Annotated in this window: 48 protein-coding genes and 5 pseudogenes (2 of these 53 cut by a window edge); 27 read left to right on the forward strand and 26 right to left on the reverse strand. The window is 62.2% G+C overall.

Annotated elements, in window-relative coordinates:
* From ACHMXE_RS06545 to ACHMXE_RS06575, 7 genes are all read left to right on the forward strand, one after another.
* Positions 1 to 389: the 3' portion of a transporter gene (locus ACHMXE_RS06545; protein ID WP_395344971.1), read on the forward strand. 628 nt of this gene lie to the left of the window's left edge; only the last 389 of its 1,017 coding nucleotides appear in the window; its start codon lies beyond the left edge, outside the window; it ends in the stop codon at positions 387 to 389.
* Positions 390 to 462: 73 nt separating this feature from the next.
* Entirely contained in the window at positions 463 to 1,896 is a 1,434-nt protein-coding gene (locus tag ACHMXE_RS06550; RefSeq protein WP_395344973.1) for an MFS transporter, read from the forward strand.
* Positions 1,897 to 1,996: 100 nt separating this feature from the next.
* On the forward strand, positions 1,997 to 2,593 hold the full coding sequence (locus ACHMXE_RS06555) for a flavin reductase (protein WP_395344975.1): 597 nt from the start codon (positions 1,997 to 1,999) through the stop codon (positions 2,591 to 2,593).
* A gap of 44 nt (positions 2,594 to 2,637) precedes the next feature.
* On the forward strand, positions 2,638 to 4,191 hold the full coding sequence (locus tag ACHMXE_RS06560) for a 4-hydroxyphenylacetate 3-hydroxylase family protein (protein ID WP_395344977.1): 1,554 nt from the start codon (positions 2,638 to 2,640) through the stop codon (positions 4,189 to 4,191).
* Positions 4,192 to 4,225: 34 nt separating this feature from the next.
* Entirely contained in the window at positions 4,226 to 5,143 is a 918-nt protein-coding gene (locus ACHMXE_RS06565; RefSeq protein ID WP_395344979.1) for an FMN adenylyltransferase, read from the forward strand.
* A complete protein-coding gene (locus tag ACHMXE_RS06570) occupies positions 5,140 to 6,219 on the forward strand; it encodes a maleylacetate reductase (RefSeq protein WP_395344981.1) in 1,080 nt (359 codons plus the stop codon). Before ACHMXE_RS06565 ends, ACHMXE_RS06570 begins: the two co-directional genes overlap by 4 nt.
* A 33-nt stretch (positions 6,220 to 6,252) precedes the next feature.
* A complete protein-coding gene (locus ACHMXE_RS06575; RefSeq protein ID WP_395344983.1) occupies positions 6,253 to 7,137 on the forward strand; it encodes an intradiol ring-cleavage dioxygenase in 885 nt (294 codons plus the stop codon).
* Between the two features lie 362 nt (positions 7,138 to 7,499).
* Here the strand turns inward: ACHMXE_RS06575 and ACHMXE_RS06580 are convergent, their stop codons facing one another.
* The 5 genes from ACHMXE_RS06580 to ACHMXE_RS06600 form a co-directional block, all read right to left on the reverse strand.
* On the reverse strand, positions 7,500 to 7,901 hold the full coding sequence (locus ACHMXE_RS06580) for a hypothetical protein (RefSeq protein WP_395344985.1): 402 nt from the start codon (positions 7,899 to 7,901) through the stop codon (positions 7,500 to 7,502).
* 66 nt (positions 7,902 to 7,967) lie between these two features.
* Entirely contained in the window at positions 7,968 to 8,486 is a 519-nt protein-coding gene (locus tag ACHMXE_RS06585) for an acyloxyacyl hydrolase (RefSeq protein ID WP_395344987.1), read from the reverse strand.
* 489 nt (positions 8,487 to 8,975) lie between these two features.
* Positions 8,976 to 10,442 (reverse strand): phospholipase D family protein, encoded by a 1,467-nt coding sequence (locus tag ACHMXE_RS06590; protein ID WP_395344989.1) that lies wholly within the window; start codon positions 10,440 to 10,442, stop codon positions 8,976 to 8,978.
* Between the two features lie 119 nt (positions 10,443 to 10,561).
* Positions 10,562 to 11,350 (reverse strand): SDR family oxidoreductase, encoded by a 789-nt coding sequence (locus tag ACHMXE_RS06595; RefSeq protein WP_395344991.1) that lies wholly within the window; start codon positions 11,348 to 11,350, stop codon positions 10,562 to 10,564.
* A gap of 21 nt (positions 11,351 to 11,371) precedes the next feature.
* Positions 11,372 to 11,851: a carboxymuconolactone decarboxylase family protein gene (locus tag ACHMXE_RS06600; protein WP_203208143.1), complete on the reverse strand. Its 480-nt coding sequence runs from the start codon at positions 11,849 to 11,851 to the stop codon at positions 11,372 to 11,374.
* A gap of 523 nt (positions 11,852 to 12,374) precedes the next feature.
* Here ACHMXE_RS06600 and ACHMXE_RS06605 point away from each other — a divergent pair.
* From ACHMXE_RS06605 to ACHMXE_RS06620, 4 genes and pseudogenes are all read left to right on the forward strand, one after another.
* Positions 12,375 to 13,088, forward strand: a complete 714-nt coding sequence (locus tag ACHMXE_RS06605; RefSeq protein ID WP_395344993.1) for a DNA-binding response regulator — start codon at positions 12,375 to 12,377, stop codon at positions 13,086 to 13,088.
* Positions 13,089 to 13,530: 442 nt separating this feature from the next.
* On the forward strand, positions 13,531 to 13,767 hold the full coding sequence (locus tag ACHMXE_RS06610) for a response regulator transcription factor (protein WP_395347449.1): 237 nt from the start codon (positions 13,531 to 13,533) through the stop codon (positions 13,765 to 13,767).
* Between the two features lie 244 nt (positions 13,768 to 14,011).
* Positions 14,012 to 14,500: a DedA family protein gene (locus ACHMXE_RS06615; protein WP_395344995.1), complete on the forward strand. Its 489-nt coding sequence runs from the start codon at positions 14,012 to 14,014 to the stop codon at positions 14,498 to 14,500.
* Positions 14,501 to 14,751: 251 nt separating this feature from the next.
* A pseudogene (locus tag ACHMXE_RS06620) lies at positions 14,752 to 14,998 on the forward strand (transposase domain-containing protein); the annotation flags it as partial.
* Here the strand turns inward: ACHMXE_RS06620 and ACHMXE_RS06625 are convergent.
* The 7 genes from ACHMXE_RS06625 to ACHMXE_RS06655 form a co-directional block, all read right to left on the reverse strand.
* The gene (locus tag ACHMXE_RS06625; RefSeq protein WP_395344997.1) at positions 14,958 to 15,443 is read right to left on the reverse strand and encodes a carboxymuconolactone decarboxylase family protein; all 486 of its coding nucleotides are present in this window, start codon (positions 15,441 to 15,443) and stop codon (positions 14,958 to 14,960) included. The pseudogene ACHMXE_RS06620 and the gene ACHMXE_RS06625 sit on opposite strands and share 41 nt — an antisense overlap.
* 146 nt (positions 15,444 to 15,589) lie before the next feature.
* Positions 15,590 to 16,498: a sigma-70 family RNA polymerase sigma factor gene (locus tag ACHMXE_RS06630; protein WP_395344999.1), complete on the reverse strand. Its 909-nt coding sequence runs from the start codon at positions 16,496 to 16,498 to the stop codon at positions 15,590 to 15,592.
* A 240-nt stretch (positions 16,499 to 16,738) separates the two neighbouring features.
* Positions 16,739 to 16,978 (reverse strand): hypothetical protein, encoded by a 240-nt coding sequence (locus ACHMXE_RS06635; protein WP_203208138.1) that lies wholly within the window; start codon positions 16,976 to 16,978, stop codon positions 16,739 to 16,741.
* Between the two features lie 901 nt (positions 16,979 to 17,879).
* Entirely contained in the window at positions 17,880 to 18,815 is a 936-nt protein-coding gene (locus tag ACHMXE_RS06640) for an SDR family NAD(P)-dependent oxidoreductase (protein WP_203208137.1), read from the reverse strand.
* Between the two features lie 162 nt (positions 18,816 to 18,977).
* On the reverse strand, positions 18,978 to 19,832 hold the full coding sequence (locus ACHMXE_RS06645) for a hypothetical protein (RefSeq protein WP_395345002.1): 855 nt from the start codon (positions 19,830 to 19,832) through the stop codon (positions 18,978 to 18,980).
* A 41-nt stretch (positions 19,833 to 19,873) separates the two neighbouring features.
* On the reverse strand, positions 19,874 to 20,764 hold the full coding sequence (locus tag ACHMXE_RS06650) for an ATP-binding protein (RefSeq protein WP_395345004.1): 891 nt from the start codon (positions 20,762 to 20,764) through the stop codon (positions 19,874 to 19,876).
* Entirely contained in the window at positions 20,680 to 21,570 is an 891-nt protein-coding gene (locus tag ACHMXE_RS06655; protein WP_395345006.1) for a winged helix-turn-helix domain-containing protein, read from the reverse strand. The genes ACHMXE_RS06650 and ACHMXE_RS06655 overlap by 85 nt, the downstream gene beginning before the upstream one ends.
* A gap of 577 nt (positions 21,571 to 22,147) precedes the next feature.
* Here ACHMXE_RS06655 and ACHMXE_RS06660 point away from each other — a divergent pair.
* Positions 22,148 to 23,302 (forward strand): annotated as a pseudogene (locus ACHMXE_RS06660) (ATP-binding protein); the annotation flags it as partial.
* Between the two features lie 1,833 nt (positions 23,303 to 25,135).
* Here the strand turns inward: ACHMXE_RS06660 and ACHMXE_RS06665 are convergent.
* A complete protein-coding gene (locus ACHMXE_RS06665; protein WP_203208134.1) occupies positions 25,136 to 26,674 on the reverse strand; it encodes an MFS transporter in 1,539 nt (512 codons plus the stop codon).
* 466 nt (positions 26,675 to 27,140) lie between these two features.
* Here ACHMXE_RS06665 and ACHMXE_RS06670 point away from each other — a divergent pair, with 466 nt between their 5' ends.
* The 6 genes from ACHMXE_RS06670 (at position 27,141) to ACHMXE_RS06695 (ending at position 31,265) form a co-directional block, all read left to right on the forward strand.
* Positions 27,141 to 28,211, forward strand: a complete 1,071-nt coding sequence (locus ACHMXE_RS06670; protein WP_203208133.1) for a hypothetical protein — start codon at positions 27,141 to 27,143, stop codon at positions 28,209 to 28,211.
* A 725-nt stretch (positions 28,212 to 28,936) separates the two neighbouring features.
* A complete protein-coding gene (locus ACHMXE_RS06675) occupies positions 28,937 to 29,341 on the forward strand; it encodes a cupin domain-containing protein (RefSeq protein ID WP_395345008.1) in 405 nt (134 codons plus the stop codon).
* 132 nt (positions 29,342 to 29,473) lie between these two features.
* Positions 29,474 to 29,878 (forward strand): carboxymuconolactone decarboxylase family protein, encoded by a 405-nt coding sequence (locus ACHMXE_RS06680; RefSeq protein WP_395345010.1) that lies wholly within the window; start codon positions 29,474 to 29,476, stop codon positions 29,876 to 29,878.
* A gap of 148 nt (positions 29,879 to 30,026) precedes the next feature.
* Positions 30,027 to 30,224, forward strand: coding sequence for a hypothetical protein (locus ACHMXE_RS06685; RefSeq protein ID WP_203208131.1), 198 nt, complete (start codon positions 30,027 to 30,029; stop codon positions 30,222 to 30,224).
* Between the two features lie 144 nt (positions 30,225 to 30,368).
* Entirely contained in the window at positions 30,369 to 30,824 is a 456-nt protein-coding gene (locus tag ACHMXE_RS06690) for a hypothetical protein (RefSeq protein WP_395345012.1), read from the forward strand.
* A gap of 117 nt (positions 30,825 to 30,941) precedes the next feature.
* Positions 30,942 to 31,265 (forward strand): cell envelope biogenesis protein TolA, encoded by a 324-nt coding sequence (locus tag ACHMXE_RS06695; RefSeq protein WP_203208129.1) that lies wholly within the window; start codon positions 30,942 to 30,944, stop codon positions 31,263 to 31,265.
* 206 nt (positions 31,266 to 31,471) lie between these two features.
* Here ACHMXE_RS06695 and ACHMXE_RS06700 read toward each other — a convergent pair.
* The 7 genes and pseudogenes from ACHMXE_RS06700 to ACHMXE_RS06730 form a co-directional block, all read right to left on the reverse strand.
* Positions 31,472 to 31,988: pseudogene (locus tag ACHMXE_RS06700) on the reverse strand (transposase); the annotation flags it as partial.
* A gap of 206 nt (positions 31,989 to 32,194) precedes the next feature.
* A pseudogene (locus tag ACHMXE_RS06705) lies at positions 32,195 to 32,515 on the reverse strand (transposase); the annotation flags it as partial.
* A 12-nt stretch (positions 32,516 to 32,527) separates the two neighbouring features.
* Positions 32,528 to 33,481: a tripartite tricarboxylate transporter substrate binding protein gene (locus ACHMXE_RS06710; RefSeq protein ID WP_203208128.1), complete on the reverse strand. Its 954-nt coding sequence runs from the start codon at positions 33,479 to 33,481 to the stop codon at positions 32,528 to 32,530.
* A gap of 149 nt (positions 33,482 to 33,630) precedes the next feature.
* A complete protein-coding gene (locus tag ACHMXE_RS06715) occupies positions 33,631 to 34,542 on the reverse strand; it encodes a TauD/TfdA dioxygenase family protein (RefSeq protein WP_395345014.1) in 912 nt (303 codons plus the stop codon).
* A gap of 22 nt (positions 34,543 to 34,564) precedes the next feature.
* Positions 34,565 to 35,572, reverse strand: a complete 1,008-nt coding sequence (locus ACHMXE_RS06720; RefSeq protein ID WP_395345016.1) for a tripartite tricarboxylate transporter substrate binding protein — start codon at positions 35,570 to 35,572, stop codon at positions 34,565 to 34,567.
* 43 nt (positions 35,573 to 35,615) lie between these two features.
* Positions 35,616 to 36,434: an IclR family transcriptional regulator gene (locus ACHMXE_RS06725; protein ID WP_203208125.1), complete on the reverse strand. Its 819-nt coding sequence runs from the start codon at positions 36,432 to 36,434 to the stop codon at positions 35,616 to 35,618.
* A gap of 902 nt (positions 36,435 to 37,336) precedes the next feature.
* Entirely contained in the window at positions 37,337 to 37,630 is a 294-nt protein-coding gene (locus ACHMXE_RS06730) for a hypothetical protein (RefSeq protein ID WP_203208124.1), read from the reverse strand.
* A gap of 497 nt (positions 37,631 to 38,127) precedes the next feature.
* Here ACHMXE_RS06730 and ACHMXE_RS06735 point away from each other — a divergent pair, with 497 nt between their 5' ends.
* The gene (locus tag ACHMXE_RS06735) at positions 38,128 to 38,577 is read left to right on the forward strand and encodes a carboxymuconolactone decarboxylase family protein (protein ID WP_203208123.1); all 450 of its coding nucleotides are present in this window, start codon (positions 38,128 to 38,130) and stop codon (positions 38,575 to 38,577) included.
* Positions 38,578 to 38,715: 138 nt separating this feature from the next.
* A pseudogene (gene fdnG, locus ACHMXE_RS06740) lies at positions 38,716 to 40,968 on the forward strand (formate dehydrogenase-N subunit alpha); the annotation flags it as partial.
* 393 nt (positions 40,969 to 41,361) lie between these two features.
* Here the strand turns inward: fdnG and ACHMXE_RS06745 are convergent.
* Complete coding sequence (locus tag ACHMXE_RS06745) at positions 41,362 to 42,216, reverse strand: alpha/beta fold hydrolase (protein ID WP_203208122.1); 855 nt, start codon at positions 42,214 to 42,216, stop codon at positions 41,362 to 41,364.
* Positions 42,217 to 42,529: 313 nt separating this feature from the next.
* Here ACHMXE_RS06745 and ACHMXE_RS06750 point away from each other — a divergent pair, with 313 nt between their 5' ends.
* Together ACHMXE_RS06750 and ACHMXE_RS06755 are read left to right on the forward strand one after the other, a co-directional pair.
* Positions 42,530 to 43,513: an alpha/beta fold hydrolase gene (locus ACHMXE_RS06750; protein WP_395345020.1), complete on the forward strand. Its 984-nt coding sequence runs from the start codon at positions 42,530 to 42,532 to the stop codon at positions 43,511 to 43,513.
* Positions 43,514 to 43,769: 256 nt separating this feature from the next.
* On the forward strand, positions 43,770 to 43,985 hold the full coding sequence (locus tag ACHMXE_RS06755) for a hypothetical protein (RefSeq protein WP_395345022.1): 216 nt from the start codon (positions 43,770 to 43,772) through the stop codon (positions 43,983 to 43,985).
* An 11-nt stretch (positions 43,986 to 43,996) separates the two neighbouring features.
* On the opposite strand, the gene ACHMXE_RS06760 is transcribed toward ACHMXE_RS06755, so the two are convergent.
* The 3 genes from ACHMXE_RS06760 to ACHMXE_RS06770 form a co-directional block, all read right to left on the reverse strand.
* Positions 43,997 to 45,202: a cytochrome c gene (locus ACHMXE_RS06760; RefSeq protein WP_203208429.1), complete on the reverse strand. Its 1,206-nt coding sequence runs from the start codon at positions 45,200 to 45,202 to the stop codon at positions 43,997 to 43,999.
* A gap of 65 nt (positions 45,203 to 45,267) precedes the next feature.
* On the reverse strand, positions 45,268 to 45,981 hold the full coding sequence (locus ACHMXE_RS06765; protein ID WP_395345024.1) for a c-type cytochrome: 714 nt from the start codon (positions 45,979 to 45,981) through the stop codon (positions 45,268 to 45,270).
* 224 nt (positions 45,982 to 46,205) lie between these two features.
* Complete coding sequence (locus ACHMXE_RS06770) at positions 46,206 to 47,033, reverse strand: alpha/beta fold hydrolase (RefSeq protein WP_203208119.1); 828 nt, start codon at positions 47,031 to 47,033, stop codon at positions 46,206 to 46,208.
* A gap of 479 nt (positions 47,034 to 47,512) precedes the next feature.
* Here ACHMXE_RS06770 and ACHMXE_RS06775 point away from each other — a divergent pair, with 479 nt between their 5' ends.
* The 5 genes from ACHMXE_RS06775 to ACHMXE_RS06795 all read left to right on the forward strand — a co-directional run bounded on the left by ACHMXE_RS06775 (position 47,513) and on the right by ACHMXE_RS06795 (position 54,953).
* A complete protein-coding gene (locus tag ACHMXE_RS06775) occupies positions 47,513 to 49,036 on the forward strand; it encodes an OPT/YSL family transporter (protein ID WP_203208118.1) in 1,524 nt (507 codons plus the stop codon).
* Positions 49,037 to 49,094: 58 nt separating this feature from the next.
* Positions 49,095 to 51,836, forward strand: coding sequence for an ATP-binding protein (locus tag ACHMXE_RS06780; protein WP_395345027.1), 2,742 nt, complete (start codon positions 49,095 to 49,097; stop codon positions 51,834 to 51,836).
* A 374-nt stretch (positions 51,837 to 52,210) separates the two neighbouring features.
* The gene (locus tag ACHMXE_RS06785) at positions 52,211 to 52,417 is read left to right on the forward strand and encodes a transcriptional regulator (protein WP_395347450.1); all 207 of its coding nucleotides are present in this window, start codon (positions 52,211 to 52,213) and stop codon (positions 52,415 to 52,417) included.
* Between the two features lie 47 nt (positions 52,418 to 52,464).
* Positions 52,465 to 52,995, forward strand: coding sequence for an AAA family ATPase (locus ACHMXE_RS06790; protein ID WP_395345029.1), 531 nt, complete (start codon positions 52,465 to 52,467; stop codon positions 52,993 to 52,995).
* 26 nt (positions 52,996 to 53,021) lie between these two features.
* A complete protein-coding gene (locus tag ACHMXE_RS06795; RefSeq protein WP_395345031.1) occupies positions 53,022 to 54,953 on the forward strand; it encodes an ATP-binding protein in 1,932 nt (643 codons plus the stop codon).
* 411 nt (positions 54,954 to 55,364) lie between these two features.
* Here the strand turns inward: ACHMXE_RS06795 and ACHMXE_RS06800 are convergent, their stop codons facing one another.
* Complete coding sequence (locus ACHMXE_RS06800) at positions 55,365 to 56,195, reverse strand: ATP-binding cassette domain-containing protein (RefSeq protein ID WP_395345033.1); 831 nt, start codon at positions 56,193 to 56,195, stop codon at positions 55,365 to 55,367.
* Positions 56,161 to 57,138, reverse strand: the 3' portion of a protein-coding gene (locus ACHMXE_RS06805) for an acyl-CoA dehydrogenase (protein ID WP_203208114.1). It continues 114 nt past the right edge of the window; 978 of the gene's 1,092 nt are visible here — the last part of the coding sequence; its start codon lies off the right edge, out of view; it ends in the stop codon at positions 56,161 to 56,163. The genes ACHMXE_RS06800 and ACHMXE_RS06805 overlap by 35 nt, the downstream gene beginning before the upstream one ends.

A 57,138-nucleotide genomic window follows, 5' to 3' on the forward strand; every position in this document is an offset into this window, starting at 1 on the left:
CCGCGGTGTTCTATGCCTTTACTTGGTTCCCGGCAACTGGCTTCGACCTCAACGCGAAGCTTCGCTACGCCACGAACCAGCGCAACAAGGCTACGGACTACCGCTCTGGCAACGAGGCGAGCATCGAGTTCAGCGGTGGCTATCGCGTCAACCCCCAGTTGGTGGTCGGCTTCAATGGCTATGTCTATCGACAGACGACGGACGACGAGCAGGCCGGAAGGGTCGCGAGCGGCAATGGCAACCGTGGACGCGTCAACTCGTTCGGGCCCTACCTCACCTACAACCTGACTCCCCGTCTGGCGCTGGTCGCGAAGCTCCAGCAGGAGTTCGGCGCACGCAACAAGCCTGAAGGCATGCGCCTGTGGCTGCAGGCGCGGATGCCGCTCTAGTCGTCTACCTCGTCAGCTTTTTTCGTCGGGACCCAAGCGGTCCCGTGCCCTGTAACTCGACAAGGACGCTGCAATGAACAACACCACCTCTGGATCGCCCGCACCGTATGTCATCGATGTTGATGAGGCGATCGACGCATCACGCAGCAGTCCGTTGTTGCTTGCCATCGTCGCCCTGTGCGCGCTGGTCGCGCTGCTCGATGGCTTCGATACGCTCGCCATCACCTACGCCGCGCCCGTCATCGCACGCGCATGGCAACTGCCGCGCGAGGCATTTGGACCAATCTTTGCGGCGCACTATGCCGGGGCGGCCGCTGGCGCAGCGCTTTTTGGCCTCATGGCGGACCGCGTCGGGCGCCGGCCGGCCATTCTCTGGGCGACCGCGACGATCGCCGTCTTCGCCTTGCTCACGCCGCTGGCCGGCGGCTTCAGCTCGCTGTTCGTGCTTCGCGCCCTCACGGGCGTTGGACTGGGTGGTGCTCTCTCCAACGTCATCGCGATGGTGTCGGAGTTCGCGCCAAGGCGCTGGCGCGCGACGATGGTCAGTGTCATGTACGCCGCCTTTCCGCTTGGGGGCGTCCTCGGCGGCCCGCTCTCCACGTACCTTCTGGCGAGCCATGGTTGGGAGGCGGTGTTCATTGCCGGTGGCATCGCGCCGATGCTGCTGCTGGTGTTGCTGTGCGCAGCCCTGCCGGAGTCCGTCCGCTTCCTGGTCGCGCGTGGCGCGGATCCGAAAGCCATCGCGCGGACCTTGCAGCGGCTTAACCCGGAATTGAACGTCGCGCATGCCGAGCGGTTCGTGTTGGCAGAGCACGTTGCCAAGGACGCCGGCACACTGCGCCGCATCTTCGGTGGTGAGCATCTGCGGACCAGCGTGCTGCTCGGCGCGGCCTCGTTCTTGAACCAGCTGGTGATCGTCTACATCATCACCTGGCTGCCCACGCTCCTGGTGGCCGGAGGCTTCGGACTTGGCGATGCCATCCTGGTGTCCTCGACGTTCTCCCTGGGCGGCATCGTTGGCTCATTGGTGCTTGCGCGTGTCGTTGATCGGGTGCAGTCGTGGTGGCCCCTGACCGCGGCATTCCTGCTCGCCGCCGCAGCCATTGCCACGGTCGGTCTCGCACCTGCCAATCGGCTCATGCTCTTCACGGTGGTCGGTCTGGCCGGCGGATTCATCGTCGGCGCGCAAGTCAATCTCAGCGCCTACTGCGCGACGGTCTATCCGACGGATGTGCGCTCGACCGGCCTGGGCGTGATCATCGGGCTCGGGCGCGGCGGAGCCATCTGTGGCGCACTCATGGGCACGGCGTTCGTGGCGGCAGGCCTTTCACTGCAACTGCAGTACGTGCTCAGTGGCTTTGCGTCTCTTGGCATCGCGCTGCTGTTGCATACCGCGCGCAGAACCGGCGCTGCGCCGGCTTCTCCCGAACTCGGAACTAAGCGCTCGGACGTAGTTGCAACGCTGGCGGTGCAGGGCACGCCTGCCTCCAGGTCACTCGGGGAATAGTGTGTATGCCTTCGCGAGGCATGTTCATCAACAGATGCGGCGCGTAAAGTTTTCCTTACTCGCCGAACCCCGCTATCCACGACGGAACTGGAGTGCAACGATGAACGCAGAGAACATGAATGAGAAAGCAGCTGCCATCCTGGCGGCGTCCAAAGGAACGGGTGCGCCTGATGCGCTCGATGACCTCCTGGAGCCCGGCATCTCGGTTGCCGAATTCCGCGATGCACTGGCAAGAGCTGTGACCGCCGTGACGGTGGTGACGACGGATGGCCCTGGCGGCATGGCAGGCGTGACCTGCTCGGCCGTCGCCTCCGTGTGCGACACGCCGCCCACGGTGCTGGTCTGCATGAACAGACGAAGCTACGTGAACAGCGTCATCAAGCAGAACGACGTGCTTTGCGTTAACTGGCTGAGTTCGCAGCAACGATCCACTTCGGACATGTTCGCCGGCGTGGGAAAGCTGTCGATGCCCGAACGCTTCGGCTCGGGCCGGTGGCACACGCTGGCCACTGGCTCGCCTTGCAGCGAGGACGCCACGATCGCGCTGGACTGCCGCGTCATCGAGTCCATGGAAGTCGGAACGCACAGCGTCTTCCTGGCACGCGTGCTGGCAAGCAAGACGCATGAAGAAGAGCACCGTGAGCCGCTTGTCTACTGCAGGCGAAGCTATGCAACCACCCGGCCGACTGCTCATTGAGCGGAAGGCGACATCTCCCCAACCATTGTCAAAAGGAAATACCCATGCTCCGCACAGGTCAGCAATATCTCGACTCACTCGACGACGGTCGGGTCGTCTGGGTCGGCAACGAGAAGATCGACAACGTCGCCACTCATCCGAAGACTCGAGACTATGCCCGCAGGCACGCAGAGTTCTATGACCTGCACCATCGGTCGGACCTGCAGGACATCATGACGTTCGTGGACGACGACGGCGAGCGTCGCTCGATGATGTGGTTCAACCATCGTACGAAGGAAGACCTCAAGCGCAAGCGCCGTTACCACGAGTTCGTGATGCGCGAGATGGCCGGCGCATCGTTTCCGCGCACGCCCGACGTCAACAACTACGTGCTCACGACCTACACGGACGATCCCATGCCCTGGCAGAAGCAGTCGGTGGGCACCGAGGGGCAGGAGCTTGCACGCAACATCGTGGACTTCTGGCAGTCGGTGCGCGACAAGGACCACAACTGCGCGCCCAACTTCGTTGACCCGCAGATGGACCGTTCCACGCCGGAAGCGCAAGCCCGCTCGCCGGCCTTGCGCGTCATCGAGCGCAACGACAAGGGCATCGTCGTGGACGGCGTGAAGGCAGTCTCCACTGGCACCGCGTTTGCCGACTGGGTGCACATCGGCGTCTTCTTCCGCCCAGGCATACCGGGAGACCAGATCATCTTCGCGGCAGTGCCCCTGGCCACCAAGGGCGTGTCGGTGGTCTGCCGCGAGAGCCTGGTCAAGGAAGACCGTGTCGAGCATCCTCTTGCATCGCAGGGCGACGAACTCGACGGCATGACTGTCTTCGATAAGGTCTTCATCCCCTGGTCGCACGTCTTCCACCTCGGCAATCCCGAACACGCGAAGCTCTACCCTCAGCGCGTCTTCGACTGGCTGCACTACCACGCGCTCGTGCGCCAGATGGTTCGCTCCGAACTCATGGCCGGCCTGGCCGTGCTGATCACCGAGCACATCGGAACCAGCAAGATTCCGGCCGTGCAGACGCGGGTTGCCAAGCTCATCGGGTTCCATCAGGCCATGCTTGCCCACGTGATCGCCAGCGAGGAGCTCGGCTTCCACACTCCAGGCGGACTGTACAAGCCCAACATCCTGATCTACGACTTCGGGCGAGCCCTGTACCTGGAGAACTTCTCCCACATGATCTACGAGCTCGTGGACCTGTCCGGGCGCAGCGCGCTGCTGTTCGCAACGGAGGACCAGTGGGAGGACTCGAAGCTCAACACTGTCTTCGAGAAGATGAACAGCGGTCCCGTGGGCCGACCCAAGGACCGACTCAAGATCGGCCGTGTGATCCGCGATCTGTTCCTCACGGACTGGGGCAGCCGCCTGTTCGTCTTCGAGAACTTCAACGGCACGCCGCTGCAGAGCATCCGGATGCTCACGATGCAGCGCGCGGAGTTCTCCGGCTCCGGCAGCTACGGCAAGCTGGCTCGGCGGGTCTGTGGCATCGACTCCGTCGTCGACGACGAAACCGAGTACAAAGCCACGGCTGACTATGCCAAGGCAATGGACGCTGCCCGCCACCAAGAGCAGCTCTCGCTCAGCGGGACCATGGCCATCTGATCGGCGCGAGCATGCGCAGCATCGCTTCGCGACCATGAAGCTCATCGACGAAGCCGATCTCCAGGGTCTCGGGGCGCTGCCGCCTCGGGGCCTTGAGCGCGGCGCTGCCGTGACGATCGGCATGTTCGACGGCGTGCACCGGGGCCATCGCCACGTGCTGGCTACGCTCAGGGCGCACGGCGATCGCCTGGGCGTGCCCACCGCGCTGGTGACATTCGATCCCCATCCGCGTGCCTTGCTCAGGGGCAGTGCGCATGCGCCGCGCTTGATCAGCAGCCTCTCGGACCGGCTGCAGCTGCTGGCGCTCACAGGCGCGGTGGACTTCGCGATGGTCCTGCGCTTCGATGGCGCGCGCGCAGCTCAGTCGGCACGGGAATTCACCGAAGGTACTTTGCTTCGGCAACTGCGCATGAAGCATCTGGTGGTCGGCGAGAACTTCGCATGCGGCCAAGGCAGGCAAGGCACCGTCGGGTTCCTTGCCCAGCTTGGCGCCTCGAGCGGGTTCACCGTCGATCCCGTGCCGTTGGCGACTGTCCCCGCGTCGTGCGTGCCCTCGCAGCATCCTCCCGTGCGCAGTTCGTCGACGGAGGCGCGGCGCCTGATCGCGCTTGGCGATCTGGCTGGCGCGCGTGCGGTGCTCGAACGCGCGCATGAGCTGAGCTGCACGGTGAGCCGCTGCGCGATGGGCGTCGACCGATCGCGCGTCATCGAGGTCAAGCTGCCTCCAACCATGTGTGCCCCGGCCGCGGCTGACTACGTCGGCGAGGTCCGAGCCACTGGATCTGGCGCGGCCTGGACCCCGGCGCTGCTGCGGGTGGGGCGGCAGGGGCAGGATACCGTGCACTTGGTGCCAGTCGACTCGATCGAAGCCCGGGCGGGCGAGCAGCTGCGCCTGCGTTTTTTGGATCGCGTCGCCCGCCACGATGCACACCCCGACAGGACCTACTTATGAAAGAGTTCATCCACACGAACCACGCCCAGCGTGTCATCTTCGGCAGCGGCACGGCTGCAAGAATCGGCGACGAGATCGACGCGATGGGTGCGAGCCGAGCCTTGTTGCTGTGCACGGACGGTCAGAAGGAGCCCGTGCAACGCCTGGCCGAGGCGCTCGGCACACGTTGTGCAGGCGTATTCGCCGGGGCGGCGATGCATGTGCCCGTCGAGGTGGCACGGGAAGCTCGGATGGCGGCGGGCGACCTTGGTGCCGATTGCGCCGTGGCGTTCGGTGGCGGCTCGACCATCGGGCTTGGCAAGGCCATCGCGTTGGAGACCAGCTTGCCCATTCTGGCGGTTCCCACGACCTACTCGGGATCCGAGATGACCAGCATCTTCGGACTGACGGAGGCCGGCATCAAGCGCACCGGGCTCGACCCGCGCGTGCGGCCGCGGACCGTCATCTACGACGTGGATCTGACGCAATCGCTGCCGCTGGATCTGAGCGTGTCCAGTGGCTTGAATGCCATCGCACATGCGGCCGAGAGTCTGTACGCCCGGGATGGGAGTCCTGTCATCTCCTTGTTGGCCCAGGAGGGTATCCGAGCGATGGGCGCCGCGCTTCCCCTGCTCCGAGACAGCCGCGAGGGCTCGACCTCAGGGCGTGCCGAGGCGTTGTATGGTGCCTGGCTTTGCGGCACCGTGCTCGGCAGCGTGACGATGTCCTTGCATCACAAGCTGTGCCATACCCTTGGAGGCAGCTTCAACCTGCCGCATGCGCAGACGCACGCGATCGTGCTGCCGCACGCCCTGGCTTACAACGCATCCGCGGTCCCTGAGGCAATGATGCCAATCGCCTCGGCACTCGGCGCGAAGGATGCGGCGCAGGGTGTCTACGAGCTCGTCAGACGCGTTGGTGCTCCATTGGCCCTCAAGGACATCGGCATGCGAGAGGCCGATCTGGACGTCGCGTGCGACCTGGCGATGAGCACGCCATACCCGAATCCCCGCAAGCTCGAGGCGCGTGCCATACGCGGGTTGCTCCAGGACGCCTTCGACGGCGTTCGGCCAGCAGCCATGCCATCGAGCCAGTAGTCGGCCCACACTCAACTGATCCAAGGAGACACCATGCGCGACGTTAATCAGCATTCCATCACCGCTGCCGTCATCGACCGTCTGGCCGATACGCCGGATCCTCGCCTGAAACTGGTGCTGACGCGACTGGTCGAACACCTACATGCATTTGCCCGGGAGGTCGAGTTGACCGAAGCCGAGTGGACGAAGGGCATCGAGTTCCTTACGAGGACTGGCCAGATGTGCGACGACAAGCGCCAGGAATTTATATTGCTGAGCGACACCCTGGGCCTGTCGATGCTGACGGTGGCCATGAACCACGACAAGCCGCTTGGATGTACAGAAGCGACGGTGTTCGGTCCGTTTCATGTCGAGGGTGCGCCGCGCTACGACAACGGGGCCGACATTGCCAACGGTGCCGCGGGCGACCCTTGCGAGGTCAGTGGCACGGTGCGCGGGGTAGATGGTGAACCCGTGCCGAACGCGGTCCTCGACGTGTGGCAGGCCGATGCCACCGGGCATTACGACGTCCAGTACGAAGGGCTGGATGGGCCGCAGAACCGGGGCGTGCTGCGCAGCGATTCGCAAGGTCGATTTCGCTTTCGCACAGTCGCAGCCGTTGCCTATCCCATTCCCGTGGATGGGCCAGTGGGGGAGATGTTGCGGGCCACCGCGCGTCATCCGTGGCGTCCTGCCCATCTGCATTTCCGGGTCCAGGCTGCGGGCTACGAGACCCTGGTCACGCATGTGTTCCGGCGTGGCGACCCTTACCTGGATTCGGACGCCGTGTTTGGCGTGCGCGAATCGCTGGTCGGGGACTGGGTGGTTCAGCCAGACGGGGGCTATGCGATCGACTTCGACCTTGTCCTCAATCCCGAAGGGCGTGTCCGCGAGAGCCGGTCAGCGAACTGGAGCACGATGCAGGACATAGTCGCGTGAAAGAGCGCAATGCCTTGCGCGATCGACCGGCCTCATCTCTAACGAAGGACCCGAAGTTCTTCCAACTCCTGGGCGAGTTACTGTCGGTCGAGCCGATTGCCATCATCTGCGCAAGAACGACGCACCCTTTAAGCAGGTCCTTGGCAAGTAGATTGCGTCGATGATGAAGCGCGGCGAGTCCATGTGCTCTACGACAAATGGTTCTTGCTGCCGATCCCGCCGCGCGGTACCAGCGTCGGCCTTCCGATGAATGCAACGCTCAAGCGCGTAATCGCAAGGCCCAGCGATGCGCCGGCCGAAGCGAACCAGGCGCGTCGAAGTGACGAATCTCCCGTCGATCTTCGAATATCTTTAGGCGCGCCTCAAACCCCCGGCGCGAGATTCCGGATGGTCGAGCATGCTGCTGCGGGCCAGTCCGGCGCCGTCGCAGCGATCCGAGGCAGACTTTCACAGCAGAGCGCCAAGGCCACGCTCTGCCGCAGCAGCGCGACGCACAGAAGTACGTGCTGTCCGTGCTGCCGGGCGATCGTCGCCTCGAGTATCGCAGGGTCGCCGAGGCCGTGGGCCTCGTCGGGGTTGCGCTCGCCGTAACTGAGGCGGTCGAACTTTTCGTCGATCCATTGCTTGTTGCGACCAACGAGGAGATCGTATTCAATGCGGGGCGCCTGGATCGCTCGATCGTTTTCGACTCGCTCGACTACCTGCGGATCGCGCAGCCCAAGGTGAGGCCCCTGGCCCAAATCACCGTCGTAGGGCGAACCCACGCCGATGCGCTGAGGGCATTGAGCCTTCGATCAAGGGCTGCCGCCGTTCGAGCCCGGCGGGGCGTCTCAGAACCGATAGGCGTATCGCAAGCGAACGAAATTCTCGCCCGGGTTGGGCTTCTTGATCCCTGCGTTGGAGAAGTGCTGCAAGCGAAGAGACAACTCGTGCTCCTGGCGTGCGCCGAAGCTGTAGCCCATCCCGAGGACCTCAGTGAACTGGAAGGTGGTGCTGAACTCGCGCATTGGTGTTCGGTAGACCCGATCCATCATGGTGGCACCGATGCCTGCCTCGGCGAACCAGCGGGAGGCGCCGTCGCTGAAGCGATAGCGTAAGGTAGCGATCGCACCGAGCTGAGAAAAGCTGCGGTGACCCTCCATTGCTGGGGCACGCCACTGGCTGACGAACAGGTCCCAGTTGAATGACAGCGGACCCTCGCGCAGCCGCGCCATAGGTGACCAGGGAACCAGTGCACCTGCAGCTGCGACGTTGGTGTTGTCACCACCGTGCAGTGTCTGGCCCGCCTCGACATAGCCGCCCCATTGCCTGTCGCCGTTTGCCCAAGCCGAGGGACTTGCGACGGTCATGCAGGCCGTCAAAGCAAGGACAGCCAGTTCCAGCCATGGCCTGCCCAACCGGCAGAATGTCCGTGGCTTCGATGACTTGGCAGGTGCGGCCGGCGCGGCGTCTCGCGGCCCGACCGACTGCGCAGGACAGCCAGTCATGTGCCCGGGTGCGAAGGCAGGAGCGGCTGGGCGGGCTGGTGTATGGTCGCTCGCGAGGACGCGGGCGTGGTGTCTCGTCTGGGGGGCGTGGTCGGCTGGACGTGTCATCACTGAAGGTGGGTCGGGGTTGCGCTGGACATTGGTACCGCGCGCGTAGCGCGAAGGCGAAGCGACGGATGCAAGGCGAGGGCCGCTGATGGAGGTACCTAGGGCTGAATCCCGTCTGCATCGATCTTCGTTGGCGCGTGTTCGTTGGTCATCGCTCGAAATAGATACCTTCCTCTCATTCAGCCGCGGGGTCCTGGCGCTACACGTAGGCCCCCTTCTCTGCCGGAGCGTCGTAAGGTGTCGCTAGAGCAACTCTTCGCCCACCAGCGGTAGCAGCAGCCAGTTCTTCAGCCGCAGCCACAGGAACTCGCCCGGAATGTCCTCGTGCACGACGTTCGCGCCTCTCTCGTCGAGTTCGACCCATTGCGTACGTCGGCCATCAGGCGCGAGTTGCAGGCGGTATCCTGGATGGGCACGCTTGGCTGACAGAACCGAGAGGTAGTCCGCCATGAGATCGCGGCTTTCGATCAGCAGTCCCGCTTCGGTGTTTAACGTCGCAGACCGATGGTCCAGGTTCATCGAGCCGATGAAGATGCGCTCGTCGTCGATGAAAGCAACCTTGCCATGCAGTCGGCTGATGGTCTTTCCGAAGTTGCCGAAGTGACCCGAGCGCGCGGTGTAATCGGGTGCGATCTCGTGGATGATTACCCCCGCTCGAAGCATCTCCGCCCGGTATCGCTCGTAGCCAGCATACGCAAGGGGTTCATCGGTGGCGCCCAGGGAATTGGTGACTACCTCCGTTTCTACGCCGCGCATGCGGTTTGCCCAAAGCATCTGCATGCCCTTCGGACCGGGAATGAAATAGGGCGAGTAGATGCGTGCAGTTCTGCGTGCGCTGCCGAATGCAGCGAGCGCATGCTCGGAGACGCTTCCTGCAAAGGCGGCCTGTGCATTGCGCTCGATCTTGTCCGGGTCGTCGGCGTAGAAGCGCGCCGGTGCCCAATAGCGCCGAACCTTCCCTGTCGCGAATTCCTGCCCCACCGGGACCTGGCCCAGCGAGTCGCGCGGCTGGATCGGCACGTCGGGCCGCGCCCGCCGCGCCAGTTCGTTGAAGCGCGCCTGGGCCGCTTCCGGCGCTAGCCGCGTGGGCACGATGTGACGGATCGTCCACGCATGCTCGCTGTTCCAGTAGCGGTCGAACGCGACCGACATCTCGCGCACCACTGGCCCGTTGCTCACCACGTCCATGTCGATGAAGTTGGCCGCGGTGCTGCGCATGAAGTACTCGTTGGCGATGTTGCGCCCGCCGGTCACCGCGAAGCTGTTGTCGGCCAGCAGCATCTTGTTGTGCATGCGGTGGTTGATGCGGCGGAAGTCGGGCAGCGACATCAGCAGCCGGGCCTCCAGCGAGCCCGCGCGCGAGGGCAGTGGGTTGAACAGGCGCACCTCCACGTTCGGGAACGCGTCTAGCGTGGCGAATAGCTCGTCCTCCCCGGCCGTGTAGAGGTCGTCCACCAGCAGCCTCACCCGCACGCCGCGTTCGGACGCGTCGCGCAGTTCGCGCAGCAGCAGCAGGCCCACGTCGTCGTTGGCGATGTGGTAGTACTGGACGTCGAGCGTGTTCTCAGCATTGCGCGCCAGCGAGATGCGGGCGTCGAAGGCGAAGGCCGCATCGGGCAGTAGCCGGAAGCCCGAGATCGGACCGGCCCGACCGAGCGGTGCCGGGGGTGCCCCCTGGCGGGAGAGCTTACCGAGCGTGGTCTGACCCACGTCCGCCACCGCGTGGCTGGTGGCACGTACCGGTGGCAACGGAAGCGAGGTGCAACCGGCGAGCACTCCCAGAGCCAGGGTGGCGACGAGCCGGGTTCGATCCCGCCGCCGGTACCCCGCTATACCAGCCGTCGGCATTCCTGCTGCCGGCTAGCACGCTCATCGTGCCGGCGGACCCGAAAGCCACGCTTGCAGCGTCGTCGATCCGAGGCGGGGGGAAGCGTAGGGACCAGCGTGTCGACCTCCAGCGGCATGCCAAAATAGCGCGCCTGCGGATCCGGCTTGACCGGGCGCGTATCGCCCTTGTGCCGCAGCACCTGCTGGATTGCGCTGGCCATGGACATCCGCTCGGGACCGGCGACCTCGAGGAATCCGCTGAGCTTACCGAGAGCGGCGTCGGCCAGCAGCGTCGCCACATCCTGCGCAGCCATGGGCTGCATGTCGGCTGCAGGCACGTGGATCTCGTTACCGACCACGCAGGACTGCGCGATAGCCTCCAGGAACTCCATGAACTGGGTGGCCTGCACGATGCTGTAGGGGCGGTTGGTGCCGATGACCAGATCCTCTTGCGCCTGCTTGGCGCGAAAATACCCGCTGTCCTGGAGGCGGTTCGTGCCGATGATCGACAGCAGGACATGGTGTGCCACCCCGGCCCTCTCCTCGGCGGCGAGCAGGTTGTGGCCTGCGGTGCGGAAGAATTCCATCACGGCCTCGTCGGACGTGTAGGGCGCGTTGGACACGTCGACCACGACCTGCGCACCCTCTAGGGCGGCGTCCAGGCCTTGTCCGCTCATGAGGTCGACGCCACTGGCCTGCGAGGCCGCGACGACCTCGTGGCCTCGCAGACGCAGGATATTGGACAGGCGCGAGCCGATCAGCCCGGAGCCGCCGATCACGACGATTTTCATGCTGCTGCTCCTGCGATCGGCTCAGGCGAACTTCGCCTTGTCCAGGCCGAAGGCCTTGTCGGCTGAGCCCGGCTCAGTACGGAAAGCGACGTTCAGCCGGTTCCATGCGTTGATTCCCATCACGTTGTAGGTCAGCTGGATCAGTTCCTTTTCCTCGAAGATTGCTCGCGCCGCTTCATAGTCGGCATCCGCCACGCCGTGCGCAGGCAGCGTCGTGAGGGCTTCGGTCCAGGCGAGCGCGGCGCGTTCGCGGGAGGTGAACAGGGGCGACTCGCGCCAGATCGCCAGATGGTGCAGGCGCTGCTCGCCCTCGCCGTGCAGCTTGGCCTGCTTCACGTGCATGTCGACGCAGAAGCCGCAGCCGTTGATCTGGGAGGCACGAATCTCGATGAGATGGAGCAGTCCTGTCTCAAGGGTGCCCTTGGCCGCCGAGAGGCTGAAATCCACCAGCTTCTTGAAGATTTCCGGTGACTGTTGCATGGCGCTGAGACGTTGGCTCATGATTATTCCTTGGTTGGTTGCCAGTTACCCTCTCAAGACGCATCGGGATGCATCGTTGTGACAGGATGAGAACTGGAATTGACAATATTTCCCCACCCCGTCTGCCTTCGGCTTGGACCGTCCGGCTGGTCGGCCGGTCCGGCACCGCGGGCAAGGGGTGATCGATGGTCTGTGCTGCGGTGGGCTGAGCTATCACTCCAACGAGGGAGTCGTATCCCAAATTTCGGCCCGGTTCCTCCCCGTGCTTCCCGAGGCAGGCCGACCCGGTGCCCGCCTGGGCCCTGTGATCATTGCCGGGCCGGGGCCGACAGCCTTGGGCCTCAGTAGCCGTGGGGCTTGCTGGACGCGCTGTTGGCGCGGGGCGTTCAGGAGTTGCGCTGTCGCTGCCAGGGACGCGGCAGGTGCTCGACCCGGTTGTTATGCGTTCTGAACGCCGGCTTAACAACGCTTGACAACGAATGACTGGATGCGAGGCGCTAACACGCCCACACTGGCTGCCACTCACCATTTCGGAGTCTGCCGCATGCAATCACAGGTTCAAAACAGGGCGACACATGTTCGGATCGATCATCCCGACCGGTACTTGGCGTGTGGCATTCGGGCCCTGCTGCGGGCACATGGCAACTACGAGGTTTCGGTCTGTTGCGATCCTGCGGGCGAGGTCGCGCACCCGGACCTGGTTCTGATCGACTACGACACGCTTTTCTCTGCCGGCTTCATTCTCCAGCGCCAGGCCCAGGCCCAGGCCCAGGCCAAAGGCTATGCACGAGGCCGGCCGCAGCCGCGGGTGATGGTCGTGGCTGACCGCTGCACGAGCTGGCAGGTACGCAAGGCGATCGATGCAGGTGTCATGAGCTACCTCACTGAGAACTGCAGCGCCGAGGAGATGCTGGCGGCGTTGCGGACTGTGGCCCTGGGGCAGCGGTATTTTCCGGTCGCCGTGGCACAGCAACTTGCAGACAGCCTGGCAATCCACGCGCCCACGCATCGGGAGCTGGCGGTGCTCAACTTGCTAGCCGACGGCTTGAACAACCGGGCTATCAGCCAGCAACTGTCGATTGGCGAGGGCACCGTCAAGACCCATGTCAAGGCACTCTTCAACAAGCTCCAAGTCCCCAGTCGGACCGCAGCTGTCGCGGCCGCCCAGCGCCTGGGCATGCTCTCGCGCGCCGCCGGCGGTATGGCCATGGGGCCGGCCGCTCCTTGGCCGCCTGACGGAGGCGTTGCAAGGACATGACTCCGTCGAGAACGATATCCGTGCGTGTCTGCCATGACGATGCCATGGTCAGCGCCGGGCTTTTGGATATCCTGGAGCGGGCGCCAGGCGTCGAGGGCGATGTCAGGGGAGGCACCTGACACCCGCGTCAGCGACGTGGTCGTGGCTAACTATTCCCGAGGGCTCGCGATGCTCGCGCCCACGGGAGCAAAAAATCCCCCCGACCTTGCCGCGCAGATTCCCACGGTGATCATCGTCACTCGACGTGCGGGCGAGATGGAGATCTCCCGAGCGCTTGCGCAGGGCGCCAGGGGCTACCTGCTTCGCCACTCGGATCCCGGCGAGCTTATAGACGCGGTGCGCTATGTGACCAACGGGGGGGTCCGATACCTGTGCCGCCAGTCGACCGTGCATCCTCGAGCGTGGCGGACCGCCAGCGAATTTCACGAGCCGCGAGGAGGACATTCTCCGATTCCTTGTCGCAGGCGAGTGCAACAAGGGCATCGCGCGACAGCTGAACATTTCCGCCCACACCGTCAAATCTCATATCTCGACCATCTGCGCCAAGCTCCAGGCCGAATCTAGGTCGCAGATCGCCATGCTGGTCAACCAGCGCGGACTCATCACGCTCGATAGAACTGCCGGCCCACGTCACACGGGGGCTCGCCAATATTTGCCATCAAACGTCACCAGCCATTGAGCGAGCACGCCGCCGGCGCTGCGCCCAGCGCCGGGCTGGGCTCGCTCATGGCGCGAGCCAAGAAAGCTGCGACCCTGCCCTGGATGCCCGATGGAGACACTGGAATTACTCTCGACCTATGGCGTGGCGCTACTGTTCGTCTGGATCCTCCTCGAACAAGTCGGCGTGCCACTGCCGGCCTACCCCGTGCTGATCGTTGCTGGAGCGTTGCTCGGCCGCGGCGAGATGCAACTGCTCCCACCTGATGCCCTCGGTGCTGCTCGCATGCCTGCTGTCGGACGGATTGCTGTACCTTGCCGGAAGGGTGTATGGGGAGCGCGTGCTCAAGAGGATCTGTCATTTGGCAGGGTCGTCCGCAGGTTGTCTGCGGGCTACCGAGGCGGTCTTTCGCCGTTTCGGACTGCCGACCCTGCTGTTCGCGAAGTTCATCCCTGGGTTCTCATCACTCATGACTTGCATGGCAGGCGTCATGGGCATGGGTGCCCGGGTGTTCATCGTGCTCGATTTGGTGGGATCGGCGCTCTGGGCAGGCAGCGCGCTGCTTCTCGGATGGAAGTTCCATGCCTCCCTGGACGACATCATCCACGTGTTCGAGACCATGGGGGCCTGGGGCATCGTGGCGCTCGTCTGCCTTGCGGCTGTGGCCATCGCCGGACGCCTGATCAGCAAACACTGCATTGGGCGCCGCTCCTCATTCGCCAAGGAGGAAGCCGATGCCGGCGCAGAGACTTGAGGTCATCGCGCATACACGGTGAGGTCGGCCCAATCCATCGGTTCCGAGTCGCCTGAAACGTTCAGCAGCTTCACGCTACTTCCTCGCGGGTCGAGTCGTGCATCGCCATCGCCCGATTCGACGGCCACGACGCCTGCCCGCAGGCTGCAGTAGCCGTGCGCTGCAGTTAGCCCAAGGCCTGCGCTGGCCCGATGAACTCGGACCGACTGGCCCTGACGTCGGTAGCCGGCGCGTATCTAAGCGAAGTCTGCGTCCGGCCAATCGCGCTAGGGTGGCAGAACTGGCTTGGCTGGCAGTTTGCGTTCGGACAAGCGGGCCGCAGCCATGATGAGCCTCATCCGCTCGGCCAAGCTCAACGAGCTCGACCCATGTGCGTACCTGCGCGACGCGCTTAAGCGCCTGCCGACGCAGCCGGCCTGCCGGAGCGGGCAGTTGATGCCGCATCAGTGGATAGAACTCACGAGCTTAGCGAACAGAGCTGCGCTTCGCAGCCGTTAGCTTTCGCCCGCGGCTTCATTCGGAAGCTGATGCCCATACGGTTAATGGCGTTCATCGCGGCGATGGTTAGGGTCAGGTCGACTAAGTCCTTCTCGCCAAACACCGCCAACGCCGCCTCGTAGGCTTCATCAGACGCGTGTGTTTCGCTGACGCGGGTGACTTCCTCGGACCAGGCGAGGGCCGCTTGCTCTTGCTTCGAGAACAGGTACTCCGCTTCGTGCCACACCGGCACTAGGACTACTTTCTCTACCGACATTCCGCCGGTCATCAGGTCACGGGTGTGGATGTCGATGCAGTGGGCACAGCCATTGATCTGCGAGACTCGCAGGAACACCAGATGAACAAGCTGGCTGGGCAAGGACGTGCCAGAGGTGACGAAGTGATGGAGGCCACCGATGGCCTTGGCGCCCTCTGGGGATGCTTGAAACCAAACTGTGCGGGTCATGAAACGCTTTCTTCAAGTTGAGGTTGGAAGCGGCTGCAAGAGCAGCCTGGTACCAAGACGTTTGACGTGATCGCGTTGTGACAGTCGCAGGAAAAAAATATCGACCAGGCCTCAGGCTCCTGATGGCGGCGCGGTTGGCCCGCAGCTCATGCAAGGAGCAGCTTTTCCTTCAACGGTGCCAATTTCTCAGGATTCCGCTGGATGCGAACCCGAAAGATCTGAACATCGGTGAACTCGAATGCCTGCACCGAGTCAAGCGCACCTTCGAGGTAGCGCAGGAGTGACCACTCGCCATTCAGCGTGGCCAGCTCAAGTCGCATAGCGTTGCCGTGGCGAAGGTGCATTGCGTAGTAAAGTTGGGCGATGCGTTGAGCGCCAAACAAAGGCCTCGCAAAGCTTGGCCTGACGTCGCCAAAGTCGCCCATCATCTGCGATTCCTCTGCGAGCAGCCTCTTTATGCCTTCAAGGTTGCCGCTCGAAATTGCCTGAACAAGTCGTCGCAACAGTTCCAGCTGAGCCGCTGCTGGCATTGGCAAAGCCTTCATGCCCATTGATTCGCGCGCGTTCTCGAGCCGTTGCTTGGCTCTATGAACAATCTGCCGGGCGGAAGCTTTGCTTCGGCCAATGGCCCGGGCTACTTCTTCGTACTCAGCGTCGAACACCTCACGCAGCAAAAATGCGGCCCGCGCTTCCGGCGACAGGCAGTCTAGAAGTAGCAAGAAGGCGATCGACACATCGTTGGCGGTTTCATACGCTTGCTCAGGCGTGGTCGGCGCCTGTTCCAACAACGGCTCGGGAAACCACGCGCCCGCGTACGTGGTTCTTCGCAGTTTGGCGGCCCGAAGACGGTCAATTGCCATCCGCGTAGTCACGGTCACGAGCCAGGCTTCAGCATTCAAGACTTGGGTCTGGGACGACTTTGCCTCCTCATGCCAGCGCAGCCATGCGTCTTGCACTAAATCTTCTGCTTCCTGCACAGATGAAAGCATGCGGTAGCCAATAGCCATCAGCCTGGGACGCACGTTCGAGAACAATTCGGTAGATGCGGATGACATTGCGAGCAAGTCTAGTACCAGTATGAAGGTCAAGCTCCTCGGTGGGCGTGGCCAGGTGACGCACCTTCCCTTCGGGGTCGCTTGCGATTTCGGGCGTCGCCTCGAGACTCTACGTTGCGCATGGCGTGGGGGAGGAATGCCATCCCAGCGGGGAAGTCGCGTCGATCGCCGCCTATCTTCACATGCTGAGGGTTCGGCGAGATCGGACTGCTTTCCCCTCTTGATGAGCGTCCTGCGCCGTCATGCCCAGAACCGCCACCATGGCCTCTGGACGCCTTCCAAGGAAGCAAGCGTGATCGGGCCAGCCAGGGGCGAGTAGTGGATGTGGTACCCCCCACGCCGGCGCAGCTCCTTCTCCGCCTCGTGGGCCAGCCCATGGGCATGGCGATCGCCGCGCAGTGCCTTACGGCGTTGCTGTTGTGCGATCACGGCAAGGTCGCAATCACTCAATGCATAGATGTCTTGAAGATCGTCGGTCATGGCCTTTTGCTCCTTGGAGGCAGTTTGCCTTGAACATCGCTGCACCGCCTCTTACCAATGTCCTGATTTCGGGGCTTGATGCAGTTGCTAACGAGGGCTGGTTGGCGCAAGGCGCCTTTTGAGAGAGGCGCTGCTGTCCCCTTCGCACGGCGAGCGCCTCTTGCCACGTGCGTAGATTCAGGTAACGGGCAGGTATTCGCGGTGATCTCGATCTGTTTCGAACCCCCGGCATCCGGGAAGTTTGCGGGTCGACGGATCTGGACCGCGTCTGCTGCCGTCAGATGTCTCCTCGTCGCGGCCCTCCGGGCCGTTAACCCGTCAGTTGGGCCCCCGGCTGACGGGTTTTTTCTTGGTCTACGCCATGGTGTCTCGATGGACGGGGAAGGGCGTCCTGCCCCGTTCGTTCGCGATGCAAGTAATGCGGCCAGGCGCAGGAGGAACTAACGCCGATGATGCCTCGCGCGGCGAACTCCCGCAGCATCGTAGGGCAGCAGGAGGCACTGTCACTCCTGTCTAGATATGTTCGCCGCGCGCTTACGCGGCCGATCACGGAGGCCGCATTGAGCGACCGCGCCGGTCCAGCTGGATGGGTTTGAATTCGGCTCGCGCTACAGGAACATCTCGCCCGCGGCAGGCCGATTCATGGCCGAGCGTGCTGTGGCTAGGAAGAAAGTTGCAGATGAAGGTGCATCGGTGCATCGCATGTCGTCATGATGTACTGCCCAGACGTGGTGGCGAAGCTTACCGAGCAAGCGGCCCAGGCAAAGCGATGGTTGCGGTTGGTCGATGTCGAACTCGAGGGTGAACAAGCCCTCGACATGAAGCCGATCAACCCGCGGTCGCTGGCGGCACCGTGCGTGGAGCGTGCAGACGATGCCGCTCGATGTCGCGTCGAAGTCCTCTAAAGGTTCGGCATCCCGGCCTCTGCGAGCAGTCGGTGACCCAACGCCCAGAGACGCTCGGCATTGTTGACGTCGACTGCGTACGGAGCGACACCTCCGCCGAAATTGCCCGGGCGTTGCTGGACGATCTGGGCCTCGTTGCAGTCCTCGAAATATCGTCCGCCGATGCCTGACAACAGGGGAGAGGCTGCCAGGAGCACGGAGGTGGCTGCCCCCTGGGCGATGCTTTTCTGGCGCTCGGGCGGGGTCTTCAGCCCGCCGGTGTATTTCTGCAGGTTAGTTGCGATGGCGCCGGGGTTCAGCGCATTGGCGGTGATGCCGTAGCCGACCCAGTGCTGAGTGAATGCGACCGCAGCCAACGCCAGTGCAGTCTTGCTTTGGCCGTAGGCCAGGAATGGATCGTAGGGGATGAACTGGAAATGGGGGTCGTCGAAGAACACAGGAGCGAACATATTGGCGCTCGAACTGAGAAAGACGACGCGCGCGTTCGCACCAGATCTCAACGCACCGCGAAGGCTCAGGGTCAACGCAAAGTGGCCAAGAAAATTCGTGGCAAATTGCCTTTCCCACCCCTTGCTTGTCCGCTCGAGTTGGGGCAGGGCCATGATGCCGGCGTTGTTGACCAGGATATGCAGGGGGCCGCTCCACTCCGCGCCGAATCGGTTGACGGATCCGAGGTCTTCTAGGTCGAGCACTGCGACGTCGATGCGCGCAAATGGGACGCTGGTGCGGATGGTATTTGCTGCCGAGTCGCCGGCGTCGCGGCGACGCACGGCCAGCGTGACTTCGGCGCCCGCGCGAGCGAGCGCGCGGGCGGTCTCGATCCCAATGCCCGATGAAGCGCCCGTCACGACGGCGCGCCGACCCGAAAGATCGACGCCCTGAAGCACCTCGTCGGCGGTGGAGTGAAATCCGAATGGTGTTGACAGCTTCATGGCCGGGTCCGTGGATGCAGGATGGCGACGTGCGTCGCCTGACACGTACAGTTTCGTGCGCGGCAGTGCAAGGCGGTCATCCGAAAGGGCGAGAATGAAGTGTCTCCAAGGCACGTCTTGCTCGTCTGGACCACGCGCCTGCTTCCTGCGACTCTGCCGTCGTTAAGGCTCGGTAATACATTGAACTGGCTTGCTGCACGTCGCCGCCTGCCTCGGCGCGGGTGCCAGCGACCCGCCGACCTCGGCGGCACTCCATTCGCCGAGCCCGGATTCGGCTCGTGCGACGAGATCGGCGTCCAGGAAGCGGTCGTCGAATGTGACCATCATTTCGCGCCTGGGCGCGTCAAGGTCGGCCACAATCGCCGCGGTCCGCTCCAGCATGTCATCCCGTTGGGCCGAGGCATTCAGGTTCACCGCGAACGCGTAGCATTGGGCCCAGCCATGCCAGTAGGCGAGGCCACGCGACTGCGTCTCTCTGAACATTGTGGTGACCCATGCTCCGGCGGTGTTCCATTGGCCTGACCAGATGGCGACCGGACAGACCCAGAACAGGACCATGCAGATGGTCAGCACATGGCCGCCGGCCTCAGCCTCGGCGACGGCCTGCTGCGCGATGGCCATGGCATGATGGTCGGCATCGTCGGAGATCCACAGCGAGCGCGCAAGGATGGCCTGCGCTATCAGCCGTGCATCGGGTTGCAACTGGTTGCCACGCGCTTGACGGATGCTGCGGTCGGCGTCGCACGCCATCTGCGCGTGCTGCCGTGCCAGCCCGAACTCGCCGCGGAAGTGTGCGCTCAGTGCAATCATCCGGTGGGCCAGGTTCAATGACGTGGCGTCTCTGGACTCCTGCGCGAAGGTGTGCAGGAGACGCGCATGCGTGAGCGCCTGTTGATACTCGCCACGTGTGATGCACAGGGCGCACAGTCCCCATCGGGATTGGAACTCCAGCAGTCGTGCATTCAGCGCCAGTGCGAGGCCAAGCGCGCGCTCGCAGGCAAGGACCATGTCTGTCATCGCGCCTCCGGTGTGCCATAGCGCGTTATAGAGTGCTATGTTCAGCGCGGCCTCTGTATGCCCGTCGGGTCCGAGGCGGCTGGAAGTCGGTCAAGCGATTGCATCACTCGGTCCCGATACTCTTCGACCTGCGACAGTCGAAACCACAGTGGGGCCGATGCCTGCGTCAGCAGGGACGCAAGTGCAACCCCATGCGTATGGGCGATGCATGATTCGATCGCGAAGCGCACATCATCGAGCCGATGGGCATAGCGATCGAGCCAGAGCGGGCCGTCAACGAGGGCAAGGTCGGCGGCCGCGGTTGCCATGGCCTCAAGCATGAGTTGGGCGTGCGCATGTACGGCCACGTCCCACTGGCCCTGGGCCTTCAGGACATCCTGCGCATAAGCGCGCGTTGTGTCCAGGAGCCTGTAAGGCGCGGATGGGTTGGCGCGATCGAACGCCACCAATGACTTGGTGGTCAGTGACAGGAGCGCGCGCATGGCGACATCCGCGTCCATCAGGTCGCCAGCCATCGCTTGCGCTGCCGCTATGTCGAATGGACCCCTGAAAACGGACAGCAGCGAGAACAGCCGTGCTTCCTTGGCATCGAGTAGGTCCATGCTCCAGTCGAGCGTAGCCCTCAGGCTGCGGTGGCGGGCTGATGATGCGAGGATGCGGCCAGAACGAAGCCGGATGTGATCCGCCAAGTGGTGGTCGGTGTCTTCCAGCGACTGCACGCCCAGGCGGGCCGCCACGAGTTCGATCGCCAAGGGAATCCCGTCGAGTCGACGGCAGAGCCTGGCAAGCAGGCTGGCATGCTCGTCGGCAAACGCCGGCGCGCCAGCGGCAGTCGCCAAATCGACCATCAATTCGATGGCAGGCGAGCGCAGGGCTTCGGCAAGCGATGCGGGCTGTTCATCGGCCAGTCCGAGCGCGGGCAGCCGGAACACGAATTCGCCATTGACGCCCAGCGGCTGGCGACTGGTGACCAGTATAGACAAGCGGGAAGCGCAGACAGGAGTGCGCTGCAGATGCCAGCCAAGGCGTCGATCACATGCTCGCAGTTGTCGAAGATAAGCAGGGTGTCGCTATCCGCAAGTCGATCGATGATGGCAGCCGTGCCTCGTCCGTCGTCCAGCGGCGCGCGAAGGGCCTGAGCGATTGCGCTCAGGACGAAGTCGGCCGAGTTGAGTGACGCGAAGTCGACGAACGCGAGATACTTCGAGCCACTGCCGGCGACGCGCAAGCGCTCCTGCGCCACATGAACGGCGACCGTTGTTTTGCCCATTCCGCCTGGCCCGACGACTGAGACGAGGGCGTTTTCGGCAGTCAGTGCTGCGAGCCGGGCAACTTCGTCCTGGCGTCCGACGAGTCGGGTCAGGCGCGATGGCGGCCGCGCGAACTCGGCCGGCGTCTGATCGACGAGCGCCGCGGCGGACGACGCCTTCGGCACGCCCTCCCTGGCGCCGGTAGATACTGCGCCTGTAAACTGATACCCGCGCATCGGGATGTTCACGATCCAGGGGGTTGGCCCTTGCCGCCCGTCCACGCCATCGAGAGCCTTGCGCAGGGCCGACATGTGCACGCGCAATTTGCCCTCATCCCCACTGCCACTGCCCCAGATGCTGGCGAGCAGTTCAGCATTCGTCACTGGTTGACCGGCACACCTTACCAACGCCACCAGCACGTCAATGGATCGTCCGCCCAGCCGCACTGGCTGCCCCTCGTGTTCGAGACGACGCTCTGCTGCGATCAACTCGAAGCGGCCGAAGCGCCAGCGATCTGGGGACGCAGCATCCGCAACCTTTAGGTCCATAAGTGTATTGTCCTGAGCGCGTCAGCGCACTTTTCTTGATTCATCCACGCCATCTCGGGACGGCCCTGTGGCTCGGCTGGCCAAGCATCGGGTGCGTCTGCGACGCTTGTGCGTTCTTATGCGCGATTCTCGCCATGAAGGCGTGGAACCCGCGAGTGTCCTGCGGCGCGCAGTCTTACACACCGTCGCAAAACGCGCTTTGGCCTCATCGGTCGTAGGTCGACCTAGGCTCAGCAACTCGTTTCATGGAAAATCGAGGGGCCGTTGCTGCTTGCGCATTTGCCCTCGGTCGACGCGCATTCGCTGCGAAGGCGTTACATTAGTGTTCACTTCGATTTCCGCGTCTTCGCATGTAGCTGCGTGGCTGCTGCGTGAGGGCGCATGTGGTATGCGCATGGTCTGGCTTGCGAGCTTTGCTCCGCGAATTCGGGGAGCGCGAGTGCACCGGAGGGAGCTTGGCGACACGGGTCGTCGAGTGCCGATGCGGTTCGTCGAAGCCATAGATGGTGGAATCTCAATGCCGCACCCCCCCCCCGAGGGCATCCCGGCGCCGGTTGAGCGCGTGAGGTCTCGATGGATCTTCGGTCCGTTTTTGCTTTGCGAGGCCCGAAGGCGCCTCGACTGCAACGGCGCGCAGGTGAGGTTGGGATCTCGATCGTTTGACATCCTATTGCACCTCGTGCGCCATGCCGGAGAAGTCGTTGGCAAGGAGGATCTTCTGGCGGTAGTCTGGGCGGGTCTTGTGGTCGAGGATGCGAGTGTCAGGACCCACATCTCCACGCTGCGCAAGGCGCTGCAGGCCGCGACGGCCGGGCAAGGTGAGACTCGCGAGTGGATTACCAGTGTTCCACTGAAGGGCTACAGCTTCATTGGGCCGGTCTCGCTCCAGAGCGAACAGGGCGATGTCGTCCTCCTGCAGCAACCGGCGACCAGGGTGCCGTCGTCCTTTGTTCGACCGCCCGTGCGCCTGGCCAGCCTGGTCGGGCGCGACGAGGACAGCGAGCGCCTTTCGGCCGCGCTTGCCCAGCGACGTCTGGTGTCAGTTGTTGGAACCGCCGGCATGGGAAAGACCAGCCTTGCCATCAAGGTTGCCAGCGCCCATGGCATGTCCGAGGGTGAATTTCCGCGCGAGGTGGCCTTCGCCGATTTGGCGCCGCTCGCATCGGGAGATCGCGTGCTTGCCGCGCTGGCGCGGTCTCTGGCCGTGCCAATCGATGCCACCGACACCCTTCGACTGATCGAGCAACGTCTGGATGGGCGGCGCGTCCTATTGATGTTCGACAACTGCGAACATGTGATCGACACTGTCGCTCCGATCGTTGCCAGGTTGCTGAGCAATCTGCCGGAATTGCAGGTGCTGGCAACGAGTCGGGAAGCTCTGCGCATCGGTGGCGAATTCGTCTACCGACTTCCGACACTGGTCGTGCCGCCCCATGAGCCAATCGGCCTTCGCGAGGCACTTCAGTTTTCTGCAGTTCGCTTGCTCGTCGAGCGCGCCGAAGCGGCTGGCGCGCCCACCTTCGGCGACGCTGACACCGAGGCATTGGTTCGAATTTCGCGCGCGCTTGACGGGATTCCGCTCGCGATTGAATTGATCGCCAGCCGGCTGAGCGTGCAGTCCATAGCCGATCTGATGCTTCGCCTGGACGATCACCTACAGTGGTATTCGATGAGCACGCGCTCCGGTGCGGCGCGACATCGGACCTTGGCTGCCGCACTCAATTGGAGCGTGGCACTGCTCAGTCCGTTGGAGCAATGCCTGTTCCGAAGATTGTCGGTCTTCAGGGGCCAGTTCGATGCGGCTTCGGCCCTAAACCTGCTCTCTGACCAAGTACCGCCTGATCGAGCGCTGGACGTGCTTACCAACTTGGTCGGCAAGTCTCTCGTGCGCTTCGTCTCCTTCAGCACTGCGGCCCCCTATCGGCTGCTCGACACCACGAGGGTCTATGCGACCGGCTTGTTGGTGGATAGCGGCGAGAGTGATGCCGTGTATTCAGTACATGCCCGCCACATGATCGAGGTCATGAACACGGCCGTGTCCGATCTTTCGACAATGAATGTCGAGCGCTGGAACGAGCGCTACGGTCACTGTTTGGACGACGTGCGTTTCGCCCTGGACGGCCAGGACACTTCCCAGCCGGGACAGCGATCTTTGTCGGGCGAACTGACGGTTGCCTCGGCGCCGCTGTGGTTCCACGCATCGCAGATCGAGGAGTTCCGTGATCGGGTGCTCGCTGCCTTGCGTAACGAGGAGGCGCGCGGCGGCGCTGATGCCGAGACGGTCACTTGGCTGCAGATCGCCCTGAGCAATACGCTGTGGCATACCCGGGGGCCCGTTCCGGAGATGCAGCAGGCATGCGAGCGGGCATTTAGTTCTTCGCTGAGTTCGGGCTCGCCGCTGCTTGAACTGCAGGCAAGATGGGCGCGCTGCATTTTCCTTGTCGCCAGCGGTGCCTACTCAACCGGCAAGCGGCAAGCCGATGAACTTCACGTGTTCGCCTTGCGGAACAACGATCCTGCCGCCAAAAACCTGGCCCATCGGATGATGGCGCTGTCGAGCCATTTCTGCGGCGAATTCGAACTCTCAAGGCTCCATGGCGAGGAAGCGCTCGGGACGTCGGGAGGCACGCCACGCATGCGCGGCAACATGCTTCAGATCGCGGCCAATGTCGCCTCTCGCGTCTTCCTTGCCCGGACACTCTGGATTCAGGGTGCGGCCAATGAAGCCATTGCGACGGCCGAAGGTGCGATGCGTGAAGCGCAGCAGACGGGCCAGGCGCTTTCGTTGTGCTTCGCCCTGTTCGGCGCTTGTCCTGTTGCGATATGGGCCGGAGACCTGCCGCGTGCCAGGGAACTTGTCGACCTCATGTTGCTGGAGAGCGAGCGGCGAGGTCTTGTGTATTGGAACCAGTGGGCGCGGTGCTTCGAGCTGGGTGTGAAGATCCTTGCTGGGGAGATGAACGACGTTCAGTTGGAGGTCGATCGTGCTGCCTGGGGCCAAATGGATCAACCGCGGCGGGAAATGTTGGTTACCTTCAGTCCGAAATTCATCGATGACCGCATGGTCTGCGCAGTCTGGCAGGGCGAGAGCCAGTGGTGTGCCGCCGAGGTCTGGCGGGCAGCAGGTCATCGCCGAGAGATGGACGGTGACCTCGAGGAAGCTCAGGCCCACTATCTACGGGCCGCCGAAGTAAGCCGTCGACAAGGTGCCAGGGTCTGGGAGCTTCGCGCAGCGCTCGCGCAGGCGCGGCTTTGGCTTCGCGCTGGCCGGCAAGGGGATGCCAAGAACGCGTTGGAGGGCGCGCTCGGTCGCTGCCTGCCGGGTCAAGACTTCCCGGACCGGCGCGAGGCGAATGCGCTCTTAATGCGAACTGGGAATGCGCAGTGACAAGGTGTTCGGCGCGAGGCGCACGGGTTCAATGTCAGGCGTTGAGCTTGGTCGCTTGTCAGAGTTTCGTACGTCGATGCACTGCGGATGTCCCATGTCAACTTAGTCGCAGGCTCTTCAGCGTTTGCGTGAGATGCGCCACGCGCGTTCGCCCAGAACGGCCAGCAGGCACAGTGCGGCCATTGCCGCGATCGCGGTGAAGTAGTCGAGAGATGCCATGAAGCTGGCCTGCTGCACCATGATGCCGTTGATGGTGGAATAGGCCATCTGCAACGCCTTGGCGGGATCAGCGCTGGCACCGTAACGCTGGGTCAGAATGCGCAAGGTGCCCTGAAGAGCGAGGCTATCCGGCCCGAGGACTTCGCTGAACCGCACATAGTGCTGCGCTAGGCGCCATTGGGAGAAGAGCGTCGCCGCGCAGATGCCCGAAGCGATACCCAATTGCGCCAGCACGTTCTTGATCTGGTTGGCGTGGGAGAAAACGGTCTCGTCGCGCTGTACGTCCCGGAATGTTTGAACCGCGGTAGTCGACAGCACTGTGATGACGAAGGCGCCTGCACAGAACAGCGCCGGAAGGATGCCGTATTCGATACTTGCCGTCTCACTCATGCGGCCGATAAGTACGCCCGCGGTGGTGAGAAGGAGAAAGCCGGCGAAGTAGTACCGCGCAGGTCCTTGGTTGCGCGGAACTAGGCGGGACAGGATGATCCATGCCACTATACCGCCCGAGGATCCAATGGCCACGTAGCGGGCGGCGATGTAAAGCGGCAGGTCTAGACTGCGAAGCAGCATCGGAATGGCGGTGTTGTTGGCGCCGAGAATGCCGTAGCACAGCCCGAACACAGCAAGGCCAATCAGATATCGTCGCTGCGACATGTCATGCAAACGGAGGGCGGGTTGCTTGCTCGACAGAACCAGCCACACTGTGAGAACGAGGGTCATGAGGCCTAGTGCGACGTAGCCATACAGCGGAGAGCGCATCGAGAAGAAATCGAACGTACTTCGTTGCTCGGCAAACAGCAAGAGAGCGCTGCCACCTGCCAGGGCCAGTAAGCCTCTTAGATCGAAGGGTGTGCGCGTCGCTAAGCGCTCACATGGGAGCGCAAGCTCTCCCAGAACGGCAATGACAAAGGCAGGAATGAGTTGCGCAAGGTATGCCATCCGCCAGTCGGATGATGCCAACGCCATCGATGCAGCCAGCGGCCCGCATGTCACCCCCCAGGCAATTCCCGAGGCAAGGAATCGGATGCCGGTGAAGCGCAGGGGCGATGGAGGCAAGAGATTGACAAGCACGCGGGCAGCGGTCATAAAAGACGCACATCCGAGTGCAGTCAGGAGTCGTCCGATGGTAAAGCCCCCGAGAGACTGGCTTGCCGCACATGTGAGGGAGCCGGCGACGAAGAATGCGCACGAAAGCCGGATGAACCATCGCCAGCCCATGCGCTCGACGAGCCAGCGATGGTTGAAGATGATCCCGATGGCGGTGACAGCATAAAGGGTCGCCACCACACTGTATTCCTCCGGACTAGCGCCAAGATCGCCCATCACGGGCGCGGCGTTGAAGGCGAAGATCCCGATCTGCAGGAAATCGCTGAACGGCAGAGCGCCAACGAGCAGAAAGAGCCAGATCCGGTGGGCAGCGGGCCTGTCGTTCATCGAAGATTAGGGGCATTGCCCGGTTGGATTGATCTACGCGCCATGGCATTTCCGTCGGTCACCGTGTGCGGCAACGACTGGTCGTCAAACCGTGGCGGCGCGCTCGGTTGATGCATGGACCGGCGAGTCAGCCGGACGGCGCCCGATCGATTCGCGCGGCAACAGCAGCACGTGTTCATCCGCCAAGCCTAGGCGCAGCTTCGCCTGCATCCATCGCCCGTTCGGCGTCTGCCCTCTATCCATTTCGGGCGTCATTCACCGGTGGCACGACGCTAGTGGCGGCAGTGTTGGCCGACAAAAAGTAGAGGCGGCACTCCTTCCATGGAGCCCCCGCGAATGCCCGCGAGCACTGAACACTCTCCTTGGCGCCTAGCCCGGGGCTGGCGCGCCAGGAGCGTGTTGGCCAGCAAGCGGCTCGTAGCGAAATGTCCCCGAAGAACTGTCAGTGACCCCACGGAGAAATTCGATGAACGCTATCCCAATCAATGGCGCGACGAGCGCGACACGTCATCAGTCTGCCCGGCTCTACTGGTTTCTACCACCGCTTGCTGCGGCTCTCTATCCGCTGTCCCTGGTGGGGTTCCACGGAAGCGTCGCGAGGTTCATGGCTGGGGGAAACGCGGCGCACTGGCTGGGCGCGGCTGTCTGCCTGTGTCTGGCCTTCTTTGTGCCAATGCTCGCGCTTTGGGTGTTCGCCAAGCTAATGCGCCAGCCAGGGCCTACCCGCGCAGAGCTCCTGGCCAGGCGAGTGGCGCTGTTCTCGGTGACTGCCCCGCCGCTGTTCGTGCTTGTTGGCGTCGGAACCTTTGTGGCCGGACTGCCGAAGGTTGACTTCTGGATCCTAGCCATCTTCTGGTGCGCGCTTGCCGTAGCCATAGGGCTGGCTGATCCTAACGCGCCCGCAGATCCGCCGAAGCCGCTGATCAAGCCGGTCTGGCGAGTGCTGCATGGCACGGTGGCCCTGCTATTTATCGCGGGATTTCTGGCATTGCACTTCAGCAACCACTTGCTTGCCCTGATCAGTGTGGACATGCACCATGCGGTCATAGAGGTCTTGCGCAAGTGGTACCGCACACCGCTGGGCGAGCCCCTGCTGCTTGCAGCCGCCGCCTACCTCGTGTGTTCGGGCCTAGCCATGGCGTGGCGCTGGAGTGAGCGCTCGTCCGATGGCTTCCGGGCATTTCAAGTCGCGACGGGTGTGTACCTCTCTGTAGCGGTGACAAGCCATCTGCAGGCTGTTTTCTGGCTTGCCCGCGTCCACATGAAGATTCCGACCGACTGGGGATTCGCGATCGGGGCACCGGCAGGGCTGATCGTCGATCCTTGGAACATTCGTCTGCTTCCCTATTACGCCCTGGCGGTTGCTGCAGTGACCGCGCACGCCTTTGCCGGCGCACGCATCGTGCTGCTCGGGCATGGAGTGAGCCGGCGGCGCACGGACGCGCTGGTGATCTGGGGCACGGCCTTCGGCTTGCTCCTCATGACGCTTATCACGCTGGCGATGACGGGAATGCGGCTGAACTTCAGCGGCAGATAGCGCAGCCGCGCGCGACCAGCGAACCGGAGCCGGCCACACTTTCCGCCTAGCCCTGTTGCCCCAGGAGAAACACACTTGCGACTTGTTCGCACATGGTCCCGTTCCATCTTCCGATGCCGGGGTCAGTGAGCCGCGCCTCATTGCCGTCGCGCCTCGAACGGGCGGAGAAGACGCGCAGAAGCCAAAGTGCGCCGCACGACTCGTACCTCCAAGTGCATGAATGGGCCGGGCGGGGCGCGGTTACTCGAGCGCCGTTAACGCGATTCCTGAGCGTCAACGGCATCCATTGCAAGCCAGGCCAGCGTGCAACGCAGCGCCTCCTAGAATTTTTATGCGATCCAAGGGACGCCTATCCACCCGCCACGCCAAGTGGCTAGTCGCAGGTACCCGCCGCAGCGGGCAGAGTCTTGCCGAGGGATGGGTAGGAAGCGAGCGACCTCCAAGACGAGCGTCAGGCGCGAGCTTGAGCAAGGCTGAGCAGTTCCCGGGGGTGATACCCGCGTCCCGGTAAATCGTGGTCGGGCCGCTCGACATCCGCTGCTCCACACAAAGGGAGAGTCAGCTCTCACCACCTCAGACGTACCAGCGATTCCCGTCGCATCCCAGAATTTGTTCTTGCGCTGTGGCCACCGCGTCGAACCGATGAGTTTGCCAACAGCGCCTCGTGCCGGCAGTGTCGGCGCACTACCAAAGATCGCCTGTTCAATGCAAAAAAGGAGTTAATCATGCGGAAGTTTCAGAAGCTCGTCGCCTCTGCGGCAATCTTGACGGCGGCCTTTAGCGCGCAAGTCGCGTTGGCCAGCGACGCAGTGGTTGGCACGTTGTTGACCAAGCCGCTGCCGGACATCAAGGGCAAGGAGGTGTTGATGATCACGGTAGACTTCCCGCCCGGCGCCGTGGATCCGGTCCATCGGCACGATGCGCATGCCTTCGTCTATGTCTTGGAAGGTACCATCGTCATGGGCTTGCGTGGAGGCAAAGAGGTCACTCTGGGTCCGGGCCAGACGTTCTACGAAGGCCCCGACGACATTCATACCGTCGGCCGCAATGCGAGCACGACGGCACCCGCAAAATTCGTGGTCTTTCTTGTGAAGGACGAGAAGAAGCCGTTCTTCACCCCAACCAAGTAGCGCCCCGATTGCTTGGCGGAGCGCAGCATCTGGTGCAGCGCCATGCAACCGGAACGGAACATTGAATTGGGGATCACCATGGACAAGCCAAGACTTCCCTGGATAGAGCTCTCGCCCCAGAGCTTCCAAGCGATGACTGCGCTCAACACGACGATCGCCAGATCGCAACTGACCCCTGTGCTGAGAGAGCTGGTGCGGACACGAGTCTCGCAGATGAACGGTTGTGCGTTCGGGTTCGACTTGCATGTTCGTGACCTGCGAGATCTTGGGGAGTGCTGGCAGCGGATCAACAATGTGTCCACATGGCGGGGGGTGGGGTTGTATGACGAGCAGGAGCGCGCAGCGCTCGGTTGGGCCGAAGCGCTAACTCGCCTGGGAGATGGATGCGGCGACCAGGACGAAGCGTACTTTGCGCTCAAGCCCTATTTCACAGACGAGGACATCGTGGACCTCACTTGGCTGGTGGCCGCGACCAACACGTGGAACCGCGTCGCGATCGGGATGCGTATCCCGCCATCCACGCATCCCCTGGACTAGTGGGTGGCTCGCGCAAAGAAACAGGCGGCGGTGGCGCAGGGGAACCAACCCGTGCAGGACGCCTGAACCACTGATGAAACGAAGAGCGCGGCCAAATCCTTCGAGACGACGCCTGCGAACGAATTGACTCAAACCAACGGAGCAAACGATGAGAAGCCTGTCTCGTAATCGATCGATGGCAGATGCGGCGTGGCCAGTGGCAGCGTCGATCCTTTTGGTCGCGGCCGCGGTTTCGTGGGCATTCGCCTCGACGATACCGCCCAAAAGAGGCGGCAACGCGGTGAAGGTTGAACTGCCGGAGCCGGCGATCTGTACCTCGGTGCCCGAGAGCCAGCGCAACCAATAGATACCCAACCTTCTAGCTTGCACATCAACCCGATCCAATCCCTGTCGGAGGTTACATGATCAGACCCCGTTCTTCCCGCCGTGCCGGTCGCCTGCAGCGACTGGAGTGGCTTTTCGCTGGCATTCGGTCGCAATAGGTGATGACATGTATGCCGCATCACGGATGCAGGCCCAGGCGCCTGCGCACCTGACATCCTATTGGCGACGCGATACGGAGTTTATTGAGTTGCTACAAGGCTATCGCCTCAGAGGCGGCCTCGTACGTGCCGAGATGCTCATCGACGATGCAGGCGCACAGCGCCAGACCGCGGTGCTTTCCATGGCCCGTCGCATCGCTTCGAGGGAACTGTTGAGCTTCAAGTGGCACGAGAGCATTTGGGTTCCGATGTTCCAGTTTTGCCCGGCCTCGCTGGCTCTTCGGCCAGGTGTGTCGGAGATATTTGCCGAACTGGTGGGCGCGATGGACGACTGGGAGATCGCGCAATGGTTTGTGACCCCGCATGTCGCACTCGCAAATGTCACGCCGCTCTCCAGGATCGATCTAGACGTGGATGAACTGCGACGGGTTGCACGCGTCGACCGGTTTGTCGCGCGTGGCTGATCGATCGGCGCTGCCACGACATTGTTCCTCGGATGCGCGCGGCGGCGCCGCGCGCACGTCGAGATCCATTGTCCATCCACCACTCCATCAAAGTTCTTATCAACCATAGAGGTAAATATGAAGAAGTACGTAGCAAGTCTGATCGTTGCCATGCTTACGGCCAGCGCTTATGCGCAGAATCCGCCGGGAACCACGTCCGAGCAGCAGTCCGTGACCGACTCGAAGGGGCAACTTGCGGCACAGGCGAAGCGTGACGCCAAGGCGAGGGGCCAAGTCAAGGTAGCTGGCGGCGACATCATCAAAACGCCCGAGGGCGGCGCGATTGGTGCGGACAAATCCGCCGTCAATGGCGAACTGCGTGCGGAGTCGCGCGACGAACGCCGGCGCAACAAGGATGGATCGCTCAAGCGTCGTTCGACGCAGGGCGGTACACCGAAGTAGTCAGTGCTGGTGATCGGGTGCCTGTCGCCCGGCAGCCGGCTGGCTCGACTAAGGATGGTCTGCAGAACGTGATCTGCGGCCGCGATGGAATGAACCCGCGGATGACGATGCATTCGCTTTGCTCATTCGAGCACGTTCGGCTTCTGGGCACCGCGGCCGTATGTATTCGCGGCCCTGCAAGCCCGAATCGGGCGTCGCGGCCGCACTCATGCCTCGGCCTCCATCAAACGCCGCCGCGCCATCCACATATTCGACAGTGCAAACAGCGTGACGATCTGCACCGTGTTCTTCGTCAGGCCTCGATAGTGAACCGTGTTTAAGCCGAACTGCCGCTTGAACACTCGGAACGGGTGTTCGACCTTGGCTCTGATGCTGGCCTTTATCTTCTCCACGCGCTCGGCCACGAACTCCGGCTCGATGAACGGGATGAGCCCCCGACGTTCGCCCCTACGCATTGCCAAGTCGGTCCTGCAGCCTCGGAACGCTTGTGAACCCTTGATAGCCCGAGTCGCCGAAGGCCGAGTGTTCTTCAACGTGAAGCAGCGACCCAGCGATGTTGATATCGCTGATGTTCACCCCCGTACCCTCCACCGTGTGCACCAGCCCCGACGCGGCATTCACGCCGGTATGAGCTTTCATACCGAAGTACCATGCATGGACGCCCCCGGTTTGCCAAGCTTTCAGTTCACGATGACTCGAAGTTATCGATTGCAGACATGCGTCCGGACTTCAGTGCAGGCGATGCTTGCGGTCGCTGATGAATTCGAATGTTGGTTCCCCAATCACTGATGTGCACTGAAGGTGCGAGGTACTTCTCGGGTTTTCCTACCTCGGTCTGACCTATCGTGCCATCATGTCCTACTCCCCTGAGCAATCGGTGGTTCAGTTCTCTCCTCTAAGCTGCGGTCTTGCCGATTTCGTCTCTTGCCTCATGCGCCGGCAGCCATCGCTACACACTCGTTGCTATATGTCCGATCCTTCGCGAGCAAGGCCCATACGACACGGGCGTTCTTGTTGGCGAGAGCTACCGCCACGACGTTGAGGTTTCGTCGCAGCAGCAGTTTCCCCACCCAACTATCTTCTTTGGTGGCCTTGCGTTGGTCAGCCAGAATTACTGACCATGGGCTTTGGATTAGAAGCGTTCGAAGGTATGTGTCGCCGCGCTTGCTGATGCCCAGCAACGTTGCTTTGCCGCCGGTTTAATGTTGTCGAGGAACGAGCCCTACCCACGCTGAGAGTTGCCTGGCGCTTTCGCGCCGAAATTACTCCGCCTTAAAGCCCGAACTCTTGATAGGGGCCTCCCAGCGCCTGAACTGTTCTGCCTGCAAAGACGTCAGCTCGGTGGGCCCCGCATAGCTAGGTGTCAGCCCAAGAGCGTAGATTCGATCTTGAAAAGCAGGTGCAGACACGGCTTGCTCTACCGCCCGGGAAATACGCTGAACCCTTGCCGGTTGCATGCCACTCGGGCCGTACAGGCCGAAGAACGCGTCCGCCGTGAAGTCGAACCCCGCCTCCTTTGCTGTTGGAATGTCGGGAACAGCGCGATTGCGGCGATCGCCGGTCATCGCCAAGATTTTGACTCGACCAGCCCTATGGTGTTCAAGAGTTTCTGAAGCGGTATCGATCATCAGCGGGACCTGGCCAGCAATGAGATCCTGCGCAGCGGGCGCTCCGCCGCGATAGGCCACGTGCGTCAGTGGTACACCGGTTGTTTGTGCTAGCAACTGCCCTACAAAATGAGGAACTGTCCCCGCTCCAGACGTAGCGTAATTTGCCTTTTGAGGGTTGCTCTTCATCCACTCCATGACTGCTTTTAAGTCGCCAGAGGGAGCACCGGGCCCAGACGTGATGGCAAAGTCGAACTTGTTCGTCAGCGCCAGTGGAGTGAAGTCTTTTAGAGGATCGTAGCCGATGTTCTGATAAAGCCACGGATGAATGACAAGTACACCACTGGGGGTAAAAACAAGCGTGTTTCCATCAGGCGCCGAGCGCTTCAACTCTACAAGCGCAAGGCGTCCACCAGCCCCAGGCTTGTTGTCAACAATCACATTTTGATCAAGTGAGACTCGTAGTCGTTCTGCGAGCAATCTGGCCACTGCATCCACCGAACCTCCCGGTGAGTAACCGACGATGATGCGAATTGTTCTATCGTCCGCAAGCGCGGCGGAAGCTATCATTGAGGCACATGCAAAAGCGAGCAAATTTCGGCGCTTCATTTTTATAGTCTCCTATTCATTTATAAACTTTGGCTGATGTTCACTGCGTTCGTGTGATCGCTTTGGGGCGTCGGCAATACAGCCACTCACAGATCTCTCAAATAAAGACAGCCCCCAAAGCGAGTAAACTTACGTTTCTGAGAATTATTTTATTGAGCCAGTTCTAATTCTTGTTGCAGACGCGCGGCTTCGCTTGAGCGCACAACCTCTTCTGTAGTTGCGCGCCGCAACTCCCTCCGCTCGGCGAAGTCGTACCATTTTCCTCGGTGCAGCGTTGCCGTGTTATCCCACATCACAAGGTCTCCGACCCGCCACTTGTGTTGATAAACAAACTGCCGCTGCGTTGCATGCTCAATAAGGTCCATCGCCAGCATGCGTCCCTCAGGCAAAGTCATGCCTTCGATTTCGCAAATGTGATGGCCGACGTACAAACATCGGCGACCTGACCGCGGATCGGTTTGCACCAGCGGCCAGCGGGCCGGAGCAATCGCGGTCTTCTGAGCTTCATCGTAGCCCGTGTCTCCAAGGAGGAATCGTGAGTGCAGCGATGAGTGCACTCCCACTAAGTTATCAATCTTGGTTTTTCGCCAGTCTGGTAGCTCGTCGTAGGCAGCTCGCAGGTCGGCGAACTCTGTATCGCCTCCAAACTGAGGTACAACATGCGCCGACAGCATTGAGTACTTGGCGCGTACTTGTTGGAATGAACTATCGCTGTGCCAAAGCTGGTTGGCGACATTGCTGACGATTCTGGAGTGACTTCGCTCTGCAACCTGACCCTCTGCCGTCACGTTCGAAATGTCGGCCAGTTCGTTGTACGCGAAGCGGTGCGTGCCTCGCCGCAGTTTACGTAGGCCTGTATCTAGGGGACCAAAGTTCTTTGCGAAACGGATCTGCTGGTCTTGATCAAGAAGCTGATCTCTAAAAACCAGAACGGCAAAGCGGTCCATAGCAGATTCGATTTCCTTCACCTCGTCAAGCCGGAGTTCTGATGAGATATCAATACCGTGCGCAAGAGCGCCAATACTAGCTGTCAGAGGGGTGAGTTCAAGTTTCGAATTCATTCGCTTTCCTATTTTTCGGAATTTATTCAATCTTAATTCCAGAGGCTTTTATTAGATGTGACCACTTATCAAGTTCTGAAGCTATGGCTTTGTTGTATTCTTGAGACGATGAACCGAGCGGGTCGCTACCAAGTTGGATAAATCGATTCACAACAACAGGAGTTCGCATCACTGCTGCGATGTCCGTACTGATACGTTCGAGCAGGTTAGGTGGTACGCCACTTGGAGCAATGATCCCCATATAGCTCAGTGCTGCGAACCCTGGGACTGCGTCTGAGATAAGCCCGATGTCCGGCGCTATTGCAGCGCGTTTAGGACTGGCCAAAGCGATTGGCTTCAGACGCTTTTCCCGCACGAACGGCATCGCGGAGAAGAGCACGTCAAACAACAGCGGCACCTGACCGCCTAGAACATCCTGCTGCGCTGGCGCACTCCCTTTGTATGGCACATGCACGAGATCAATTTTTCCCATTCGATTGAGAAGCTCGCCGGCTAAGTGAGTACCGGTGCCAACACCCGGCGACGCATAGCTGAGCTTTCCAGGATTCTTGCGCGCGAATTCAAGAAGTCCCGCCGCGTCATCAAATGGGACAGACGGGTGCGCGAAGATTCCGTAATGCGTATAGGCGAGCTGCGACACGCCACTGATATCTCGCAACGTGTCAAAAGGCATCTGGGACTGAAGCGCCGGGTTGATCATCAGCGCACTCGTTGCCATCCCCAGCGTGTAACCGTCCCTTGGTGCACGGGCGACAAACTGTGTGCCTAGCAACGTACCCGCGCCAGGCTTGTAGTCCACTACGATCGGCTGGCCCCACTTCTCACGTAATCCATCTGCGATCAGACGTGCGAGCGTATCGGTCGGCCCACCAGATGAAAACGGAACGATCAGTTTGACCGGGCGTTCCGGCCAAGGCGGCGAAGCCGCCCAATCCGCTCCAGGAACGCTTGCCGCAAGCAAGGCTGTCAGTTTCAGCAGATCGCGGCGGTTCAAAGCAACTTGGTCTCTCATTTTTTCTCCGCATTTCATCAATTGCTCTCCAGAAGCGAGGCCTTATCGCAAAGCAGATGCCTTAGACTCCGGCTTGCACGATCTCTCTTCCTGATTTACCGCCGATCTCTCGAGCGATTGCGTCCGCTGCCGTCAAAAGAGCGGGAACCACTTCTTCGACGAGCTTTCCTGCGGAAATCACGAAAGAAGGGCCGCCCGAGTTGATCGATATCACTTCACCTTTGGGCGTGCGGATCGCAACTGCGGCGGCATTAATGGCAGGATGCCAATCTCCCAGAGATAACGCGTAGCCGTTGCGACGAGCGTCAACCAGGGCGGAAGTTAGCGACTGTTTAGTCTTGGCGTCGCAATTGCAGTTTCGAAGGACCGCATTTCGGGTTGCGTCGTCCGCTCCGGAAAGCCAAGCGCGACCTAAGGCTGAACGGGTGATGGACATTCGCGTTCCCACGTCCGCCGCAATCACTGCAATCACCGCCCTTGACCGAGCCGTTTCCACGACCAGCATGTCGTCCGCATCCCGAATTCCGAGGAAGCATGTACTGCCCACAGTCTCAGCTAGTTCGATCATGTGCGGCCTGGCGCTAGCGCGGATGTCCAATCCCCCGAGGAACGCCTCTGCAAGACGAACCACACCGGATCCGATCTCCCACCGATCGGGCATGCCGGCGAGTCTGAGATGTCCCAGTTCCTGGAGCGTCGCGATGAGACGTGTCATCGTTGGCCGAGGAATGCCAGTCATTGCAGCGACTTCGCTGTTGCTCAATGGCCGCCTCGCTGCTGCAAAGCAGTCGAGTACGCGGAAACCTCGTTCGAGCGCACTCACTGTGTCAGCGCCGCGCTCCGTACCAGCTTGGTCAGATGAAGGCGATTTGTCAGCCATGGCCGAACTCTATCTGCGATCTGAGGATGTGTCAATTTTTTTTGAAATCGGATTTCATATTTGTGTTTGTACTTCTTTGACGCCCAGTCCGCACGACAAAGCAAAATGATGATCAGCTTGTCAAGTTGCCGTGGCCACGGCGATCTAGGGTAAGTAGCACCAACGCTCACTGGCCTGCCCTCGGTTCCCTCGATGCGTTGGATTGGGCACGACGCAGGGTGGTCAACCCGTGCTGAGCGGCACTGTTGAGACGTGAATAGGCTTTTGGCTTGACGGAGGGAGTTGCGCGGCAGAACGTTCGATCCGACTTCCGTGCCCCGGGAGTGACTGCCTGTAACGCTGACCATGCGATGTACCGTATGAGGCCGCGGCCTTTGGGTGCCGGAAGACCCAAACGGGTGACACGGGACAGGGTGTTGCCCCAGGGTGTACCGCCAGGAGCGCCGATCACTGAGCGACCCGCTTGGGCTTCCGACACGGCAAGTCAAACCGCAAAAGCAGCGAGGTTGTCCGTGGGATCTTCCTTGGCGGGCTGGATTCGGCCAGCCAGTCGCACGCGGTGTGCATCATCGATGGACAGGGCAGTGTCGCGAACGCCTGGAGGTCGCGCACAACGCTGCCGACCTCGCAGAGTTGCTGTGTCGCTTGAAGCTGGACTGCTCCTGGTCCGGTAGACAAACCCCACCTATCCTTTAGGCGTAGGAGGGAGTGCCATGAGCACCCAGAGGTTTACGCCCAATTCAAGGAAGAGGCGGTCAAGCAGGTGAAGCGGCCGGCCATCCCAATCTTGGTCGAGAGTGGCGCACGTGGTGGATAGACTTCCGCTACCGGCCGTCAGGAGGCTTTGCTTGAGTGAATCGCTTCTTATCAGCCGCCGATTTGACGACGAAATCTTTGACCCGTCAGACCGCGACTAGGAAGACGCCCTCAGACAGGTCTTCATCGAGAACGAACCTCAACTGAACGGAGCGACCTAGGAAAAGCTTCGTGGCGCGTTCCTTCGCTTCGGGACCGTCGAGGGGCTGTTGTTCGTCGTCTACGTCTATCGCCTCGGACATGTCAAGCTCGAGCAATGGGCCAATGCGGAATGCGAGCGCGAGCTTGCCGGCGCTTTGCACCTGCACCGCGTGATCTTTGACGATGCGCTGAGACTCTGCAGATTGGCACGGGAAAGAAACATTGCAGGTCTGCGTCAAGAACCGTGGGTTCAGAATTGAAGCAACATGACTCTCAGCTTTGGATAAAGCTGAATGTCTCTTGTGGATCCATTTTTCAGCCAGCGTTCTGGCGACGAAGTCGGCTTCGCCACCCGCTGGCCAGGGAACGGTTCAACTGATTGGTCTCGAAGGAAGGGCGTTTTGCGACCGCGTTGCGGTTGCGATCCAACCGCGCCGATCGCGTCGATGAGCGACCTACGGCTGGGATCAGGCGACGAAGCAGCCACTTTTCCCCTTTGGAGGAATCGAATGTGCTGGCGGTAAATTTGGTGGGTGTACCGAGTTTCCGTCACCAGACAGTACTCCGCATTTCAAAAAATTGGTCTCCTCTTTGGAGCATGCCCCACCTATCCAGTTCGGGCGATGCATCCAAGGGGGAATGCGACCCATCATCGGATCGCGCGGTGCATTGCCGCACCGTTTTGTGCGATTGCGTGACTGCCGCGCGCTTTTGAATCTTACGAAAAGGTCTACACATGAATCGATCAAATTGGTTTACCGCTTCGCCGGAAGGTGCCAAAGCGATTGGCGCGCTTCATCACTACGTCACCACCGGCACAAGACTTAAAGCATTGCTTGTCGATCTCGTCTTCTTGCGTGTTTCGCAGATCAACGGGTGTGCGCACTGCATCGACATCCATACCCGCGACCTTGTCAAGGAAGGTATGTCGGTGGAAAAAATCGTGTTGATCCCTGTTTGGCACGAAGCAACCTATTTGTTTTCCGATCAGGAACGCGCGGCGCTGGCTTGGGCTGAAGAGGTCACCAGAGTCAGCGAAACGCATGCCTCGGATGAGGCGTATGCCGCGGCCGCCACGCAGTTCGAAGAGCGGGATCTGGTTGATCTCACGCTCGTCATCGCAGCAATGAACGCCATCAATCGCATGGGGATCAGCTTCCGGCTCAAGCCGCGAGCAAAGGCCTGACGTCCTAGAGAAGTCACGGGAAAGGGTCGCGAGGTAGAACATATGAAATGTGGTTACTGCCTCTTCTTCAGCGGCGCTGTCCGCACTCGCTTGAGGCGATGGCAGCCGCCAACGACACGACACGATCAGGTGTAGCAGATGCAACTCCCTCGTCGCCAGTTCATGAAAGTGACTGGCCCCACCTGGCGGGCTCAAGCTTGGCATAGACGGGCTCTCGCCAGCGGCCACGCTGGCAGAACGTCGTCAGTACAAAACTTGCGGGCTTGACAGTCACGCGCCAGACCAACACCTACTGTTCGGTAGGTTGCGGCATCCTCATGTACTCGCTGGGCGACGGCGCTAAAAACGCCAAGGCCTCGGTTCCACGTCGGGGGCGATCCCAACCACCCGGTCAATCGCGGCAAGCTGTGTCCAACAGGCGCGAGCCTACTCGACATTATTAACAGCCTCAAACGGCTGCTGTACCCCGAGCACCGCGCCTTGGTTCAATCGAGTGGAAGCGCCTGTCCCGGGGCGATGCTGTTGACCGCATCGCGAAGCTCATGAGGGTCAATCGCGACGCGAACTTTCTTGAGACCATGGCCGACGGCGAGCGCGTCAACCGCTGGACGTTCACCGGAATGCTGGCCGCCTCGGCCTGCAGCAACGAAGCCGGCTACATCACCTACAAGGTCGCCTGTAGCTGGGGCCTTCTTCTTTTCGACAATCAAGCGCGTGTCTGACACGGCCCGACGGTGTCAGGTCTTGCCCCGACGTTCGGCCGTGGCGCGATGACGAACCATTGGATCGACATCAAAAATGCGGATGTAATTCTGACCATGGGTGGCAATGCCGCCGAGGCGCACCCCTGCGGATTTAAGGGGGTGACTGAAGCGAGGGCGCACAGCAAGGGGCATTGCATGGTGGTCGATCCGCGCTTCAACCGCTTGGCGGCGGTGGCCGACTACCATGCGCCGATCCGTTCGGGCAGCGACATCGGCTTCCTTGGGGGAGTGATCGGTTACCTGCTGACGAACGACAGGATCCACCACGAGTACGTGAGGGCATACACCGACTTCACCATTCTTATGCGCGAGGACTTCAACTTCGACGAGGGCTACTTCCTCGGCTACAGCGAGGACCAGCGCCCTACGAAAAGGGCAGCTGGGACTACCAGTTCGGCGATGACGGTTTCGTCAAGGCCGACCCGTCCCTACAGGACCCGTGCTGCGCATACCAGCTGCTGAGGAAGCACTACGCGGGCTGCACGCCCGAGAAGGTCGAGAGCGCCTGCGGCACGCCCATGGCGAAGTTCTTGCGCGTGTGCGAGAAGTTCGCGTCCACGGCCGTCGCCGGCCGGGCTGCGACCATCATGCACGCGCTGGGCTGGACGCAGCACTCCACCGGCGCGCAGATCCTGCGCTGCGCGGCCATGGTGCAGCTGCTATGCGGCAACATCGGCGTGGACGGCGGCGGTATGAATGCACTGCCGCTCCAACATTTAGGGCGTCACCGACCTGGGCCTACTGTCGGCCAGCCTGCCGGGCGACCTCACGAAGCCGTGCGAGGCTGAACAGGACTATCAGGGCTACATCACCGCGCGCACGCAGAAACCCCTGCGCACCAACCAGATGAGCTACTGGCAGACTACCTCAAGTTTCTCGAGCCTCATGAGGGCCTGATACGGTCCTTCCGCTACGGCCGAGAACAACTGGGCCTACGACTACCTGCCCAAGCTCGACAAGGAATACGACATGCTCCAGACCTTCGAGCTCATACGGGAAGGTAAGGTCAATGGTTACTTGGCCCAGGGCTTCAACCTGCTGGCCGCGTTGTCCGGTAAGAACCGCAATCGCGAGGCTCTGGCCAAGCTAAAGTTCTGGTCATCATGGACCCGCTGGCCACGGAGATCTCGGAGTTCTGGAGGAACTACGGTGAGTACAACGACGTCGATCCCTTCAAGATCCAAACCGAAGTGTGCCACCTGCCCATCACCTGCTTTGCCGAGGAAGAGGGGACGGTCGTCAGTTCGTCCCGTGTGCTTCACTGGCACTGGAAGGCCGCCGAGCCGCGGGGCGAGTCCTGGACCGACTCCGCATCACGTCGGGTTTGCACCTGCGCATGAGGAAGCTCTACACCAAGCAAGGCAGTAAGTTCCCCGAGCCGATCAAAAACCTGTGGTGGCCCTACGCCCACGCGAGCGAGCCGATGTCGGCCGAAGTGGCCAAGGAGTACAACGGACGTGCCCTGGAAGACCTTCGCGGACCGACGGATTGCACAAAGCTGGTGCGCAAGGCAGGAGAGCAGGTCTCTGGCTTTGCACAGTTGCGAGATGATGGAATGACTATGAGCGGCTGTTGGATCTTCGCCGGCAGTTGGACACAGACGAGCTCGCAATTTTCGATGTGTGACTGCACGACCAATCGCGGAACATAGGTCACTCCTCTGCCTTTAAGGGCAACCTGAAAGAGCGGAGCACCTTCCGGACCCCAGTGGACTCATCATCTGGATATTGATCACGTCGCCGGCGTGCTGGAATGGCCAGTCTGGAACCGCTTCTCCGGTTCGACGACACACTATCTGACGGTGGCCTTGGAGATATTCAGTCGACAAGCCGCAATGGAGAAGTCCCCGCGCGTGGCAATCTCCGGAGTGCTCGGATCAGGTTGGGGCTGGGTTACTGGCTTCTTTGTCATGCTGCCCGAGATCACGGGCTGGCAGTTGCCCATGCATGCCCGGACCTTCAGGCAGTAAGAAGCGCCTGCATGCTTCCTGCTTGCGACCGATCAAAACACCGCCTCAAGGCTACTTCGACAGGGCCGCCTCGACGATCATGTTGGCCACAAGCTCAGGCCTCGAGACCATGACGAGGTGCGATGCGCCATGCACGCTCTGTGTCCTTTGCGAGCGTGCGCGGTCGGCCATGAACTGGAGCGCCGCCGGCGGCACATGTTTGTCGCGGGAGCCAAAGAGGAACCAGGAAGGCTTCTGCTTCCACGCAGGTGGTCCGGCATGGTCCCGGAGCGCGCTCTCGGAGATCGGACGTTGCGATGCAGCCATCTGTTCGGCTCGTGCGACCGGGATGTCCTCTGCCAAGCGGCGGCGGAACTGTGACGCCGACATATAGAGGTCGCGACCGCCACCAGACTGCACCACAGCTGCGGCAAGGACCGTATCGAGCGTGTACCCTGAGAATTGGTTCAACAAGTCCGACACGGACTCGCCGGCGTCTGGCGCGAATGCGGACACATAGACAAGTGCCTTCACCTGTCGGTTGTCGTAGGCTGCGTTGCTGATGACAGCACCACCGTACGAGTGCCCCACAAGAACTGTCGTGCCTCCGACGGCCTTGATGATGTCGCGTACGTAGGTGGCGTCGTTCTCGAGCCCGCGTAGCGGATTGGCGACCGCGACCACTTGGTATCCCTGGTCCAGCAGACGCGCGGTGACGCCTTCCCAACTGGCGGACTCCACGAAGGCGCCGTGGACCATGACGATGGTGGGCCGAGACTTGTTTTCATGCTCGGCGGCGTGGACGGGCTCAATGATGGACATGTACAGCGCGAGCGCCGCCGCGACAATATAGGTGCCGATGACTCCTGCCACATCGACGCTCACGTGTCTTTGGAAGAGCTTGACGGTCAGCGCGGTTGGGGGCATGAGTGTTCCTGATGGTATTAGTCCGGGATGTGGTTGTCGTGACCTTACTCCCTCGTCGCAGTCGCGGGCCCCCTCAAAAGTGGGAGCGGTCTTGCCAATCAGTTCATAGGGTTTGATCGGGGCGCGCGCGTGATGGCGACGCGCCATGGGACTGACCGGCCGTTGTGGCAGGCCGCTCGTCCGAAAGGTAGAGCATCGACGCCCCGAACAGTGGGGGCGTGTCGATCGAATGCGGCCTACCTTTCAGTCCGAGCGTCGCAACTCGCGTACGTCATTCACGTCCTCCCACTCATTGCCCTGAAAGGAAACTTCCATGCCCGAAATGAATGCCTCCAACCAAGCAATGCGTCGCAGCCTGATGGCGAGCGGCGCTGCCGCTGTAACAGGCGTCTTCGCCGCGGGTGCCCTGTCCACAACGGTCGCGGCCGCACCTGCTGCGAAGTCTTCTCCCGGCTCACGCTACGCCGGCAGCACTATCGTCACGAAGGATGGCGTGGAGATCTTCTACAAGGACTGGGGTCCCAAGAACGCACAGCCCGTGGTCTTCCACCACGGCTGGCCGCTGAGCTCCGACGATTGGGATGCCCAGATGCTGTTCTTCCTGAACAACGGCTACCGAGTCGTGGCCCACGATCGCCGGGGCCATGGCCGCTCCGCGCAGGTCAGTGATGGTCACGACATGGACCACTATGTGGCAGATGCCGCGGCGGTTTTCGAACACCTAGACCTTCGCAATGCCGTGCATGTCGGTCACTCCACTGGCGGTGGCGAAGCGGTCGGCTATGTCGCTCGTCATGGCAAGGGCCGTGTCGCCAAGCTCATCACGGTGGGCGCAGTTCCGCCGATCATGCTGAAAACGCCTGCCAACCCTGGTGGCCTTCCGATGGAGGTCTTCGACGGATTCCGCAGCGGACTTGCTGCGAATCGCTCCAAGTTCTATGTCGATGTCGCATCCGGCCCGTTCTACGGCTTCAACCGTCCGGGAGCGCAGCCGATCCAGGCGGTCATCGAGAACTGGTGGCGGCAGGGGATGACGGGCAGTGCCAAGGCGCACTACGACGGCATCAAGGCCTTCTCGGAGACCGACTTCACGGAAGACCTCAAGCGCATCGACGTGCCGACACTGCTCATGCATGGCGACGACGACCAGGTGGTTCCCATTGCCGATGCGTCCGTGCTGGCTGCAAAGCTGTTGAAAAAAGCAACGCTCAAGGTGTATCCGAGATTCCCGCATGGCATGTGCACGACGCAGGCCGACGTTATCAACCCCGATATGCTCGCCTTTATCCGCAGCTGATCGTCATGTGGGCGGCGCGTCTCTGCGCGCCGCGCCGCACGGCACCGGCCGGAACGTTGTTGAGCTGCGACCCGAATCCGCTTCGAGCTGACGGAGCGACCTGATGGCATCGCGCACGCCCCTCGCTGGCGGATTCTGCGTCCGAGGACGTCGCGAGCATGCCTGTAATAAGCACGGCCAAGCCGTTCCGGCTTAGCTTCCCGTAAGCACGCGACCAGCGCCGCCGTGCCCGGAAGATGCACTTGATGCCAGCCAAGTGCTGTCCGAAGCCTGCATGGGGCCTCGTAGCGTGTCAATGTCCAGTGAAAAAGCGGGCCAAGAATGCGAGACCGATGACCAGCGCGAGAACAGCGAATACTGCGATGACCAGCGCAATGCCGATCGAATTACGGTCCGCGTGCGGGTCGGGGTCGGCGCGTCGGCCGCCCAGAGCACGGTCTTGAGTGATTTGAGAACCCGCTTCATTGCGTGACTCGTTCTTGCTCAGCGCTGCATCATCTCGCGCAGCGTGACCTCGGCGCCGGTGTTGCCCCAGCTTCCGCGCACATAGCTCAGTACGGCTGCGAGCTCCTGGTCGTCCAGCAGGTGGCCGAAAGGCGGCATGCCGTAGGGGCGGGGGTTGCCTTCGGTCGCGGGCAGGAAGCCGCCGCGGCGCACCACCTGCACGAGGTTGCTGGCGTTGTGCATGTTCACCGCGCGGTTGCCCGCCAGCGGCGGGAACACGTCGAGCACGCCCTCGCCGCGTTCGCCGTGGCACCACGCGCACTGCTGAGCGTAGATTTTCTCGCCGCGCAGCATCACATTCTCCCTGCGGCGCACCGGCGTCACCGACGGCGCCTGAGCCGCGGGGGGCAGCGCCTGCAGGTAGGTCGCTATGGCCCTCAGGTCGGCATCGCTCAGGTGCTGGGTGCTGCGAAACACCACCTCTGCCATCGGGCCGAGCACCGAGGCGCGGGCCGTGCGCCCCGTCTTGAGCAGCGTGACGACCTCTTCCACGGGCCATGCGGCGACACCGGCTTCGGCGGCCGCATCGAGTGCTGGCGCGTACCAACTCTCGCCCGGCAGCATGCCGCCAACGAAGCCGCGGGCGGTGTCCGTGGCGCCCAGCGAATTGCGGCTGCCGTGGCATTCGACGCAATGGCCCAAGCCGCCGACCAGGTAGGCGCCGCGGTTCCACTCGGCCGAGCGCTGTGGCTGCGGCTCGAAGCGGCCGGGTGTGAAGAAGAGGGCGCGCCACACCGCCAGGGCGACCTGCGTGTCGTAGGGGAAGCCGAGCGTGTGCGCTTGGTTGGCCCGCGCCACCGGCGGCAGCGTGCGCAGCCAGGCGTAGATCGCGTCGGCGTCCTCGCGCGTCATCTGCGTGAAGCTGGTGTACGGGAAGGCCGGGTAGAGCAGTCGCCCGTCTCGCGAGCGGCCGTTATGCATGGCGCGCCAGAAATGGTCGGCGTTCCACAGCCCGATGCCCGTGATGGGATCGGGCGTCAGATTGCTGGTGAAGATCGAGCCGAAGGGCGTGTCGATGCTGCGCCCGCCTGCGTAGGGCTCACCGCCCCGCGCGGTATGGCAGCCGGCGCAGTTGCCCGCCAGGGCGAGGTAGCGGCCACGCTCAACCTGGCCGGGCGCCGCGACGAAGGGCGTCGCGGTCTTTGGGACCTGGTCCTCGCCGCGTCGATTCAGCGCCACCCCCATGCCGACCAGCAACGCGACCGCCAGCCCCAGCCCTAGCACCGTGCGCAGCAGCACGCGGCGTGCGCTCACTGGTGAGCCTCCATCGCGCTGCACGCGACCGGTGGGCCACTGGGCAACGAGGTGGCGCGCTTGGCGCCTGTAGGCACCGGCTGCGCGGCCAACCAGCCGGCGATGGCGATGATGTCGTGGCTGTCTAGCCGGCGGCCGACGTCGGCCATGCAGTCCGGCGCCATCGCGCGCCGGTCGCCGGTAACCCAAGCCCCCAGCTGCGATGCGATGTACAGCCGCGGCAAGCCGACCAGCGACGGGATGCCGGGCTGCACGCCCGTCAGCGCCTCGCCGTGGCATCGTACGCAGGCCGGGATGCCGCGCGTCGCGTCGCCGCTCCGCACCAGTTCGCGCCCGCGTGCCAGCGTGGCCGGCGCCAGGTCCGAAGCGGCTGGCGGTGGGTAGGGGAAGTCGAGTGATGCGAAGTGGTGAGCCATCTCGTGGAGGTACGCGTCCGACAGGTTAGCTAGCAGGTAGCTCATGTCCGCCTGCTGGCGCCGCCCGTCACGGAAGCTGCGCAGCTGGTTATAGAGGTAGCCGGCCGGCTTGCCCGCCAGCCGTGGGAAGTAGTCCGAGTTGGTAGCCTGCCCGTCGCGGCCGTGGCAGGTGATGCAAGCGGCCATGCGCCGCGCGAGGTCTTCTGCGGCCTGCGTGTGCACCCCGCCGAAGGCCGATGCTCCAAGCACGGCGATAAACGCCTTTCTCCAAGTGAACAGGCGTGGGAGCGACATGACTGAACTGATTCTCGAAAGATTTAGACGCCTGGACCTTATCAATTTTGGGTGATTCGAGCCTTGATGTACGCCGTACGTGGTCGGCCAGCCACTTCGGCTTCTTGCCGCGTCCGGTGTGCTGTTCATCGGGAAGGCTCCGGAAATATCAGGATGATGGGATGTGCGTGGCGCGCAAGAAGGTCCGAGCCAACGCCGCGGCCAGAGCCGGTGCGCGGTTTGGCTTATTCCGAGAGGAAATCGAACAAGTCTGCGTTAAGCCGGGCCTTGTGGGTCTCGATGAGACCGTGGGGGGCGCCTGCGTAGACAAGCAGCCGTGAATTGGGTATGAGCTGGCATGACCGGCGTGCGACTGCTTCGATAGGGACGATCTGGTCGTCGTCGCCGTGAATGATGAGTGTTGGGACGTCGATGTACCCGAGGTCCTTGGTAAAATCGGCCTCGGAGAAGGCCCGGATTCCTTCCAACGCAGCCTTGGCAGCTGCTTGCATTGCCTGTATCCAGAACCAGTCGATCGCACCCTGTGACATCTTGGCCGCGGGACGGTTGAACCCGAAGAATGGACCATTGGCAAGGTCCCGGTAGAGCTGCGCGCGGTCGATGACGCTTCGTTCGCGCAGCCCGTTGAAAACTTCCATCGGCAGTCCAGCGGCATTCTGGGGACTCCAGAGGAGCGAGGGGGTTACCGCTGAGATAAGTGCGACCTTGCGCACGCGTGCGCCACCGTGGCGACCAATGTAGCGGGCGACTTCACCACTTCCCATCGAGAACCCGACTAATGCCGCGTCGGAAAGATTGAGCTCTTGGCACAGTTGGGCGAGGTCGTCGGCATAGGTGTTCATGTTATGGCCATGCCACACCTGGCCGGACTGGCCATGGCCACGTCGATCTGCTGCTATCACACGGAAGCCCCGCTCTGCCAGGAAGACCATCTGGGCCTCCCAGCTGGCGGAGGTCAGGGGCCATCCGTGACAGAAAACTACCGGCGTGCCGCTTCCCCAGTCCCTGAAGAAGATGCGCGTCCCATCGGTCGTGGTGATCGTGTCGTTCATACTTACTAGCCAGACTCCTGTTCGAGGCGGGATGGGCGTCCTGTCGGCCTGCCGGCCAAGGATCAGTTGTGCGGGCGAGGTATCCTGGTGTCAGCGATGTGGGCCTGGCATGTATCGACGCAGCACAGACAGACCTTAGCAATGCGCGCAGACGTCGTGGTCACTGTGCGAGGGGAGCGGCCTATCCCTTCTGGCGGATGGCGGTGGATGCGTTATGGGCTAGAAGTCTGCCTATGAGCCTTGTCCTACATGCGGAGCGCGGGCGGCGCGCGCTTGTAGGTAAGCTATGAACGTCGTGAAGGCGGCCGGGCGTGCGTCGCGCGGTCATCGGCACATGCGGGCTGTGAACGACTTGGCGGCGAAAGGGCTCGTGCCAGGACTGCAATTTAGAGGTGGACTTGTACCGAACTTCAGATCCTTCGTCGTCTACGAGCTTGCGACTTTCGCGCTCCGCCATTGGAACGTGGCTATACCTCGGCATGTTGAGCCTGTTCGGCGCGGTCATTGGCATGCAGTTGCTCACCACGCTCGGAGTGACGCCGAACACGACGCTGATAGGGGTGTTGATCACGGTGATCGTGTCTCGGATTCCTGTTTCGGCATTCCTACCGCTTCGTTCGGTACATATGCAGAACATGGCGCAGACGGCGATCTCCTCGGCGACCTTCGGCGCCGCCAACGGAATGCTCCTGCCCATTGCAATTCCCTACCTGTACGGCAGCGAGCAGTTGATCTTGCCCCTGCTGTGCGGCCTGGGTGCAGCCATCCTCCTGGACGCGTGGCTCCTGTATCGGCTCTTTAACTCGAGGGTCTTTCCGGCCGCAGGTGCATGGCCGCCGGGCGTCGCGGCAGCTCAGGCGATCCGCGCCGCGCAGGGTGACGGTCACGTCTTCTTGTTGGGCCTCGGGGTGGCGGTCGCCGCAGGCGGTGCGTGGCTGGCCGGGATCCCGATGGCGGCGTTTGGCACGGCTTTCATTGGCAACGTTTGGGCCCTCTCGCTGTTCGGTTGTGGTTTGCTGGTCCGCAACTACGGTGCACCGTTTTCCGGGATTGACATCAACGCGATGTACCTTCCCCACGGCGTGATGATAGGAGCGGGGTTGGTCGCACTGGTGCAGGTTTTCAACCAGGTGCGCCGTCCGAGCGCCGCTGCCTCCGTCGATCCTGGGCGTGAGACGGTCACGACGACGCAGGTGCGATTCGTTCTAGGAAGTGCCGGACTTGCCTACTTGGCGATTGCTGTCTTTCTCGCGGTTGGCTGCGGGCTTTACGTTCAGATGGGCTTGGCGCAACTGATCGGGTTTGTCCTGTACAGCGCTGCTGCAGCCTATGCGCACTGCGTCATCGTTGGAGTGGCGGCCATGCACTCGGGGTGGTTTCCTGCATTCGCCGTCGCGTTAATTACTTTGATCGTGGGGTTGGTGCTGGGTTTCCCTCCCGTGGCGCTGGTTGTACTGTGTGCCTATTCTGTGGCGACGGGTCCCGCTGCCGCGGACATGGGCTTTGATCTGAAGGCCGGATACATCCTGCGAGGAAATGGCTCGGATCCCCGCCTTGAGGAAGCGGGGCGGCGTCAGCAGTACATGGCGTCGAGCCTCGGCCTGTGCGTCGCCATCTTGGTGGTCGCGCTCGTGCACAAGGTGTATTTCTCGCATGGCCTTGTGCCACCGGTGGCGAAGGTGTATCTAGCCACGATCACCGCCGGCGTGGCGGACGGCGTAGCTACCAAGCTCGTCGCTTGGGCTGTCGTGGGGGCTACTGTGCAGTGGATCGGCGGGCCCAAGCGTCAGATGGGCGTGATGTTGGCCACCGGTCTCTTGATCGCCAACGGACTAGCAGGCGTCGCGGTTGGACTTGGAATTCTAGTGCGCCTGTTGGCCCAACGCTTGCCTGGCAATGAGGTACGCGGGAAGTTGGAGGTCTTTGCGGCCGGAGCGATCGCTGGAGACGCGATCTACGGCTTCTTAGCGTCAGCGGTCCAGAGTCTTCGGTTCTGGCGGTAGCGCGATAGTGGGCAAGTCGGCGAGGTCGCTCCTCGTCCAATGAAGGAGGTAGGCTAGGTTGAGACGCACTCAGGAGGATACGGTTAATCAGGAGACGCTTCTGATCCAGCAGGCGGAGGGCTGGCGGTTTGGTCCCTTCGTTTTGTGGGAATCGCCAAGGCGGCTCGAGCGCTCGGGTGCGCCGGTCAGGCTTGGGACCCGGTCGATCGAACTCTTGCTGGAGTTGATCAAGGGGCGGAACGAGCACCTTACTAAGGAGCAATTGCTCGAGCGTGTGTGGGCGGGCGCGGACGTGGACGAAGTGAGCGTGAGGGTTCATATGTCCACGCTGCGAAAGGCCCTCGGTCCGCCTGGCGATCACGAAGGGTGCCACGAATGGATTTCGACAGCGCCCATGCGCGGCTACCGCTTCATCGGCAAAGTCGAGCGTGCGACGTCACCGTGGCCTGGCGGCCCGTCGCTGTCGGGCCGAAGTGCTGAGCATCCTGACCACGTCCCCTGCTTTCGGCCATCCCGGCTGCCGTCGCCCATATCTCGTCTGATCGGCCGAGAGACGGAGATTCGACAATTGCACGAGCGCTTGTTGCAGCGGCGCCTCGTGACGGTAGCTGGACCCGGAGGGATCGGCAAAACATGTGTCGCGGTGCATGTTGCGCGGTTGGTGCAACAAGAGACTGGGAGCGAAGTCACTTTCGTCGATCTCGCCCCCTTGGTGTCGGCTGACCACCTGCTCAGCGCAGTCGCGCAGGCGGTCGGCCTGCCTGGTGATGGTTCTAACTCGTCTATTGCCATTGCGCGAGGCCTGTCTGGTCGCTCGCTTCTTCTTCTGGTGGACAACTGCGAGCATGTAGTCACTGCAGTGGCGAGGCTGGTGGAGGAGCTGCTGGTTCTGCTGCCTGAACTGAAAGTCCTGGCGACCAGTCGTGAACGTCTGCGAGTGCAAGGTGAGCATGTCGTGCGACTGCCCCCCCTGTCGTTGCAGGCGGGCCCCGTCTACAACATACGACAGGCAATGCGCTCCGCGGCTGTCGAGTTGTTGATCGACCTGTCAACGGCAGCCGGCGCGCCAGACTTCGAGGATGCGGAAGCCGAGCTTCTTACACGCCTGTGCAGGAATGTGGACGGAATCCCGCTCGCGATACAGCTCATTGCGGCTCGCCTTCCCGTCCAGTCGGCTCGTTCGCTCGCCGAGGACCTGGACGGCCACCTGCAGATCTACTCGATGGGAAATCGCTCGGAGCAGAAACGGCACCGGACGCTAGCCGCGACGCTGGACTGGAGCACTGCGCTGCTCACGACAGCGGAGCTTCGGCTGTTTTGCCGACCTGTCGGTCTTTCGGGTCGCTTCGACGCTGAGTCTGCGCTCGCAATCGTGGACGGTGAACTGGATGCAGATATTGCACTGGACGCGCTCGCCTCATTGGTGGACAAGTCCCTTGTCGCATTCGATCATTCCCACGGCAGTGCAGCCTACCGCCTGCTTGACACCACGCGCGGCTACGCGCAAAAGAAACTGACGGAAGGAGGTGCATGGGGCCTTGTCTGTGCTCGTCATGCGCACTGGATGCTCAGCGTCATGCGGGCGGCCAACGTCGAACTCACTGACGTTGACATGGCTACGTGGATAGATCGGTACGCACATCGCATCGACGACGTGAGATTCGCGCTTGACTCGAATTTGGAGGCTCGCGGCGAGTTGACCGTCGCTTCCGGCCCACTGTGGATTTACATGTCTCAGCTGGCCGAGTTCCGCACGCGTGCGAGAGCCGCGCTGGAGCACGCCTCGGCGCAGATCCCACGCGACGAGGCCATGATGGCAAGACTGCAGATCGCACTCAGCAATGCCATTGCATACACAGACGGGGCAACCAGCGAATGCGTCGAGGCGTGCGAACAGGCGCTGGTCAACAGCGTTAAGACGGCGACGCTGGAGGTCGAGCTGGAGTCGCGCTGGCGCTTGGTGACACTTAACATGGTGCTTGGGAACTATGCGCGATCCCTGTGGCATGCTGAGCGGCTCGATGTGACAGCAAAGGCGTCGGGCGATCCTATCGGGAAATACATGGCGGCGCGAATGATGGCGTACGCAAATCACTTCTGCGGCAACTTCCGTGTATCACGCGCCCACGTCGTGGCTGCGGCGTCGCTCGGTTACATCGACCGGCTCAATCCCGCGTTGATGCTGCAGTCAGACCCGCGCACGACACCTTTGTGCAGCCTAGGACGCACGCTTTGGATCATGGGCGAGGAGGACAAGGCCATGGAGGCAGCCACGCGTGTGGTGGAGTACGCCGAGGATTTCGGACAGGTTCTAGGGCTGATATTCGCGCTCTACTGGGCATGTCCAGTGGCAGTGTGGGCCGGACGGCACGACGTCGGGCGCAGATGGATCGAGCGGATGCGCGAGGTGAGCCAGCGGCGAGGTCTGGACTACTGGCACAAGTGGGTTATCTGGTTCGACTACGGGCTGCGCGTGCGAATGGGGGAGGACCGCGAGCGTGTCCATCAGGAAGTGGTGACGATGCTGCCGCGACTGGACACGCGCACGCGTGACGTCCTAGTCACCTTTTGCGAGGACTGGTTCGACGATGAGATGCTGGTGCGGGTCGAACGGGGGGAGGGCCAGTGGTGTGCCGCGGAGGTGTGGCGTGCCGCCGGCGTCAGACGTCAGCGCGATGGCGATCGGGCTGGCGCGGAGCGCTTGTTTCGCATGGCTGTGGACAAAGCGCGTGCGCAGTGTGCCGTTGCCTGGCAGCGGCGTGCTGAGGCGTCGTTGGTGGCATTGGGCGCGCAACCATAGCCGACGGGCAGCCCTAAGGGAGCGCTCCCCGAGGCGCCGGGCGCATTTCGTGCATGCCTTCGGGTTTGATCCAGCGAACGAAGGTAGGTCGCCCAGGTCGCTGAAGGCGCGCCAGCGGCACGTGCATACTTTGGTCAGTGTATGCGCGGCAGGAGCTGCCATGGGCCGGCAGGTAGCTGCCAGCGTCCAAGGTATTCCGCGACTGCCTGTGCGCGGAAGCAGCGACGTGCGTTCGCACCTGAATTTATTGTCCTATGCATACGTAAATGTCCTCTCAGCCCGATACGAGCAAGCTGATGCCGCGAGCGGATACGCTTTGGCGTTTTGGTCCGTTCACGGTCCGGGAATCCGAGCGCCGGGTCGACCGCGACGGAATGCCCGTGCGGCTTGGTTCCCGATCGTTCGACATCCTTATCCAGTTGCTTTGGCGCGCCGGAGAAGTTGTGAGCAAGGAGGAGTTGCTGCAGGCGGTATGGCCGGGCGTCCTGGTGGACGAGGGCAGCGTTCGGTCCACATTTCGTCGCTTCGCAAGGCCTTTGCCGATAGTTCGTCGAAGCCGGACAGCGCCGATTGGATCCTGAACGTGCCTTCTAAGGGGTACACCTTCACGGGTCGAGTGGAGCGTGGGATGGTCGCTGAAGTCACGCATCACGCGTTGCCGAACGAACCCTTGCGTGTCGCTGGTTTCGTGGCGCCGCCGCTGAGTCTCACTCAGTTGATGGGGCGCGATACGGATGTTGACAAAGCCTTGGCCGCGCTCGCCGATCGACGTCTCGTCTCGGTCGTCGGATCGGGCGGAATCGGTAAGTCTCGGCTTGCGCTTCGCGTGACGGAGGTATATCGCACGCGCGACGCGAATCGTCCGCGCTCCGTGGCATTCGCCGATCTGGCGCCACTTGTTTCTGGAGACCACGTGTTCAGCACGCTGGCCCGATCGCTGGGCGTGCCCATCGAGGAGGCAGACACTTTTCGCCTCTTGCAGTCCCGAATCGCAGGCACCCACTTGCTGTTGCTCATCGACAACTGCGAGCATGTGCTCGAAGCCTTGGCGCCCCTCGTCATGCGGCTTCTCGTCGCGCTGCCCGGCCTGCGCATCCTTGCTACGAGTCGCGAGGCGCTGCAGGTGGAGGGGAATTCGTTCTTCGGCTGTCGCCTCTAGACGTCCCTGCTGCGGCACATACGTCGTTGGCAGTGGCGTTGCAGTCCTCGGCGGTTCGGTTGCTTGTCGAAAGAGCGGAGGCGGCCGGCGCTCAGCCGTTCGATGATTCGCATGCGCCAGCGCTGTCGCAGGTCAGCCGCTACCTGGACGGCATCCCGCTGGCCATTGAACTGGTGGCGGGCCGACTCTGCGTCCAGTCGGTCGATGATCTCTTGTTGAGGCTAGACGACCACATGGGTCTGTACATGGAAGGAAACCGCGCCTCCATGCCGCGGCACCGGACGCTTGCAGCGGCTCTGGACTGGAGCGTCGCGCTGCTCTCGCCTGAGGAGATGCGGCTGTTTCGACGCCTGTCGGTCTTCCGCGGACGTTTCGATGTGGAGGCGGCCCTCAGCATGGTGGCCGATGAACCCGATTCAGATCTCTCACTGCAGGCACTGATAGGCCTGACGGAGAAATCGCTGATCAGTTTCGACCGCTCCGAGCCCTCGGCCCGGTATCGGCTCCTGGACACGACGCGCAGCTACGCGGCCAAGTTGTTGATGGAGCTTGGAGAAAAGGAGGTTGCCATTGAGCGCCATGCCATGCAGATGCTCGACGTGATGAATGCGGCGACCGAAGACCTTTCCGTCCTGACGGTGGCGCGCTGGAACGAGCAGTATGCCCACTGGCTGGATGACGTACGGTTTGCGATCGACCAGTGTTTCGTACGCGGGGCTGTGAAAGCTGCTTCGGCGCTGAGCGTGGCATCGGCCCCTCTGTGGTTCCATGTTTTCCAGCTGAACGAGTTCCGTCAGCGCCTTGCGCTTGCGCTTCAGAGCTTGGAGGCCGAGCAACATCCGGATTCCGAGACCATGACGTGGTTGCGTGTGGCGTTGACTAATGCGATCCTACACACTGTCGGCCCGGTCCCGGAGATGGGTCAGGTGGGCGAACGCGCATCTGCCGGTGCTTATGCGAGCCAGTCACCGATCTTGCTGGTGCAGGCGCGTTGGGGGATGTGCTTCTTCGACGTCTGCCGAGGCGACTACGCCGCCGGTCTGCGTCACGCACACGCACTGCGGGATCACACTGCCGCGTGGGCAGATCCGATTGGCGTGAATCTTTCACATCGGATGCTTGCGTTGACATCCCACTTTGCAGGTGACTTTGTGGCAGCACAATTGCACGGTCAGCGAGCGCTTTCCGTCGTTGGCGGTGCTAAGCGTGTGCGGGGCAACATGCTTCAAGTGGATGCCAATGTTGCATCCAACGCGATCCTGGCGAGGACGCTATGGATCAAAGGTCATCCAGCGCAGTCTCATGCTGCTTCTGCCGAGGCAATTCGCAGCGCGCTTGCAACCGGCCAGGCGCTGTCGTTGTGCTTCGCCCTGTTCGGCGCTTGCCCTGTGGCGATCTGGTCCGGCAACCTGGATCAGGCCAGGGAATATGTGCAGATGATGATCGACGAGGCAGAGCAGCGCGGACTTGTCTATTGGAACCGCTGGGCACGTTGCTTTGCTGAGGGTCTCGCAGGAATGGCTCCGATGCTCAGCGAGGACCGGCCGTTGCAGAAGCCTCGAGCTTGGGCTGCCATGGAGGATCCGCAGAAAGAGACGCTGCTGACGTTCTGCCCCGACTACGTGGATGACGCCATGATCGCGCGTGCCTGGCATGGCCAAGGACAGTGGGCAGCGGCTGAGGTGTACCGTGCAGCGGGGCTGCGACATGAGCGACACGGTGCGTTTGAGGAAGCGCGCTCACTTTATCTGCGCGCACTCGCGCTCGCTCGACGGCAGGGTGCAAGGGTTTGGGAAATGCGCGCATCCATCTCCTTGGCCAACTTGCTTGGCGAGCGTGATGATTTGGCGGCGGCTCGCCGCGTATTAGATGAAGCTTTGCAAGGCTATGCGCCCCAGGATGAGTTTCCCGAGCGACTGCTAGCGCAGAAGATCCTAGCCTCACCGTCCAACTCATGAGCCAAGGCAGGGATGCAGTTTATCGAGTGACCTGCCGACCGCGCTCGCGAGCGCATCAAAGGGGGCGCGGTCGGTGGAATCGGCGCCGCGCTTCCCGTCGCGCCTCGTTGAGACTGACTTCCCAAAGCCGTTCGGCCAACTCGGCATCAATAGCCCACGGACGTACTCCTGCGCACGGGTGTATGCCACCATTTTTGGCACCGCGGCGATGGCGCAACGTCGCAATCTTCGCAATAGACGCCACCGTGTGCATCCAGGTCACGACTCGGCGCGCATCAGACGGCGGTCAATGACCCCTGGAATGGAGTCTTCAGGTCGAGCTCTGGCCCGGCTATGCGGTTGTCACAGGGATCCAGGACGTTGAACGCGGCGATCTCGTCACCACTCGTGTACCCAGGTTGACCTCCATGCTCATAGTCGAGCAGCGTGGAGTGTCGCAAGGACCTGAAAGCTCAAGACCGTGACCGCCTCGAGGTGCTTCTCGCGGGGACTGGCAATTTCGACCTGACAGCTCTTTACGATGCGTCCAGGGCGCCCGCTCATCAACAGGGTCCTGTCGCCGACCGAGATAGCCTCGTCGATGTCGTGGCTCACCAGGGTGCGGCGGGGCGCCACTGGTGCAAGAGATGGACGAGCTGGATGAGTATCTCCTGCATGCCTGATCGCGTGATCGCATACAGGTGCAGAAAATGGTTCGTCGGCCATGAGGAGTTTGGGTTCGCGCGGGAGGGCTTGAGCGAGGGCAGCCCGCTGCGCCATGCCCCCGGCCAACTGCCGGGGGATAATTCTCGCCTTGATCCCCGAGGCCCACGGCCTGCAATGCGGCCTGGACACGGTGATGGATCTGCGTCGCATCCTCGCACCGCCACGTCCGGAGTCCAGGCCGAACGCGACGTGCCGGCGCGATGTCAGCCTCGGCAGCAGTGCAGGGTGCTGGAAAGTCGTCGCGGCTTGGGCGTCAGGGGAATACAAGGTATTTCCCGCCATGGTCACCTCGCCCTTGGTCGGTGTGCCCTCCGGGCTTCCCAGGCGTGCGGCCATGCACAGGAGCGTCGACTTGCCGCATCCACTGCTACCGAGCAGGCAGACGATTTCACGCTCCGCAATCTCGAACGAGACATTCTCGAAGACGGGTGTGGCGGCGCCGTAGGCGAAGCCGACGTCACGTAGCTCGAGGATGGGGGTACCGCGGCGCAGGGACCGACCGTCAGAACAGACCTGAAGAGTTTCCCGCCGCTGCACTGCGCGTAGGGTGCTTGGCCAGTTCAGCGAGCAATTGCGTAACGCTGGGCGTCACGATGGGAATGAATGCCGACTCGCGCCATCGGCGGATGAAATCCCCCCTGCGCAGGAAAGCCCGTCCGCCGCTGGCCTGGAGTTCGAACTGGATTGCTTCCTGCACGCAAGCGTTCAATTCCAGGCGAAGTCGGAAGAGGCGATGGGGCGAGTCGACGAAGGTTCCGTTGTCGACGCCGGACTTAAGGGTGTCTGCCGTCGCTTCGAGCCGTTGAGCGAGTTCCTTGATGGGCGCGGCAAGAATGTGCTCCGCACTCGCGGCATTTTGAAGTGCTTGGGCGACCGAGGCCCGAGCTAGGCCAATGGACAGGCCGCATTGGAGGCCCAGGAAGACCGGGCGCACTCTGGGCAGGAATGTCGGAGCTATGTCAGCTAGGAGGTCGCTGCTTTCGATTTGGACGGCGTCGAGGGTGATCGAGGCGGTGTTGGTTCCGCGCAGCGCGATGAGATCAAGGTCGCCAGAGCGCATGAGGCCGGTTCTGTCCGACGGGAGCGCCACGATCATTGGCGGGCCGCCCTCGTCCTTTGCCACGGCAATCGCCACAAGGAATCGCTCCCGACGCAGGTTGGTGCACCAGGGGACCGTGCCCTTGAGCGTCCAGCCACCATGCGGCGCCGGCGTCGCAACCACGTTGATTGCCTCGATTCCGCTCAGGAACTTTATGATGTTTGACAGCCCCGGAGCGCCGGCCGTTCGGCCGGCCATCAGTCGCTCGACATGCAGGTCGCGCAGCGCGGTACGGTCCGACTGACTCAGCATCTGAATCATCACGCACTGTGCCCAGAGGACGAACGCGGCGGAAAGCGACAGCGAGGCAACTTGCGCAACCGATTCGATGGCCAGGCTGATCTTGCCGCCAAGGCCCCCAAGATGCTCAGGGACGCCATG

Source organism: Variovorax sp. UC122_21, assembly GCF_044056785.1.
GTDB lineage: Bacteria > Pseudomonadota > Gammaproteobacteria > Burkholderiales > Burkholderiaceae_C > Variovorax.

Excerpts from the sequence above, each read along its gene's own strand:
- ACHMXE_RS06550 (WP_395344973.1), top strand. The coding sequence starts at position 463 with ATGAACAACACCACCTCTGGATCGCCCGCACCGTATGTCATCGATGTT.
- ACHMXE_RS06555 (WP_395344975.1), top strand. The coding sequence starts at position 1,997 with ATGAACGCAGAGAACATGAATGAGAAAGCAGCTGCCATCCTGGCGGCG.
- ACHMXE_RS06560 (WP_395344977.1), top strand. The coding sequence starts at position 2,638 with ATGCTCCGCACAGGTCAGCAATATCTCGACTCACTCGACGACGGTCGG.
- ACHMXE_RS06565 (WP_395344979.1), top strand. The coding sequence starts at position 4,226 with ATGAAGCTCATCGACGAAGCCGATCTCCAGGGTCTCGGGGCGCTGCCG.
- ACHMXE_RS06570 (WP_395344981.1), top strand. The coding sequence starts at position 5,140 with ATGAAAGAGTTCATCCACACGAACCACGCCCAGCGTGTCATCTTCGGC.
- ACHMXE_RS06575 (WP_395344983.1), top strand. The coding sequence starts at position 6,253 with ATGCGCGACGTTAATCAGCATTCCATCACCGCTGCCGTCATCGACCGT.
- ACHMXE_RS06585 (WP_395344987.1), bottom strand. The coding sequence starts at position 8,486 with ATGACCGTCGCAAGTCCCTCGGCTTGGGCAAACGGCGACAGGCAATGG.
- ACHMXE_RS06595 (WP_395344991.1), bottom strand. The coding sequence starts at position 11,350 with ATGAAAATCGTCGTGATCGGCGGCTCCGGGCTGATCGGCTCGCGCCTG.
- ACHMXE_RS06600 (WP_203208143.1), bottom strand. The coding sequence starts at position 11,851 with ATGAGCCAACGTCTCAGCGCCATGCAACAGTCACCGGAAATCTTCAAG.
- ACHMXE_RS06605 (WP_395344993.1), top strand. The coding sequence starts at position 12,375 with ATGCAATCACAGGTTCAAAACAGGGCGACACATGTTCGGATCGATCAT.
- ACHMXE_RS06615 (WP_395344995.1), top strand. The coding sequence starts at position 14,012 with ATGCCCTCGGTGCTGCTCGCATGCCTGCTGTCGGACGGATTGCTGTAC.
- ACHMXE_RS06625 (WP_395344997.1), bottom strand. The coding sequence starts at position 15,443 with ATGACCCGCACAGTTTGGTTTCAAGCATCCCCAGAGGGCGCCAAGGCC.
- ACHMXE_RS06630 (WP_395344999.1), bottom strand. The coding sequence starts at position 16,498 with ATGTCATCCGCATCTACCGAATTGTTCTCGAACGTGCGTCCCAGGCTG.
- ACHMXE_RS06635 (WP_203208138.1), bottom strand. The coding sequence starts at position 16,978 with ATGACCGACGATCTTCAAGACATCTATGCATTGAGTGATTGCGACCTT.
- ACHMXE_RS06640 (WP_203208137.1), bottom strand. The coding sequence starts at position 18,815 with ATGAAGCTGTCAACACCATTCGGATTTCACTCCACCGCCGACGAGGTG.
- ACHMXE_RS06645 (WP_395345002.1), bottom strand. The coding sequence starts at position 19,832 with ATGACAGACATGGTCCTTGCCTGCGAGCGCGCGCTTGGCCTCGCACTG.
- ACHMXE_RS06665 (WP_203208134.1), bottom strand. The coding sequence starts at position 26,674 with ATGAACGACAGGCCCGCTGCCCACCGGATCTGGCTCTTTCTGCTCGTT.
- ACHMXE_RS06670 (WP_203208133.1), top strand. The coding sequence starts at position 27,141 with ATGAACGCTATCCCAATCAATGGCGCGACGAGCGCGACACGTCATCAG.
- ACHMXE_RS06675 (WP_395345008.1), top strand. The coding sequence starts at position 28,937 with ATGCGGAAGTTTCAGAAGCTCGTCGCCTCTGCGGCAATCTTGACGGCG.
- ACHMXE_RS06680 (WP_395345010.1), top strand. The coding sequence starts at position 29,474 with ATGACTGCGCTCAACACGACGATCGCCAGATCGCAACTGACCCCTGTG.
- ACHMXE_RS06685 (WP_203208131.1), top strand. The coding sequence starts at position 30,027 with ATGAGAAGCCTGTCTCGTAATCGATCGATGGCAGATGCGGCGTGGCCA.
- ACHMXE_RS06690 (WP_395345012.1), top strand. The coding sequence starts at position 30,369 with ATGTATGCCGCATCACGGATGCAGGCCCAGGCGCCTGCGCACCTGACA.
- ACHMXE_RS06695 (WP_203208129.1), top strand. The coding sequence starts at position 30,942 with ATGAAGAAGTACGTAGCAAGTCTGATCGTTGCCATGCTTACGGCCAGC.
- ACHMXE_RS06710 (WP_203208128.1), bottom strand. The coding sequence starts at position 33,481 with ATGAAGCGCCGAAATTTGCTCGCTTTTGCATGTGCCTCAATGATAGCT.
- ACHMXE_RS06715 (WP_395345014.1), bottom strand. The coding sequence starts at position 34,542 with ATGAATTCGAAACTTGAACTCACCCCTCTGACAGCTAGTATTGGCGCT.
- ACHMXE_RS06720 (WP_395345016.1), bottom strand. The coding sequence starts at position 35,572 with ATGAAATGCGGAGAAAAAATGAGAGACCAAGTTGCTTTGAACCGCCGC.
- ACHMXE_RS06725 (WP_203208125.1), bottom strand. The coding sequence starts at position 36,434 with ATGGCTGACAAATCGCCTTCATCTGACCAAGCTGGTACGGAGCGCGGC.
- ACHMXE_RS06735 (WP_203208123.1), top strand. The coding sequence starts at position 38,128 with ATGAATCGATCAAATTGGTTTACCGCTTCGCCGGAAGGTGCCAAAGCG.
- ACHMXE_RS06745 (WP_203208122.1), bottom strand. The coding sequence starts at position 42,216 with ATGCCCCCAACCGCGCTGACCGTCAAGCTCTTCCAAAGACACGTGAGC.
- ACHMXE_RS06750 (WP_395345020.1), top strand. The coding sequence starts at position 42,530 with ATGCCCGAAATGAATGCCTCCAACCAAGCAATGCGTCGCAGCCTGATG.
- ACHMXE_RS06760 (WP_203208429.1), bottom strand. The coding sequence starts at position 45,202 with ATGGGGGTGGCGCTGAATCGACGCGGCGAGGACCAGGTCCCAAAGACC.
- ACHMXE_RS06765 (WP_395345024.1), bottom strand. The coding sequence starts at position 45,981 with ATGTCGCTCCCACGCCTGTTCACTTGGAGAAAGGCGTTTATCGCCGTG.
- ACHMXE_RS06770 (WP_203208119.1), bottom strand. The coding sequence starts at position 47,033 with ATGAACGACACGATCACCACGACCGATGGGACGCGCATCTTCTTCAGG.
- ACHMXE_RS06775 (WP_203208118.1), top strand. The coding sequence starts at position 47,513 with ATGTTGAGCCTGTTCGGCGCGGTCATTGGCATGCAGTTGCTCACCACG.
- ACHMXE_RS06785 (WP_395347450.1), top strand. The coding sequence starts at position 52,211 with ATGCCCGTGCGGCTTGGTTCCCGATCGTTCGACATCCTTATCCAGTTG.
- ACHMXE_RS06790 (WP_395345029.1), top strand. The coding sequence starts at position 52,465 with ATGGTCGCTGAAGTCACGCATCACGCGTTGCCGAACGAACCCTTGCGT.